The 44178-nt window shown below is 69.1% G+C and carries 46 protein-coding genes and 1 pseudogene; 15 read left to right on the top strand and 32 right to left on the bottom strand.

Annotated features, from left to right (window positions below):
• Positions 1–38: 38 nt before the first annotated feature.
• Together ACYVF3_RS19595 and ACYVF3_RS19590 are read right to left on the bottom strand one after the other, a co-directional pair.
• Positions 39–224, bottom strand: a complete 186-nt coding sequence (locus tag ACYVF3_RS19595; protein ID WP_461155683.1) for a hypothetical protein — start codon at positions 222–224, stop codon at positions 39–41.
• A 70-nt stretch (positions 225–294) separates the two neighbouring features.
• A complete protein-coding gene (locus ACYVF3_RS19590) occupies positions 295–450 on the bottom strand; it encodes a DUF6131 family protein (RefSeq protein WP_461155682.1) in 156 nt (51 codons plus the stop codon).
• A gap of 463 nt (positions 451–913) precedes the next feature.
• On the opposite strand from ACYVF3_RS19590, the gene ACYVF3_RS19585 reads away from it, so the two are divergent.
• Positions 914–1387 carry an SRPBCC family protein gene (locus ACYVF3_RS19585; protein WP_461155681.1) on the top strand — a complete coding sequence of 158 codons (474 nt, stop codon included), beginning with the start codon at positions 914–916 and terminating at the stop codon, positions 1385–1387.
• A 78-nt stretch (positions 1388–1465) separates the two neighbouring features.
• Here the strand turns inward: ACYVF3_RS19585 and ACYVF3_RS19580 are convergent, their stop codons facing one another.
• From ACYVF3_RS19580 to ACYVF3_RS19555, 6 genes are all read right to left on the bottom strand, one after another.
• Positions 1466–2848, bottom strand: coding sequence for an NAD-dependent succinate-semialdehyde dehydrogenase (locus tag ACYVF3_RS19580; protein ID WP_461155680.1), 1383 nt, complete (start codon positions 2846–2848; stop codon positions 1466–1468).
• A gap of 732 nt (positions 2849–3580) precedes the next feature.
• The gene (locus ACYVF3_RS19575; RefSeq protein WP_461155679.1) at positions 3581–4039 is read right to left on the bottom strand and encodes an SgcJ/EcaC family oxidoreductase; all 459 of its coding nucleotides are present in this window, start codon (positions 4037–4039) and stop codon (positions 3581–3583) included.
• A 52-nt stretch (positions 4040–4091) separates the two neighbouring features.
• A complete protein-coding gene (locus ACYVF3_RS19570) occupies positions 4092–4505 on the bottom strand; it encodes a nitroreductase family deazaflavin-dependent oxidoreductase (RefSeq protein ID WP_461155678.1) in 414 nt (137 codons plus the stop codon).
• 405 nt (positions 4506–4910) lie between these two features.
• Entirely contained in the window at positions 4911–5774 is an 864-nt protein-coding gene (locus tag ACYVF3_RS19565; RefSeq protein WP_461155686.1) for a sucrase ferredoxin, read from the bottom strand.
• A 17-nt stretch (positions 5775–5791) separates the two neighbouring features.
• A complete protein-coding gene (locus ACYVF3_RS19560) occupies positions 5792–7021 on the bottom strand; it encodes a cupin domain-containing protein (protein ID WP_461155677.1) in 1230 nt (409 codons plus the stop codon).
• Between the two features lie 13 nt (positions 7022–7034).
• Positions 7035–7328 carry a hypothetical protein gene (locus tag ACYVF3_RS19555; protein ID WP_461155676.1) on the bottom strand — a complete coding sequence of 98 codons (294 nt, stop codon included), beginning with the start codon at positions 7326–7328 and terminating at the stop codon, positions 7035–7037.
• 632 nt (positions 7329–7960) lie between these two features.
• On the opposite strand from ACYVF3_RS19555, the gene ACYVF3_RS19550 reads away from it, so the two are divergent.
• The gene (locus ACYVF3_RS19550) at positions 7961–9907 is read left to right on the top strand and encodes an aconitate hydratase (RefSeq protein WP_461155675.1); all 1947 of its coding nucleotides are present in this window, start codon (positions 7961–7963) and stop codon (positions 9905–9907) included.
• Positions 9908–9913: 6 nt separating this feature from the next.
• On the opposite strand, the gene ACYVF3_RS19545 is transcribed toward ACYVF3_RS19550, so the two are convergent.
• The 11 genes from ACYVF3_RS19545 to ACYVF3_RS19495 form a co-directional block, all read right to left on the bottom strand.
• Positions 9914–10219, bottom strand: coding sequence for an iron-sulfur cluster-binding protein (locus ACYVF3_RS19545; protein WP_461155674.1), 306 nt, complete (start codon positions 10217–10219; stop codon positions 9914–9916).
• A 5-nt stretch (positions 10220–10224) separates the two neighbouring features.
• Positions 10225–10551, bottom strand: coding sequence for a hypothetical protein (locus ACYVF3_RS19540; RefSeq protein WP_461155673.1), 327 nt, complete (start codon positions 10549–10551; stop codon positions 10225–10227).
• Positions 10552–10946: 395 nt separating this feature from the next.
• Positions 10947–11957 (bottom strand): DUF5914 domain-containing protein, encoded by a 1011-nt coding sequence (locus tag ACYVF3_RS19535; protein ID WP_461155672.1) that lies wholly within the window; start codon positions 11955–11957, stop codon positions 10947–10949.
• A complete protein-coding gene (locus ACYVF3_RS19530; protein WP_461155671.1) occupies positions 11954–13528 on the bottom strand; it encodes an FAD-dependent oxidoreductase in 1575 nt (524 codons plus the stop codon). The genes ACYVF3_RS19535 and ACYVF3_RS19530 overlap by 4 nt, the downstream gene beginning before the upstream one ends.
• Positions 13518–14270: a class I SAM-dependent methyltransferase gene (locus tag ACYVF3_RS19525; RefSeq protein WP_461155670.1), complete on the bottom strand. Its 753-nt coding sequence runs from the start codon at positions 14268–14270 to the stop codon at positions 13518–13520. Before ACYVF3_RS19525 ends, ACYVF3_RS19530 begins: the two co-directional genes overlap by 11 nt.
• Positions 14267–14608: a lycopene cyclase domain-containing protein gene (locus ACYVF3_RS19520; RefSeq protein WP_461155669.1), complete on the bottom strand. Its 342-nt coding sequence runs from the start codon at positions 14606–14608 to the stop codon at positions 14267–14269. The genes ACYVF3_RS19525 and ACYVF3_RS19520 overlap by 4 nt, the downstream gene beginning before the upstream one ends.
• Positions 14605–14964, bottom strand: a complete 360-nt coding sequence (locus ACYVF3_RS19515; protein ID WP_461155668.1) for a lycopene cyclase domain-containing protein — start codon at positions 14962–14964, stop codon at positions 14605–14607. Before ACYVF3_RS19515 ends, ACYVF3_RS19520 begins: the two co-directional genes overlap by 4 nt.
• Positions 14954–16000 carry a phytoene/squalene synthase family protein gene (locus ACYVF3_RS19510; protein WP_461155667.1) on the bottom strand — a complete coding sequence of 349 codons (1047 nt, stop codon included), beginning with the start codon at positions 15998–16000 and terminating at the stop codon, positions 14954–14956. Before ACYVF3_RS19510 ends, ACYVF3_RS19515 begins: the two co-directional genes overlap by 11 nt.
• Entirely contained in the window at positions 15997–17526 is a 1530-nt protein-coding gene (gene crtI / locus ACYVF3_RS19505) for a phytoene desaturase family protein (RefSeq protein WP_461155666.1), read from the bottom strand. The genes ACYVF3_RS19510 and crtI overlap by 4 nt, the downstream gene beginning before the upstream one ends.
• 46 nt (positions 17527–17572) lie before the next feature.
• On the bottom strand, positions 17573–18679 hold the full coding sequence (locus ACYVF3_RS19500; protein WP_461155665.1) for a polyprenyl synthetase family protein: 1107 nt from the start codon (positions 18677–18679) through the stop codon (positions 17573–17575).
• A 566-nt stretch (positions 18680–19245) separates the two neighbouring features.
• Positions 19246–20082, bottom strand: coding sequence for an SDR family oxidoreductase (locus tag ACYVF3_RS19495; RefSeq protein ID WP_461155685.1), 837 nt, complete (start codon positions 20080–20082; stop codon positions 19246–19248).
• 373 nt (positions 20083–20455) lie between these two features.
• On the opposite strand from ACYVF3_RS19495, the gene ACYVF3_RS19490 reads away from it, so the two are divergent.
• Entirely contained in the window at positions 20456–21826 is a 1371-nt protein-coding gene (locus ACYVF3_RS19490) for a TIGR01777 family oxidoreductase (RefSeq protein ID WP_461155664.1), read from the top strand.
• A 517-nt stretch (positions 21827–22343) separates the two neighbouring features.
• Here the strand turns inward: ACYVF3_RS19490 and ACYVF3_RS19485 are convergent.
• The 3 genes from ACYVF3_RS19485 to ACYVF3_RS19475 form a co-directional block, all read right to left on the bottom strand.
• Positions 22344–22982 carry an STAS domain-containing protein gene (locus ACYVF3_RS19485; protein WP_461155663.1) on the bottom strand — a complete coding sequence of 213 codons (639 nt, stop codon included), beginning with the start codon at positions 22980–22982 and terminating at the stop codon, positions 22344–22346.
• A gap of 285 nt (positions 22983–23267) precedes the next feature.
• Entirely contained in the window at positions 23268–23681 is a 414-nt protein-coding gene (locus tag ACYVF3_RS19480) for a DUF6292 family protein (protein ID WP_461155662.1), read from the bottom strand.
• 379 nt (positions 23682–24060) lie between these two features.
• Complete coding sequence (locus tag ACYVF3_RS19475) at positions 24061–24783, bottom strand: GAF and ANTAR domain-containing protein (protein WP_461155661.1); 723 nt, start codon at positions 24781–24783, stop codon at positions 24061–24063.
• Positions 24784–24985: 202 nt separating this feature from the next.
• Here ACYVF3_RS19475 and ACYVF3_RS19470 point away from each other — a divergent pair, with 202 nt between their 5' ends.
• Positions 24986–25141 (top strand): hypothetical protein, encoded by a 156-nt coding sequence (locus ACYVF3_RS19470; RefSeq protein WP_461155660.1) that lies wholly within the window; start codon positions 24986–24988, stop codon positions 25139–25141.
• A gap of 83 nt (positions 25142–25224) precedes the next feature.
• On the top strand, positions 25225–26904 hold the full coding sequence (locus ACYVF3_RS19465; RefSeq protein ID WP_461155659.1) for a phospholipase D family protein: 1680 nt from the start codon (positions 25225–25227) through the stop codon (positions 26902–26904).
• A 101-nt stretch (positions 26905–27005) separates the two neighbouring features.
• On the opposite strand, the gene ACYVF3_RS19460 is transcribed toward ACYVF3_RS19465, so the two are convergent.
• Complete coding sequence (locus tag ACYVF3_RS19460; protein ID WP_461155658.1) at positions 27006–28181, bottom strand: FUSC family protein; 1176 nt, start codon at positions 28179–28181, stop codon at positions 27006–27008.
• 334 nt (positions 28182–28515) lie between these two features.
• Between ACYVF3_RS19460 and ACYVF3_RS19455 the strand changes: the two genes are divergently transcribed.
• The gene (locus tag ACYVF3_RS19455) at positions 28516–29310 is read left to right on the top strand and encodes an SDR family NAD(P)-dependent oxidoreductase (protein ID WP_461155657.1); all 795 of its coding nucleotides are present in this window, start codon (positions 28516–28518) and stop codon (positions 29308–29310) included.
• A 221-nt stretch (positions 29311–29531) separates the two neighbouring features.
• Positions 29532–31010: an FAD-dependent oxidoreductase gene (locus tag ACYVF3_RS19450; protein WP_461155656.1), complete on the top strand. Its 1479-nt coding sequence runs from the start codon at positions 29532–29534 to the stop codon at positions 31008–31010.
• Between the two features lie 15 nt (positions 31011–31025).
• Here ACYVF3_RS19450 and ACYVF3_RS19445 read toward each other — a convergent pair whose 3' ends face one another.
• Together ACYVF3_RS19445 and ACYVF3_RS19440 are read right to left on the bottom strand one after the other, a co-directional pair.
• The gene (locus ACYVF3_RS19445) at positions 31026–31238 is read right to left on the bottom strand and encodes a CDGSH iron-sulfur domain-containing protein (RefSeq protein WP_461155655.1); all 213 of its coding nucleotides are present in this window, start codon (positions 31236–31238) and stop codon (positions 31026–31028) included.
• Positions 31219–31872: a HemK2/MTQ2 family protein methyltransferase gene (locus ACYVF3_RS19440; protein WP_461155654.1), complete on the bottom strand. Its 654-nt coding sequence runs from the start codon at positions 31870–31872 to the stop codon at positions 31219–31221. The genes ACYVF3_RS19445 and ACYVF3_RS19440 overlap by 20 nt, the downstream gene beginning before the upstream one ends.
• Before the next feature lie 114 nt (positions 31873–31986).
• On the opposite strand from ACYVF3_RS19440, the gene ACYVF3_RS19435 reads away from it, so the two are divergent.
• The 3 genes from ACYVF3_RS19435 (at position 31987) to ACYVF3_RS19425 (ending at position 35552) form a co-directional block, all read left to right on the top strand.
• A complete protein-coding gene (locus ACYVF3_RS19435) occupies positions 31987–33120 on the top strand; it encodes a carboxylate-amine ligase (protein WP_461155653.1) in 1134 nt (377 codons plus the stop codon).
• 16 nt (positions 33121–33136) lie between these two features.
• A complete protein-coding gene (locus ACYVF3_RS19430; RefSeq protein ID WP_461155652.1) occupies positions 33137–34135 on the top strand; it encodes an iron-containing redox enzyme family protein in 999 nt (332 codons plus the stop codon).
• A 115-nt stretch (positions 34136–34250) separates the two neighbouring features.
• Entirely contained in the window at positions 34251–35552 is a 1302-nt protein-coding gene (locus ACYVF3_RS19425; RefSeq protein ID WP_461155651.1) for a cytochrome P450, read from the top strand.
• A gap of 42 nt (positions 35553–35594) precedes the next feature.
• Here ACYVF3_RS19425 and ACYVF3_RS19420 read toward each other — a convergent pair whose 3' ends face one another.
• The gene (locus ACYVF3_RS19420) at positions 35595–35771 is read right to left on the bottom strand and encodes a glycoside hydrolase family 15 protein (protein ID WP_461155650.1); all 177 of its coding nucleotides are present in this window, start codon (positions 35769–35771) and stop codon (positions 35595–35597) included.
• Between the two features lie 370 nt (positions 35772–36141).
• Positions 36142–37023 (bottom strand): Rieske (2Fe-2S) protein, encoded by an 882-nt coding sequence (locus ACYVF3_RS19415; protein ID WP_461155649.1) that lies wholly within the window; start codon positions 37021–37023, stop codon positions 36142–36144.
• A gap of 499 nt (positions 37024–37522) precedes the next feature.
• Here ACYVF3_RS19415 and ACYVF3_RS19410 point away from each other — a divergent pair, with 499 nt between their 5' ends.
• Complete coding sequence (locus ACYVF3_RS19410) at positions 37523–37861, top strand: plasmid stabilization protein (protein WP_461155648.1); 339 nt, start codon at positions 37523–37525, stop codon at positions 37859–37861.
• A 199-nt stretch (positions 37862–38060) separates the two neighbouring features.
• On the opposite strand, the gene ACYVF3_RS19405 is transcribed toward ACYVF3_RS19410, so the two are convergent.
• From ACYVF3_RS19405 to ACYVF3_RS19385, 5 genes and pseudogenes are all read right to left on the bottom strand, one after another.
• Positions 38061–38285, bottom strand: coding sequence for an aldehyde dehydrogenase family protein (locus ACYVF3_RS19405; RefSeq protein ID WP_461155684.1), 225 nt, complete (start codon positions 38283–38285; stop codon positions 38061–38063).
• A 75-nt stretch (positions 38286–38360) separates the two neighbouring features.
• Positions 38361–38836, bottom strand: a pseudogene (locus tag ACYVF3_RS19400) (aldehyde dehydrogenase family protein); the annotation flags it as partial.
• A 145-nt stretch (positions 38837–38981) separates the two neighbouring features.
• A complete protein-coding gene (locus tag ACYVF3_RS19395) occupies positions 38982–39398 on the bottom strand; it encodes a CBS domain-containing protein (protein ID WP_461155647.1) in 417 nt (138 codons plus the stop codon).
• 78 nt (positions 39399–39476) lie between these two features.
• Entirely contained in the window at positions 39477–39626 is a 150-nt protein-coding gene (locus ACYVF3_RS19390; protein WP_461155646.1) for a hypothetical protein, read from the bottom strand.
• Positions 39613–40074 (bottom strand): ABC transporter permease, encoded by a 462-nt coding sequence (locus tag ACYVF3_RS19385; RefSeq protein ID WP_461155645.1) that lies wholly within the window; start codon positions 40072–40074, stop codon positions 39613–39615. The genes ACYVF3_RS19390 and ACYVF3_RS19385 overlap by 14 nt, the downstream gene beginning before the upstream one ends.
• A 204-nt stretch (positions 40075–40278) precedes the next feature.
• Between ACYVF3_RS19385 and ACYVF3_RS19380 the strand changes: the two genes are divergently transcribed.
• The 4 genes from ACYVF3_RS19380 (at position 40279) to ACYVF3_RS19365 (ending at position 43886) form a co-directional block, all read left to right on the top strand.
• Positions 40279–40653, top strand: a complete 375-nt coding sequence (locus tag ACYVF3_RS19380; RefSeq protein ID WP_461155644.1) for a hypothetical protein — start codon at positions 40279–40281, stop codon at positions 40651–40653.
• 524 nt (positions 40654–41177) lie between these two features.
• Positions 41178–42188: an NAD(P)-dependent oxidoreductase gene (locus ACYVF3_RS19375; protein WP_461155643.1), complete on the top strand. Its 1011-nt coding sequence runs from the start codon at positions 41178–41180 to the stop codon at positions 42186–42188.
• On the top strand, positions 42185–43279 hold the full coding sequence (locus ACYVF3_RS19370; protein WP_461155642.1) for a DUF1015 family protein: 1095 nt from the start codon (positions 42185–42187) through the stop codon (positions 43277–43279). The genes ACYVF3_RS19375 and ACYVF3_RS19370 overlap by 4 nt, the downstream gene beginning before the upstream one ends.
• A gap of 328 nt (positions 43280–43607) precedes the next feature.
• The gene (locus ACYVF3_RS19365; RefSeq protein WP_461155641.1) at positions 43608–43886 is read left to right on the top strand and encodes a DUF6343 family protein; all 279 of its coding nucleotides are present in this window, start codon (positions 43608–43610) and stop codon (positions 43884–43886) included.
• Positions 43887–44178 lie beyond the last annotated feature (292 nt).

Raw genomic sequence — 44178 nt, 5'->3', positions numbered from 1 at the left:
TGGGCCATGATCCACACCATCAGCAAGCGCCTCACTCGCTAGTTCAGGAACAGGCTCTCAGGCTTCAGCTCGAGGGCTGACCGCTGTGCCATCTCCAGCGCGCGACTCGTATCGACATCAGCGCCGACGAAGTCGGCACTCAACTCGGCCTGGGCTTCCTTCGCGCCCTTGGCCTGGTTCTTGTCCTCTTTGGGCTTGCTGACGGGCTTGTTGTCCTTCGCCACCTTGCCAACTTTCTACGACTTCACCTTGAGGGGCCGACCGTGCTGTCACCCGCAACGCGTTCCGTCCCCGTCAGAACCAGTGGCTTCGTCCGCCGATCTTGGTGCCCATACGCCCCAACACGAACAAGATCAACCCGGCCACCACGAGGATTCCTCCGACGGTGTAGAGGATTGAGATGTTCAGAACGAGACCTAAGATCAACAGGATGATCCCGAGGGTGATCATTTTTGCTCCCTTTACGTAGCGTGCGGACGTCCTGGTTTCATACCCACGAAGGGCGCCGGGTAGCCACGCGAGGTGTTGCAAACTGATAACGACAGGCATTGGCCTCTCGGCCGCCTGAAATCGCAAAACCCATTCGAAGGGTTGCCCTTCACCGCAGTGGGTCCTCGACCTCCACGCCATTCGGTTGGAGCAGCGACCTCTTGGCACGGCACGACGGGGCCAGTGCCGCCGCCGAACGTGCCCGGAAAACCCAGGCGAGAATGGGAATCGGCGACGATGCCTGAGCAGGTGTGCTCTCCGACGAGGAACGCGCCTCCCGGTCATCACGCCAAGAGGGCCCACATGGTGGCCTTCCACTCCTCGACGCATCGGGTGGCCACCGAACTCCTGAGCAGACCCGTACGACTCGGGACCTTCCGCGAACCCAGCGCACCTCGCCGCACGACGTGCCAGGCTGACGCCCATGACGACAGAGCGATTCGAGGTGCGCCGACAGGTCGCAGCATCTCCGGAGCGGATCTTCGCGCTGCTGTGCGAGCCGACCGGGCACGTGACGATCGACAGCTCAGGGATCTTGCAGTCCGCCGAGGGAGAGCCTGTGCGGCGGGTGGGCGACGACTTCCTGGTGCACATGGACCGCGAGGCCCTCAACGACTACCCGATGGGCACCTATGACGTCCGGGTGTTCATCACCCGCTTCGAGCAGGACCGGCACTTGGAGTGGACGATATCCGGGACCGTCCAGCCCCCGATCAAGCACCTCTACGGCTATCAGCTCGAACCGAGCGAGAACGGGACGCTGGTGACGTCCTACTACGACTGGAGCCAGATCGAGCAGCAGTACCGCGAGAAGGGCATCTTCCCCGTCATCCCGGAGTCCGGGCTGCGCGCCACGCTGGGAATCCTCGCCAGACATGTGGAACAACAGTCCACGTAGAACCGCGATGAACGCGCCCTCCCCAGCATCAGTCGGTCAGGCCGCACCAGCTCGCCCGCACATTCCTCCGTATTGGCGCTACTTCTTGGTCTTGGAGGTCCGACGCAGTCGGGTGTTGACGAACTCGCCCATGCCCCAGCGACCGAGCTCACGGCCGAAACCGGAGCGCTTCACCCCACCGAACGGCAGACCGGGCAGGGTGGTGCCGTGCTCGTTGACGTAGGCCATTCCCACTTCGAGCCGGTCGGCGATCCGCTGGGCTCGGTCGATGTCGCTGCCCCACACCGATCCGCTGAGCCCGAAGCCAACATCGTTGGCCAACTGGACGGCCTCGTCGGCCGATTCCACTCCGTGCACGACGGCCACGGGCCCGAAGATCTCCTCGGCGTAGGCGTCCATGTCCTCGGTGACGCCGGTGAGGACGGCCGGCCGCATGAAGGCTCCTTCCCCTTCGAGCGCGTCACCGCCGGTGTGCAGCGTGGCGCCCTGCTCGACCGCGCGTTGGACCTGCTCCACCACGCCGTCGCGGGCGGTGATCGAGGACAGCGGGCCGACCTGCGTGCTCGGGTCGGTGGGATCACCCACCTGAGCGGACTCGAAGGCCTGCGTGACGGTCGAGACGAACTGATCGAACTTCTCGTTGGGCACGATCATCCGCTTGGGAGAGTTGCAGGCCTGGCCGGTGTTGGACAGACGTGCCCGAGCGGCGATGGTCGCGGTCCGCTCGACATCACCGTCATCGAGCACGATGAACGCATCGGAGCCGCCCAATTCCAGGACGGACTTCTTCAGATTCCTCGCTGCTGTGGTGGCCACCGACGCACCGGCCCGTTCACTGCCGGTCAGCGAAACCCCGCGCACGCGAGGGTCTGCGATCATGTCGGCGACCTGGTCGTTGCTCGCGAACACGTTGATGTAGGCGTCCTCGGGCACACCGGCATCGTGCAGGATTTCGGCCATGGCTTCCGACGAGCCCGGGCATATCCGCGCGTGCTTGAGGATGATGGTGTTGCCCACCATGACGTTCGGTGCGACGAATCGAGCCACCTGGTAGTAGGGGTAGTTCCACGGCATCACCCCGACCAGCGAGCCGATGGGCACGGTCTGCACCAGCGACTCCTCGGCTCCCTGCGGATCAAGCACCTCCGGCTTCAGCAACTCCGGCCCGTGCTCGCCGTACCAGCGGTAGATCGCGCCAGCGAGCTGGACTTCGCCCACCGCTTCCTTCATCGGCTTGCCCATCTCGATCGAGATCAGCTTGGCCAACTCGTCCTGGCGCGCGTCATAGGCATCGGCCGCCCGCATCAGGCTCTGCGCGCGCTCCGCCGCCGGTGTCGCTCGCCAGTCGGCGTAGGCACCGTCCGATCGGCCCACGACCTCGGTCACGGCCCCATCGCTCAACTCGTCGAACTGCTGCTCGATCTTTCCGGTGGCCGGATTGGCAATCACGTACGTACTCATGGACTCCGCTCACGTAGTTGGCGGCCACTTCAGCCAGGTCATTCCTCCTGACGAGCGAGTGACCGGTCACCTGCGACCGAGGGCCAAAAGCCCTGCGGCCACTTGCCTGCTCCCCTCGCCATACCCCGGTGCTGGCCGGCTCACACGCGCCAACACCCTCATACCGCAGACCAATCCGATCGCTGAGTTCCAGGAGAGGACCGGGACGAAGTGCTGGCTGCGAGGAGAGGATCACCGGCAGCCCCGATGGAGGCGCGGTTCACAGCAGAACGTGGATCGACGACAACAGGAAGTTGGGGGACCCGAACTGCGCCCTGCCTGTCCGACCTGAACATGTTGGTCGACGTCGGAGGCCGGGAGCGCACCCTGTCCGAGTTCGAATCGATGCTTCGCCGCTCAGGTTTCGAGCCGGCAGATGCGCGTCCGATCTCCGATCCCAGCGACTTCTGGATCCTGGAAGCGCCACCGGCCTTCCTGGCATGGCACGGGTGAACCAGGCGATGACGACGAGCAGGTCCTCATCACCGCTCACCCCGACCACTACGCGATCGAAAACGAGCCCGACGGACCAACACTCATCGTCGAGGTCGACAGCTCACCGGTCTGCGGCTTCTACATGTCCGGCTGGGGCTCCGACCAACCGCATGGGCCGACGAGAGCGAAGCACTCCTGCCCCACGCCGAGTACCCCTTCGAGAAGGCCTCGAACCTCGCACTCGCCGAAGGCACATGATCACCGGCCGGAATTCCGATAGGAAACGGCGTGCCGCGCCCGGCCTTCGGCGGCGATGCTCTCGCTGCCGGGGACGATGTCGGTGTTGTGCGCCGTTACCGCGATCCATTCGGCCCCGCGGCGTTCCACCACGAACACCATTATCCCCCAGCGGATGTCGGCCTCGCCGCCACTCGTAGCGAGCTGCCCGGTGAGCCGCCACCTGGCGTGGACGACGGCCAGACCCTCCGCCAGCTCTCGCACCTTCGTCCTGCGGACGGACATGGTGGAGTCGCGGAAGAACGTGCGCAGACCGTAGTCGTGCGCACGGCGGATGTCCTCCCGGTTCTCCCACCACAGGCCGACGACGTTCACGAAGTCCGCGTCGTCGGCGAACAATGCGGCGAGCGCGGCGGCATCTCGCGCATTCCACGCCGCCGCGAACCGGTCCGCGATCTGCTCCGGAACGGCGATCGCCACGCTCAGCCTCCTGACGTGCCGCGATGCCGAACCGCGCGCGGGATCGCGGTCGTCACCGGGGCTCCAGCAGAACGACGGGAATGACGCGCGACGTCTTCGCCTCGTACTCGGCGAAACCCGAGTAGTCCTGCTTCTGGCGATCCCAGATCGGGTCGCGCTCCTCGCGAGGGAGGTCCCGGGCGCGCACCGCAACCGTGTCGGTACCGACCTCGATCTCGGTGTCCGGATGGGCCAGCAGGTTGTGGTACCAGTCCGGGTTCTTGTCCGCCCCCGCAGCGGAAGCGAACACCGCGTAGGCATCGCCGACCTTCCGGTACATCATCGGGTTCACCCGCTGCGTTCCGCTCTTCGCGCCCACGTGGTGCACCAACACCATCGGCGCGCCGTCGAACTGACCGCCGACGCGTCCGCCGTTGGAGCGGAATTCCGCGATGATCTGGGTGTTCCAGTCGGCTGCATCTGTCACGGTGCGATCCAACTCCTTGATCGTGGCCGAGTCCGGGTGCTGACGATCGACGCATCTGGACTGATCCGAGCCCCCGGGCTTTGAACGAACTGCTCCACCCACCGCGAGGCTGGAAACATCTCTACGCCGACCACAGTGCCGCAGGCCGGTGCTCCTCGCCAGGCTCGCGGGTCGGCGTTTCGCCCGGGCCACACCGCCCGGGCAGCCGACTCGGCTTCCGCATCCGGCGTCAGCGGCGCTGCGCCCACGCCGGGAGATCGCGCACGCCCGGGACGAGATCGCGGGTGGGGGCGAAGTCGGCCTGGTAGGCGGGCCGCTCCCCGGACAGTTCGCGGCGACAGCGGCTGTTTCAGGAGTGGGACCGCACTCGCACCGCCGAGCGGGCCGGTCCTGAAACAGCTGCTGTCACCGATGCAACGCGAGCAGGTCGAAGACGCGCATGCTTCCGGGCGAGGTCGCCGCGCACGTCAGTGGGCGGCCGAACTCGACCCAGCGTTCGCGCAGCTGCACGGTGCAGTCGGGGTCGGCCAGTCGCACGTGCCAGTACCCGTTCCCCTCATGAGCAGCGCGCAGCAGCCGCAGGGCGTCGAGGCGCTCGGTTCCGGTGGCGACCCGAGCGTAGTGCTCGGCGGCCTGCGCAGCGGGAGGGAGCGAAGACCGGCCGCGAACCCAACGCGGGTGGAGCTTGCCAGCGCGGTAATCGAGCGCGGATGCGACCGCTTCCCCGACCGGCATCCCACCGAGGGCGTAGCCGTGCGGTAGCAACACCAGCGCAGGAGCGAAACGACACCCGCCGACGTGGCTGCACTCCCAGGTGTTCTCCGGTTCCGCCTCCGCGAGCGCGGAGGCGACCGCCCGGCCGTACACCGCGCAGCACGGGTCATGGCGCCCGTGGGTGCAAACCAGGCTCATCGGTTCGGAGACGGCCTTCCCGGGCGCGCGGGGCGCAGCTGCCAGCTCGTCGTCGGAAGCCGCGGTGCCGGTGCGGATCGACTCCTGCCCCGGACGCGAGTCCACCCGGAACCAGCGACGAGTGCGACTGCCCGGCACCTGGCGCCCTGGACGGCGCACCAGCGCCACTCGAGCCTCCTCGGCGGCGGCCCATTCGGACAGCGCGGTCACCGTGGCAGGCGGGAGGCCGGAGTCGGTGAGGCCGTTGAACCCCCACGGTCCGGGATGCTCGATCAAGAGCCAGCGTTGTGCCGGCGGCGCTGATCCCTCGCGGGGATCGCCTGCTGCGTAGGCGGTTTGGGAACAGCGGTGCCACATCGGCATCAGCGAGGGCTTCAGGATCCGCTGGCCGGTTTGAGCACGCCCTCGCGCAGCAGCCGGCGCACCAGCACGAGCTGATCGGCTTCGTCCAGCTCCGGCAGACCACCGACCTGGACGGTGCCGCCCTGGAGCAGCGCGCGCAATGCCGCCGCGGTGGCCGCTGGGAACGAGATCTCGCGATCCGGAAGTTCGCACACCACCAGCCCGTCGCGTGCCGTCAACCGGTAGCCGAGCCCGGCGCGTCGTCGCACGGAGTCGCCGGTGGACAGACCGTCGGTGAAAGCGGCGTTGGCCACCGGGCGCACCGGCTCCGGACGCCCACCGGACCACACCCGGCCGCGGAGTTGGCGCGCCACGTCCTCGGCCGATACGTCCTGCAGCGCTGCCGCCACTCTCTCGCGCACCGGGTCCAGGTGCGCAGCGAGCTGGTCGGGGTCGGACACGTCGATGCCCAGGGGCAACGACGTTCGGAGCCCCGGTTCCCGCGCCACGAGCGCTGTCAACGCCTCCACGAGGCTGTACCGCGTGAGCACGTGCACCCCCACCGTCAGGTGGGCTGAGGTGTCCCCGAGCGCGGTAGCAGCGTGCAGCCATCCGCGGGGCAGGTACATGGCGTCGCCCGGTTCCAGAACCGCGTCGATGACGGGAGCGTCGCGCGCCCGAGCAGCCACGGCCTGCGCGTGCCCGGTCCAAGGCTGATTCCGCAGCGGGTCGGGCTGAACGGGAGCGTGCACGCGCCAATGCTTCCGCCCGGCGAGCTGCAGCACGAAAACGTCGTGCACGTCGTAGTGAGCGGAGAATCCACGCGAAGACGGTGGCGTCACGTACGCATTGGTCTGCACGGGATGACCGAGTTCCTCGGCCAGCACCGTGCAGAAGTCGATCACGCTCGGCCACGAGCGGTGCAAGGCCTGGAGCACCACCGTGGTTCCTTCGGCGAACAACGCGGCGACCGCGTCGTCCCGCACCTGATCGTCGATCTCCGCACCCACTCCACCGGGACCGGTGAACGAAGCCGAATCGACCACCGCACCGTCCCGGGCGAGCCGCAGGAACGGCACGCGCAGACCTCGACAGGACAACAACTCGTCGACTCCGTCGAGGTCCAGCAGGTCGCCGAACGCGCCGGGATCGGCCTCGCGCACGAGCAGGGGTTCCTGACCCCAATGCCGATCGCGGAACGCGTTCACGTCTCCGCCGACGACGCGCGCGAGTGCCCCCGGCACAGCGCTGGAACTGTCCACGGACCCAGTGCTGTCAGCGGGCTCCGCGGTCGGCCCCACCGTCGGCCCCTCCGTCGTGCTGTCCCGCCTCTCCGCGACCTGCACCGGAGTCGGCAGGACCTTCTGCCGATCCGTCGGCCCCTCCGTCGTGCTGACCTGGCTCTCCGCCACCCGCACCGGAGTCGGCAGGACCCTCCGCCCCGCTGTCGGCCCCGCCATCGGCTCCGCCGTCGTGCTGTCCCGGCGTGCCGCGACCCGCACCGGAGTCCGCGGGACCTTCCGGCGAACTGCCTGTCGTGTTCATGTCGTCGTCGGAGAGTGCCATCATCAGCCTTCCTTTCCGAGTTGCGCCCAATGCCCAGGACATACCCCGCTGAGAACCGAGGTATGCCTCAAGACAAGCGTCGTGGCTTCCACATCGGCCAGCCGCGGTCCCTCGAGCTGCGGGCCCGGCAGAGGAGCTCAGCCCTGGCGCGCGATGAGTTCCTACCGTCGAAGGACAACACAACGTCGTGCTCACCGCAGCCCAGTGCTCGACGACCGAGCAGGGCCTGTCGCGCCTGACTGCGCGCCCGGGGAATGAGTTCGCAGGCGCAGGCGGCACAACCTCGCGCGGAGCACCCTCGGCCCCGCGACATTCGGACAAGAGCGATGGACGCACCGCTTCCGCGACGCCAACGGATCAATTTCAGTCATCACTGATGTGACGACCTAATCGAACGAGACCGGCCAGCAATCGCGACGACAAGCCGGCCAGCCGAGCCCACACGGTGTGGCATGTCGGTGGTGACGATCTCCGAACGCGGTACGTGCGGGCAAAACCTACGAGCACCATCTGGACGCCCATGACAGGGTTGGCACCACATGGACCTCGTCGGCCACCGACTCGGCGCGAGGCGGAACGAGCACGAACCGGGAGCAGAAGATCGGGTAGCCGAACCCCGCGGGAAGGAGATACCGATGGCCCGCAACCTCGCCCACAAGCTCATCGCCTCGCACCTGGTCGACGGCGATCTCTCAGCCGGCTCCGAGATCTCCCTCAACATCGACCAGACCCTCACCCAGGACGCGACCGGCACGCTGGTCATGCAGGAGCTCGAGGCGCTGGGGCTCTCCCGCGCCCGGACCGAGATCAGCGTGCAGTACGTGGACCACAACCTGCTGCAGACCGATGAGAAGAACGCCGAGGACCACGAGTTCCTCCGGTCGGCCAGCCAGCGCTACGGCCTGTGGTTCTCCAAGCCCGGCAACGGGGTCTCGCACCCCACCCACATGCAGCGCTTCGGCGTGCCCGGCAAGACCATGGTGGGATCCGACTCGCACACCTGCGCGGCGGGTTCGCTGGGGATGCTCGCCATCGGCGTCGGAGGCCTGGAAGTGGCGTTGGCGATCGCCGGCCACCCCCTGCGCGTGCGGATGCCCGAGATCTGGGGCGTGCGGCTGACCGGGGAACTCCCGCGATGGGTCTCGGCCAAGGACGTGGTGCTGGAGATGCTGCGCCGACACGGAGTTTCCGGTGGGGTCAACCGCATCATCGAGTACCACGGACCCGGGTTGGCCGGGCTCACGGCGATGGACCGGCACGTCATCGCCAACATGGGCGCCGAGCTGGGCGCGACCACCACGGTTTTCCCCTCAGACTCCGCGGTCCGCGAATTCCTGCGCGCAGAGGGCCGCGAGGACGATTTCCTGGAGCTGGCCGCCGACACCGGCGCGGTCTACGACGTCGAGGACCACATCGATCTGTCCGCGCTGGAGCCGTTGATCGCCCGCCCCTCCGCCCCGGACAACGTCGTACCGGTGCGGGAAGTCGCCGGGACCGAGGTCAGCCAGGTCGTCATCGGCTCCTCCGCCAACCCGGGGCTCCGCGATTTCGCCATCGCCGCGGCCATCGTCCGCGGCCGCCAGACCCATCACGCGGTCAGCTTCGACGTCAACCCCACCTCGCGGGAGATCCTCGAAGACCTGACCCGCATGGGCGCGACGTTCGATTTGATCGCTGCCGGTGCGCGGATCCACCAGTCGGGCTGCATGGGGTGCATCGGCATGGGGCAGGCACCTGCGGTGGGGCGCAACTCCCTGCGCACCTTTCCGCGCAACTTCCCCGGCCGGTCGGGCACGCGCGAGGATTCGGTGTGGCTGTGCTCCCCGGAGACCGCAGCGGCCTCAGCGCTCACCGGCGTGATCACCGACCCGCGCGATGCGGACCAGGACTACCCCGAACTCGCGCTCCCGGACAACGCATCGGTCAACACCGCCATGCTCGTGCGCCCCCTCCCGGAGGAGCAGGCACGCGCGGTGGAACTCGTCAAAGGACCCAACATATCCGCTCTTCCGGACTTCCCACCGCTGCCCGACAGGTTCGAGGCACCGGTCCTGCTCAAGGCCGGTGACCACGTCTCGACCGACGAGATCTCCCCGGCGGGCGCCCGCGCGCTGCCGCTGCGCTCCAACATCCCCGCGCTGGCCGAGCACACCTTCACGCGAATCGACACCGACTACCCGAACCGCACCCGCTCCCACCCCGAAGGCCACATCGTGGTCGGCGGGCACAACTACGGGCAAGGCTCCTCCCGGGAACACGCCGCGATCACACCTCGCTACCTCGGACTGCAGGTCGTGATCGCGAAGTCCTTCGCACGAATCCACTGGCAGAACCTCGCCAACTTCGGCATCGTGCCGCTGGAGTTCACCGAGCCCGACGACTACGACGACATCGCGGTCGACGACACACTCCTCATCGACGACCTGCGCAACCACCTGTCGACGGGCGACGAACTCGACGTGCACCAGACCACCCGCGACCGGACCTTCCGAGTGCGCCACCGACTGTCCCCTCGACAGGTCGAGGCGGTGATCGCAGGCGGCGTGATCCCGCTGCTGGCATCCGGCGCCAGCAACGGCTGAACCGTTCTACGACTCCCGCGCGGGCTGACTGCCCACGCCGAACACCGGCCCGTCGCGGCAGACGAGCGGCGCATCGTGCGCGCTGCCGCCGTCTCCGGCGGCGCAGCCGTGGCAGTAGCCGAGCCCGCAGGCCATGTGAGCCTCGATCGACACCTGCGCGCCCGCGTGCCATCGCGCGGCGAGTTCCGGGGCCAACCGGGTCAGCCGCTCGGAGCCGCTGGTCAGGATCTGCTGCGGCCGGTCGCTGTCGAACGCGCGGTGCGAACGCTCGCGCAGAGCGGAGACCGAGCTGGTGCCCTCCGCGTCGGTCACGATGCTCAGCTCCGCACCACCAGCGCACGTCCTCGTCCTTCCACGCTCGCCGCCGAGCGGCGCCCGTATCGGAGGTGGTGAACATGGTCTGCAGCTGCCCAGACGCGATGGTGCCCGATGCCGAACCCGATCGCCAGGTCCGCGCAGATCTGCATCGCGGTCGGTGTGAACTTCGACGGCGAACCGATGCGGCTCGCGGATATCGCCGGTCTGCCGGCCAGGTCAAGGCCAATCTGTTGAAAGTCGTGGCGACAGCAGACGAATCCGATGGGCTCTTCACGCCGATCGATACCTTCCACCACCGCCAGCGACGACACTCCCAGCTCGACCACGTCTCACCCATCAAGTCCGAGCTATCCTCCGAGCGTCAAACCATCCCCGCCTGACCTTCACACCAGCCGGGGTGACGAAGCCTGGGACCGTTCACCACGTCAACCAAGCCCCGGGCAGTCCTGTCCGAGGCATCTCACCGTGACTCCACAAGCCGTTACCCAGCCTCGACCGGGATTCAGGCTGAGGGTTCCTTTCAGAATGCGGCGACCAGCCGCTGCTTCAGGTGTGGGACTCAGCCCGCACCGCCGCGGGTTCTGACACGCTGTCTGGCGAGTACACCGCGACGCCGCGCTGGCATACATCAGGAGTGGCGCACGGCGTCCAGACGGCGTGTCAGGTTCCGCCACCTGCACCGCCAAGCAAGGTGATTCTGAAACAACGCCTCAATTGGCGTTCAATGGTTTCGAAGTGCGTAGCGCCTTTCCGCGTACGCCAGGTCGTCACGCCACAGCCGGGCCGCTGTCCGCTTCATGATCGGGCGCAGCGCCACCGCGGCCCGTCGGGCGACCGCGAAGCCCCGTCGAGTCGAATCGGCGATCACCGCTTCGATGACGGCGGTCCGGAACCGGCCGTCGGTTGCCCGGCCCAGCGGTGTCGCATGCGTCTCCACCACGCTCCCCACGCCTTCACCGTCGACGATGCGCATCACCACGGTTCTGGGCTCCGGGCAGACGAACTCCGCGCGCACCGGAACGCCGAACCGGCCGGCGACGCGGAAGGTCACCTCCACCAGGAACCGGTCCTGCGACTCGTCGTCCAGGACCGGCGGCGGAGCGCTGAGGACCGTCAGCCGGGTGAACGAGTAGGGATGAAACCAGGCCCCGTGCCAGGGGTCCAAGCGGTTGGCGACGACGTCCGAGGGTTCGCACACCCCGACCATCGAAGCCACCGCCACGACCCCGGAGACCGCGGGTGGCCGCTCGGCGACGACAGGTTCGTCCAGCGGCTCCTCCCCACCGACGTGATCCAGCCGAACCCACGCGAGGACCCCGTCGTCGTGACACGGCAGCGGCTTCCAGCCCCGTCCCGCGCCCGGGCCCACGCGGAGCCCGTGCCACCTGCACACCAAGGTGTCGCAGTCCACGGAGGCCTGGCTCAACGGTGCGCCCATGTGCGGGCAGCTCCCCGGACCGGCGCGGAGGCGCCCTGCTGAGTCGCGCCACGCGACCAGTTCGATCCCGGCGACCTGGAAGCCGCGGGGACTTCCGCCGCCGATCTCCCGGCTGGCGGCCAAGACGTACCAGTTCCCGGACGGCCTGGCCTCGGCCCGCTTGAGCGCGGCGTCGATGATCGGCGGTTCGGCGCTGAGATAGGTGGGCTCCTGGTCGGCCCATCCGCTCTCGACGACCGGTTGCACCGGCCAGTCCCGCGGCCAACGCCGTTGCAGCGCGCGCCAGGTCGTCATCGCGTGCCCTCCTTCACTCGCGTGGTGAGCCAGCGCAACGCCGCCGATCGCCCGGCTGTCGGCACCGAGAACAGGTCGTGGCCCGGCAAACCCCACCGCTCCAGCAGGCGGTTGGCGGCGTGCCAACCGGTCGTGGCCGCGCGTTCCATCAACGCCACCGGCAGATCGATCCGCACCCCGTCGCCGGCCAGCACCAGACCGGGGTGCGGGGTCGCGACGCCCGGTCGCCGGGCGAAATCCCCCACCCCGAACAACGGGCAGTCCTCGCGCCAGAGGAACGATTCGGCAGCGACACCGGCCCGTGCGGTCTCCGGGTAGATCTCGTGCAAGCGGCGCAATAGGTCCCGGCGCAACTTCTGGGTGCACGCCTCCTGCCCGACGCCGGGGTCCACGGGTATTCCGTAGGCGTGCAGCTCGACCGTCGAACCCCCGCGGCGCGCCGACCACTCCTGCGCGTCGCGGTCGTAGCGATCGAGAACGCTGACGTTGTCCAGCGGCTCCCGGCCGGCCGTTCCCAGAAAAGCCGGACGGTGAGGGGCGACAGGTGCGTCGAGCCAGAGGCGCTGGACGAAGAACGGCGGAGCCGATCGCAAGCTCCGCACCGATTCGGTCCAGTGCGGTACGTGCAAGTCCGGGGAGGCGTCCATCAGGTCGCGAAGCCCGGGCACGTCGGCGGCCAGGACCACGCCGTCCACCTCGTCGGTGTTCCCCGCGTCGTCATGCACCCGGAACGACCGTCCGCCGTCCACGAGATCGACCCGCCGGACAGCGGTGCCGACCCGGAACTCGGCTCCGCGGGCGGTCAAGTACTGCTGCAGCGGTGTCCACAGGCTGCGGTCGAACCCCGCGTCCGGGACGTCGAAGAGGATGCCCTCGTTGGAACCGAGGAAGTAGATGTGGAACATCGTGGCCAGTTCCGCGGCCGACATCTGCGAAGGGTGCGCGAAGAAGCTGCGCGAGAACACCTCGAACGCCAGGTGCCGGGCGGCTGGCGGGAAGTTGATCGACCGCAGGAAGCTCTCGGCGTCGACGTGGTCGAGCCTGTGGTAGATGCCGGGCACGGTGACGTTGCCGAGCGGTGCCGCGGCGCGAGGATCCAGGCGGAGCAGGTCCCGCTTGCGGAAAGTCGGACTGCGCAGCGCGAAGGCGACCGCGTTCCACGGCGGGTTGCGAGGCAATCCTCGGAAGCTGTCCAGGCGTCCGCGCGAGTCGAGCAGCGGGTAGTCGTCCAGCGCGGTCAGCCTCTCCAGACGAGGGTCGGCGCGTCGGAGCAGCAGGCGCAGGTTGTAGTACTGGCGGAAGAAGGCGTGGAAACCGCGGCTCATGGCGACCTGCCCGCCGTCGGCGAGCTGTTCGGTCCAACCGCCTGCCCTGCCCCCGAGGTAGGGCTCGCGCTCGATGAGACGGACCTCGACCCCGCGTTCGACGAGTCCGGTCGCCGCACACAGCCCGGCGATTCCACCACCGACGACGACCACTCGCGGCCTGCCCGCTCGTTCGACAGGATGCGCGCTCGCGCGGGGCCCGGGGTGGCGGACGACCCTGCGATCGTGGGCGATCTCATCGCTCATCTCGGCCTCGACCCGACTCGACCGGGCGCTCGGCGACGAAGGTGTGCACGATCCGCCGCTGCCAGCCCGTCATGGTGGCGGTGCGCACCCCGGTGAATCCCGCTTCGAGCAGCCTGCGGCGGAAGCGGCCCACCCCGTCGAACTCCGCGACGCTGCGCCGCAGGTATCGGAACAGCGCGGCGTCACCGGTGGCGGCGAGCCCGGTCGGGATGATCACGCCGCAGCACACCGCGTGCCACGTGGCACGAGCCAGGCGCGAGTCGCGAACGGAGTACTCGTGGACGGCCAGCGCGCCACCGGGCCGGAGCAACGCCCGCATAGCGCGCAGCTGCGCGTCCGGATCGGCCAGGTTGCGGATCAGGTAGGCGGCGAAGATCCCGTCGAACGGGCCTAGCACACCGGAGTCGGTCAGCGATTCGATCGGGGCGTGCGCGAACCGCACCGACTCCGGCCAGCTCTTCTCACGCGCTCGCGCCAGCATCTGCGCCGATGCGTCCATCCCGACGATCTCCGCCTGCGGGTACACCGCCAGCAGCGCCGCGGTCGATGCTCCCGTCCCGCACCCGGCGTCGAGCAGCCGCAGGCCAGATCCCGCCCCGGGCAAGCACATGCGGCGCGCCGAAGAGCGGAGGTGCTGGTGGTAGCCGGGGTTGGCCGCCACCAGCCGGTCGTAGGAAGCCGCCGCACGATCGAAGGCCGCGGCCACCGCAGGGCCACGTGTGCCGATCTCGCCGGGCTTCACGGCGTCTCCTCTCCGCGCTGCGGTGTGGCTTTCGCGCCCCGCTGGCGCTCCCAGAGCAGCAGCACGGAGGTCACCAGCGCGAACCCGAAGAGGAAGTCCTCGACAGGGATGTCCCATGGGAACCGCACGCCACTGAGGTGCTCCGGTGCGTAGAGGACGACGGGCTCGTCGAGCCTGGTGAGCCAGCCATCGACCGGGATCTGGAAGCCGAGCACGATGACCAGGGTCAGCCAGTAGCCCGGTTTCGCGAACAGCCCGGTGTGCAACACGGCGGACTCCCACACCAGCACGATCAGGACCGAGAGCACGGCGGGCACGGTGTAGCCGATGCCGATCACGGAGCACGCTCCTTCCGGGCCGGCGCGCGTCTGGTCCGGCGGAAGGCGGCCAGCAGCGCCTCGACGCAGCCGAAGGTCAGCAGGGCGCAGAGCGGGATCACCGCGAAGAACAGCACTTCCTCCAGCGGCAGGTGGCCGAGCACTTCCACCCCGGAGATGCGGCGCGCGTCGAACGACCACACCCCAGCCGCGATGGCCACCACGTCCCAGACGAGGAACACCACCGCGACCGGGAGCACGCTCTTGATCGTCCGCCGCGGGCTGCGGTAGACCCTCGCCCCGAGGAATTCCAGCGGTAGCGTGATGGCCAGGCACAGCGCGAGGACGAGCAGGTAGCGCAGCTGATCAGGTGCCATGGCCGGCCCCCGGCCAGTGCTCGTCTCGCTTCCCGGTGCTCGTGCCTCGCCCGGTCGGTCCGATCACGCGATCTCCGCTGCCCGCTCGGTCGGTCCGCGGTGCGCCCTTCGCCCGCCGGACCACGGCCGCGCGGAACAGGCCCGCCGCCGCGACCCGGCCACGACGCCACCTGCCGACCGCTGCGCGACTGCGGAACACCGCGAAGTCCTGCTCCTCGATGCGGTCCAGGATCTCGGCGTAGAGGATGCACGCCGTCTCGACGCACGGGCGCGAAACCGGTTCCAACAAATCGATTCCCGCCCGCGCGAAACGGTAGACCTCCCTGGTGGCGGCGTGCTGCTCCGCCAGAGCACGGCGGACCCGCGGATCGGTGCGCCGGTGCTGCCTGCACCAGGTGAGCAGCTCCCGGTCCACTCCGTGCGCGGCGAGCTCGTCGGCCGGCAGGTAGACCCGGTCGCGGTCCAGGTCCTCGGCGACGTCCCGCAGGAAATTGGTCAACTGGAAGGCCTTGCCCAGCGCCGCAGCGTGCGGAGCAGCGCGCTCGGGCGGGCCCGAGGTGCCCAGCACCGGCAGGAGTTGCAACCCGATGGCCTCCGCCGAGCCGCTCATGTACCGGTCCAGAGCTGCTCGATCCGGGTAATCGGTCACGGAGAGGTCCATGCGCATGGAGGTCAGGAAGTCCTCGAACAGGCCTCGGTGCAGCCCGTAGCGCCCCGCAGTGTCCACCACCGGAGCGAGCAGTTCGTCGCGGGTGCCTCCGCGATCGAGACCGGCCAGCAGTTCGCGTCGCAGCTGGGCCAGCTCCGCACCGCGCTCGCCAGTGGTCGCGGGTGGTCGCGGCTCGTCGACGATGTCGTCGGCCCACCGAGCGAATCCGTACAACGCGTGCACCGCAGGCCGCCGCTCGCGGGGCAGCAGACGGGTTGCCAGGAAATAGGTTCGCCCGTGCCGCGCGTTGAGGCTCCGGCACCGCTGGTAGGCCCCGCGGAGCCGCGGATCGGTGATCCCGGCGGCGTCGAGTTCCGCATCTCTCACGGGCGGTTCCCCATCGCTCGCCTCGGGCCGCGCTCCGACGAGCGCGCCGAGCCGGCTCCGGTCACACGGTCCGCCGCCAAGCGCCCTGACACCAGCGCAGTCGGCACCCCGACCCCCGGAACTGTGGACGAACCTGCCAACACCACGTTCTCCGAAGATCGGGGGAAGTTCCCCGGCCGGAACGGACCCGTTTGCGCGAACGTATGTGACCAGGCGAACGGGGTCCCGGCGACCATGCCCCGCTCGGCCCAGTCCGCCGGGGTCAGCACGTGCGAGGCCTCCACCGACGCGCGCACACCTGGGAGCAGCCTGCTCTCCACCAACCCGACGAGTTCGTCGGCGTAGGACTCGGCACGCGTCCGCCAGTCAATGGGACCGCGGCGAAGATTGGGAACCGGGGCAAGCACGCTCAGCAGATCGCGCCCCTCGGGGGCGAGGGCTTGGTCGGTCGCCGTGGGTCTGGTCACCAACAGCGAGGGATCTCGCATCACCCTGCCTTCGGTGATGAGTTCGTGGAACGTCGAGCGCCACGCGTCTCCGAACGAGATCGTGTGGTGTGCCAGAGACTCGGGTTGCGCGCGCATTCCGAGGTGCACGACGAAGGCCGACGGCGAGGGACGCAGCGGCACCGCACGACGCGGTTCACGCCCGAGCAGCCGGTGAGCCACCGGCGAGTCCACCGTGAGCACCGCCGCGTCGCAGTCGAAGCGCCTGCCGTCCGAGGTTCGGAGGGCGCGGACCCGTGACCCCGCGCGTTCCAAGCAGTCCACCTCGGCGCCGTAGTGGATCTCCACGCCAGCGTTCTCCGCCGCCCGTGCCAGTCCATGGGGGACCGCTCGCACGCCGCCACGGGGAAACCACACCCCCGCCACCGTGTCCATGTAGGAGATCACCGCGTACGCGGCGAGCGCTCGCTGCGGCGAGACCCCCGCGTAGAGCGCCTGGAAGGAGAACACCCGGCGCAGTCGAGGGTCGGACAGGAACCGACCGATCGCACGATCCAGCCTCCCGAACGCCCCCATCGCCACCAGCCGCGCGAGCTCCGGTGCGAGCAGGCAAAGCGGAGAATCCAAGTTGGCCGCGATGAAGCGGTCGAACTCCACCCGGTACAGCTCGGTCAGCCACGCCCGCAGCCGCTGGTAACCGGCCGCGTCGGCAGCACCGGAGAACGCCCTGATCTCCTCCGTCATCGCTGCCGCGTCACTGCGCACCGCCAAGCTGCTCCCGTCCGCGAACACCGCCCGGTAGGCCGGGTCCACCGGCAGCAGTTCGACGTGATCGGACATGCGCGCCCCGGCCGCCGCGAAGGTCCGTTCGAGGATGTCCGGCATGGTCAACACGGTCGGACCGGTGTCGACGCGGTAGCCCAGCATGTCCAACCGCCCGGCGCGCCCACCAGGAACGCGCTCCCGCTCCAGCAGCTCCACCCGCCGACCGCGTCCGGCCAGGTGCAGCGCGGCTGAGAGCCCGGCCAAGCCAGCGCCGACCACCACCACCCGATCAGTTCGGCCACTCACCGTGCGCATGCGTCTCCCCCTGAGGACGGCGCGAGTCGGTCCTGGATCCGGCCGGTCAACGCGTTCCGCCTTCGGTGCAACGAATCGCCATGTCCGCCAACAGGTTCCCGAGGAACGGCTCGAGCGGTGCCGAAGCGACCACGCGCTGGGCCTCCGCCACCCGATCGGCGATGAGTTTCTCCGCGCGGTCCCGCGCGCCCGTGCTCGCGATGAGCTCACGCCACTGATCGACATCGGAGGAGTCGAGTTCGTCGGCGGAGAACAACTCCGCCATCCGCTCCCGCGCAACCGGAGGAGCGAGATCGCGGGCGAGAACGACGACGGTGGTCGCCTTGCGGTCCCACAGGTCGGCACCACCGGGCTCACGCGGGGTGCCGAACACTCCAACCAGGTCGTCGCGCAGCTGAAACGCCTCGCCGACGAGCGTGCCGTAGCGGCGGAAGACGTCCAGCACCTCCGCATCGCACCCGGCGAGCAGCGCGCCGATCTCCAGCGGCCGCTTCACGGTGTAGTTCCCCGACTTGCTGCGAGCGACCGCCAGCACGTCCTCGAGCCCCGGCAGCCTCCGGGCGTCGTTGACCAGGTCGGCGAACTGCCCCATCGCCAACTCGCTGCGCATCTGGTCGTAGGCGGGCCAAGCACGGTCGAGCGCGGACCCCGCCAGCCCGCTCTCGCGGAGCAGCTGCTCGGCCCACACGAGGAACAGATCACCCAGCAACACGGCCGAGGACGTGCCGAACCGCTTTGACGATCCGGAGAGTCCTCTCTCGCGATGCCAGTCGGCCAGTCGCACGTGCGCCGCCGGGCGGCCTCGGCGAACGAGCGAGCCGTCCATCACGTCGTCCTGCACCAGGGCGAACGCGTGCAGCAGTTCGGCGCTTCCCGCAGCTCGCAGCGCGCTGTTCCCCGGCTCCCCGGCGCTGAGCCAGCCGAGGTAGGTGAACGTCGAACGCAGGTACTTGCCGCCCGTGCTGAACTCGGTCAGCAGGTCGGCGAGGAAATCGCCATCCGGCAGATCCCCCGCGTGGCACGCGCACTGGGCGTGGACGAACTCCCGCACATGCTCGGCGACCTTGCTGCGCACGCCGTCCAACCAACCGTCGAGATCGGTTCGATGGCGGACGGCGTCCGACCCCGCCGCGCTAGCGTCAACGATGGACACTCGGTGCACGTTGGACCTGCCCTTCGATCCAGATCGCCCGACCCCGAATTTCTCGCGCCGCTGCGTCGTTCGAGCGCCCGCGCACAACACGACGAGTCCTCGCTGATCAGCCCAGCGCCTCCGGGGCCGCACGCTCACGCGCTCGTGCTGCGAGGTCCGGGTCTCGGGTGTCCCCCGGCCCTCGCCCGGTCGGCGGCGGCGAGGTACGGGTCCGGTTAACCGCCGACTTCCGCCAACCGATCCAACAGGCATCCGCACACGATCAACGAGACCGTCGATAGCAGTCGGTGGTCGAGCGCGGACTGACTGCCCGGTGCCGAACGTGCGGGGACCCCCGCAGGACACGACGTGCACCGGATGACTCCGACGAGCGTCGGTGTTAGCCCCGCTTCCAGCCAATCTCGAATCGGGCGCGCGGCAGGACGATTTCACGGCATGACAGTAGGAACGGTGCATTACCGATGCAACTTGAACTGACGGTTGTCCATCCGATGGGGCGTCGAACAACACGCACGTGTGATCCCGGAGAGCGCAGCCAGAATCACACGCGGAGCGACGTGACCCGGTCACGGATGCCGAGTTCCTCGCCCCGCGAGAATCGCTCGGTAGCCCTCGCGGTAAGAGGGAAATTCGAACTCGAAGGCCGTCGATCGCAGCCGGTCGTTGCGGCACCGCTTGTTCGGCCTGGCACGCGCGGACGGGTCGGCGAGCGGGGGCTGGGCCACGCCGAGCTCGCCGGCCAGGAAGGCGAGCACCTCGGCCCGCTCGGCGGGTTCGTCGTCGACGCCGATGTAGAGCGGTTCGGGTCGGTCGACCTCGGTCGCCAGGTGCACGATCGCGGATGCCGCGTCATCGCGGTGGATCCGGTTGGTGTAGGTCGGCTGCCGGGGGATGCCGGCCTTGCCCGAGCGGACCTGGTTGATCAGCGAGTCGCGTCCCGGCCCGTACAGCCCGGCCAACCGCAGGACGATCGCACCGCGGTCGCGCGCGTGCAGCAAGCGCTCGGCGTCGAGGAGGGCCTCCGCCGTGGCTGACGTCGGATCCGGCGGCGTCTGCTCGCCCACCCAGCCGCCATCGGCGTCGCCGAACACCGAAATGGATGACACGAAGATGATTCGCGGACGAACCCGGCGCGCGCCCAGCGCGTCCAGGACGTTGTGCAGACCCCCGACGAAGGTCCGCTGGTAGGCGTCCCCGATCCGCTCTCCGGCCGAGAGGATGCAGATCACGACTTCGGTGTCCTCGGGGATGTCCGGTCGCTCTGCGGAGAGATCGATCGCCCGGCCCTCGATCGCGGGCGGGAGGTGGTCAGGATTGCGCCGCAACCCCACGACACGACGACCGGACCCCGCGAGCCGCAACCCGACCTCGGTCCCGAGGTCCCCGCACCCGACCATGAGCACCGTCAACGATCCAGCCCCTTCCCAGCGGGCACCGCTCGCGCAGGTGCACCCGACCGATTCGTCCGGTGCCGTGAAGATCGACGCACAACCACGGCAACACAACCTAGTCGATCGGGTCGGCCCAGCGCATCGCGTGGGCGAGGGACGCCTGTCCCTTCACCGCGGGCCACCGGGCGTGGACGCGGCGGCACGAAGAAACAGCTGCGGCATGCCGAGTGGCACGGTTCATGCGTAGAGTTCCGGAGCGGCCGCGCTGATGGCCTCGCCGCGACGAGGTGTTGCCCGGCGGGAGGAACGGCATCGGGCCGGGCCCGGTGGTGCGCTGATTCGCCTCACCCGCGGCACTTCAGGTGCGCCGCGTCGGAGAGGAGGGATGAGCGTGGGGCTCACTCATTCGAGCGTGGTCGACGGACCCGTCGATGAGGTGTTCGCCTGGCACGCCCGGCCCGGAGCGATCACTCGGTTGACACCTCCGTGGCAACCGATGCGGGTGCTGGCCGAATCGTCATCGCTGCGCGACGGTCGAGCCGTGCTCGGTCTGCCCGGAGGACTGAGGTGGGTCGCCGCTCACCAACCCGACGGCTACGACCCACCGCATCAATTCGTGGACGCGCTGGTCTCACGTCCGCCGCTGGGCGTGCTGCCGTGGCGCCACACCCACCAGTTCACGGCGGTGGACGATCAACGGACGCGGGTGGATGACGCGATCGACACGCTCGTGCCCGGCTGCGCGCTGCGGGCCATGCTTCGATACCGCCACGCTCAGCTCGCCGATGACCTCGCTGCGCATGCCCGATCGCGGTCGTGGACCGATCGGGCGCTGACCGTCGCGGTCACCGGATCGAGCGGTCTGGTCGGCAACGCGGTCACCGCCTTGTTGAGCACCGGGGGCCATCGGGTGATCCGGCTCGTGCGCCGTGCCGCCCGCGATCGGGACGAGCGCCGGTGGGACCCACTCGACCCGGCGGTGGACCTTCTCCGCGATGTTGACGCCGTGATCCACCTCGCCGGTGAACCGCTCTTCGGCCGCTTCACCCAGGCCCACAAAGCCGCTGTCCGCGACAGTCGCGTCGAACCCACCCGGCTTCTGGCGCTGCGTGCGGCAACCACTCCTGACGGCCCCGAGGCTTTCGTGTCCGCCTCAGCGATCGGGATCTACGGCCCCGACCGGGGCGAGGAGCCGCTGACCGAAGCCAGCGAGCGCGGAGATGGTTTCCTCGCCGACGTGGTCGCCGATTGGGAGGCTGCGACCGCACCGGCCGAGCGAGCGGGCCTGCGGTGCGTGCAGGTGCGGACAGGAATCGTTCAATCGCCGCGGGGCGGCACGCTGCAGCTGCTGTACCCGCTGTTCGCCGCAGGTCTGGGCGGGCGGCTCGGTGACGGGAGCCAGTGGCTGTCGTGGATCGGCGTCGACGATCTCGCGGAGATCTACCTGCGAGCGGTGAGCGGCCCGGCTGCAGCCGGCCCGGTCAACGCGGTCGCACCGCATCCGGTGCGCAACGAGGACTACACCCGGGTGCTCGCCGCTGTCCTGCGCCGCCCGGCGGTCGTGCCCGTCCGCGCACCAGCACCGCGGCTCCTGCTCGGCCGGGAAGCGGCAGACGAACTCGCCCTGACCGACCAGCACGTCCGGCCGGCGCGGTTGCTCGACGCGGAGCACGTGTTCCGCCACGCCGAACTCCGATCCGCGCTGCGGCACGTGCTCGGGGCACTGCCACCCGGCGAGGCGAGTGACGTCACCTGAGTCGTCCGCAACGCACCCCGCGACGCGCAGATCGCCACATAAGCCAGGGAGCGAGCACCCGTGGCTTCAGCGACCTCACCTTTGCCCGACCGGAGCAGCGTGAGAAGCGTTCTCAGCGCGGCGGACTGATCGTAGGCGATCTGAAAACGCCAGTGCGCGAAGGCATCGACGTCCACGCCACAGGAAGCTTGTCCTGCCGAGGAGACCTGTCCGGGTTTCCGCGTCGTGATCGGCGCGTTCTGCCATCTCCGCTCATAAATCGCGAGGTGGACGCGGCGCGCTGTCCCCAGTGGCAGTTCTCGGCGCCGGCTGCGGCCGGTTGACGGGCGTCGCACCCCGGTTCACAGGCTCGGGCGAGGGACACCGCCGGTGAGCGCGCTGACTCGTCGCCGCACTGATGCGCACTCCACGGCTCAGGTTGGCGCAGGTGATCGAGGGCACGGAAGCCTCCCCTGGACTTGTCTCGACGAGGACGGGCTGGGTGCTCAACCGTGGGTCGGCCGTGAACCGGCCTGGTTCATCGATCGTGGTGTCGGACCCGGAGGGCGCGGGCCCGGGCAGCGGCCATGACGGTCAGTTCAGCGCGCAGGGAGCGCAGGAAGCGCAGTCGACCGCCCTGATCGGCCTGACCGTGGTGTGCCATGCGCTGTTCTCCTGGGAGAGGGCCCCGCCGGGCAGGAGAACCGTGGCCTCTGGGCGACGGTATGGCCGCAGGGGCATCGACAGGAGCACCGAGGCAGGCGCGTGCGGAGTTCACGCTGGTGAAGCAAGGCAGCACGGTGTCCAAGCCGGCGGCGGCCAGCGCCCGATCGACGGTGGGAGTGCCGTTGATCAGGCAGAGGTTGATGTCGCGGTGGGTGGCGTAGCGGTGTGCATGGACCAACAAGCGCAAGGCGTCGACGCCGAGGAAGCTCACCTCGTGCAAGTCGAGCACGAGGGCGGTCAGCTTGGTCAGCAGTCGTGGCCACAGCAGTTCCGCCAGCCGCGAGGTCGAGGTCCCGTCGAGGTCTCCGGCGATGGTGAGCACCGCCAGGTCCGGATCGGTGAAATCCATGCGCAACCGCAGCTGCGCATGCCCCGAGGCGCGTCCCGTTGCCGCCCGGTGGTGGGACGAGGGGATCTCAGGGTGTTCGGTCGCCAGGGTTTGTGTCAGCACACGAGCCTCCGTTCGCGAAAAACGGTGCCGCTCGCGAGGGCGAGCCGTGGCACCGGACCCGAAGGGAGGGGATCGCCAACCTTCATCACCGGATGAAGGAGCGGAAGCACGCCCTGGCTGACCCCTCCAGGGGCCTGCCAGCTGCGGCTCAACCAGCTGAACACGACCCTACGGGACCGCGGTGCCGATGTCGAGAGTTCCCGAACGCGGCGGCGAGCGCGCAGCGCACCGTGGAAACCTATGCGACAGAGCCAGATGTGCCTCGCGGTTGCTCCGAGGACGTGCCTAATCCCGTGCGCGGCCGAGGAACCCAGTGAGCCGCGTCTCCAGGTCGTCATGGGCGTTCGGCAGCCGGAACGCAGGAGCGCTGAACGTGCCAGGGCTCCTGCCAGCGAGAGCGTCGCGTAGGAACGCCTGCACCGTCTGCGGGTCGGGCAGGATGTCCCCACCCAAGTAGGCCAGCGAGGTCGTGTCGCCCATCCCGCTCGTCTCCACTCGCAGCGCCCACCCGGCCACCTCGTCCCAAGTGAGCAGAAGAGGGCGATCCACCAGCGTTGGCACGCGTGAACTCACCAGGACTACCACCGTGGCCAGTTCGCCATCGACGTCGACGTCCACCTCGTCGACGTCGTCCATGCCTTCGGCGACGAGGTGCACGTAGTTGACCAAACCGCCAAACGCCGGGCTAGCCGTATCCATCAAGTCCCCCCACACACGACGAATGCTTTGCCCCCGCAGCGCCACGTGCTCGAACAGCGGAGCGAGCGGTGCCCAACGCAGACAAGCAGTCGCGCTCCATATAGCAGCATGCCTCGCGTGCGCCCTGCACGCAGGAGGTGACGCAGCGCTCTTGGAGCTCGTGCGCGTACACCGCGTCACGAGCATGAGCCCCGGCTTCGAACTGAAGTCGTGTGCAGGAGGCCGACGGACTTCAGCCGGTTACCTCGACCGCTTGAGCCGGAAACGCCCGAAGGGTGAAACCATGTCCCAGCACGGTGGTTCAGCTGGCAGCTGCCTCTCGTCGAGGTGGAGAGTGGTCGCCCATGCCGAAGGGGCCAACCCGCCTGAACTGCGATGGTCAGCGTGCTTCGGGGATTTCGCCGGTGGTGTTGATGTGTTCAGCGATAGCGCGAAGTTTGACGTTGCGGTGCTGCGAGATCGTCCTGAGCACGGCAAAAGCTTCGTCTTCCGTGATCTTGCGGCGTTCCATGACGATACCGAGGGCTTCGCCGATGAGCTGGCGGCTCGCGATCGCCGAGTGCAGCTGGGCACCGGTTCGGGCTGAGGAGAGCGCGACCGCGGCGTGCGAGGCCAAGATCCACCCGACCAGCTCGGAGCGCTCGGTGAACGCACTCGGCCTGCTGGAATAGAGATCCACGGCGCCGAACTCGTCGTCCTCGGTGTAGAGGAGGAACCCCAGCATGCTGCCCACACCGAGCTCCCGGGCCCGAGGGGCGTACCGCGGCCACCGCCCCTCGAAGCTGGTCACATCGCCGATGCGGTAAACCGGCTCGCGGTTCACGGCGGCATCCAGGCACGGCCCCTCACCGAGCTCGGCCTGGATGCGGTCCGACGCGCGCACCAGGTCGCTGGTCACCGCCAAGGTTTCCACGCGCCGACGGCCGGGCTGGTCCGGCGTGCCGTGCAGGGTGAGGATCCCAGCGTGCTCGCAGCCGTCAACCAGCTCCACCGCGTGGCCGCAGACGCGGTCCAGGGTGTCCTGCACGGTGCCTTGGGCCAGCAGGTCACGTGCCATGTGCGCGAGCGCGACGGCCAGCTCCTGCTCAGCACCATCGCTCATCGTGGGATCGTCCTCTCGGCTCTGCGGTGTTTGCCCCCACACGGTAACCCGTGTGCGATCACTCGACACTGCGCTGACGGGGCCCGGGTTCGCGGTCGCTCGAAGACTCCCAAAGCCTCTTGCTTGGTCGCCGATGCGTAGAACATGATCGTGATGGGTAGGTCTGGACGGACGGGCGATCCACCGGAAAGGACGGACTACCTTGATCACGCTCGGAGTCGTGCTCCTCGTCGTCGGCTACCTCACCGGTGTCCAGATCATCTGGGTCATCGGCATCGTCGCCGTCGTACTGGGCGCAGTGCTCGCCATCGCCGGTAGCGCCGGCCATGCCATTGGCGGGCGGCCCCACTGGTTCTGAACGATCGGGCACATCACAAGCCATCTCCGACATCATCGAAAGCCATCGGCGGCAGCGCTGCCCGCCATTCATCTCTGGCGGGCATGACCGGGACGAGCGGAACCGAACCGGCCGAGTGGTTCTTGACACACGCCGAGCGCGGCAACCCCTGGTCGAGGCTCGACGGCGCCGACCAGGGGACCCTCGCGTGGTCCGAGGGCAACCTCGCACACCCCTTGATCGACGGCGCGGAGTACTTTCCCCGGCTCGTCACTGAGCTGTCCGACGTCCACGCGGGTGACGAGGTCTACTTCTCGGCGTGGGTCGTCGATCAGGACAAGCAGCTCGACGGCGACGGAACCTCGTTGAGAGAGAAGCTCTCCCGCGTCCTGCGCGACGGCGCCTCGGTCCACGCCCTGCTGTGGCGGCCATTCCTCGACCTCGATCACGATCTCGTGTCCGCGAACCGGGATTTCGCCGCCCCGTTGCGCGAGATGGGCGCGAACGTCCTGCTCGATCAGCGAGTTCGTCCAGCGGGCTGTCACCACCAGAAGTTCTTCGTGATCAGACGCCCGCGACGTCCCGAGACCGACATCGCCTTCCTGGGCGGGATCGACCCGTGCCCGAGCCGGATGGACGATGACGAACATCGCGGTGACAGCGATGTTCAACCCTCCATCGACAGCGAGCGCTACGGCCGGCAGCCCGGCTGGCACGACGCGCACCTTCAGGTGCGCGGGCCCGCCGTGGACGACATCGAACACTGCTTCCGCGAGCGCTGGCAGGACGTCTCGGCCCACCCGCGAGGCCCGTTCTCCCGACTCCGGCGCCACTTCAACACCGTTGGTCCACCAGCCCGGGAACTGCCCGGGCAGCTACCGCCGCCACCGCCCGCCGGACCGCACTTGGTGCAGTTGTTGCGCACCTACCCGAAAAAACGCCCTCCCTACCTGTTCGCCAAGGACGGGGAACGCAGTGTCGCCACGGGCTATGCCAAAGCACTCCGCCACGCCCGGCGACTCGTCTACGTCGAGGACCGATTCCTCTGGTCACCGATGGTGGCTGAAGCCTTCGCCTCGGCACTGCGCCGCGAACCCGAGCTCCGCTTGGTCGCGGTCGTGCCCGCCCACCCCGAGAAGGGCGGCACCGTGGAGGTCGCCACCTGCAGTGCCGCTCAGGACAACGCGCTCAAGCTGCTCTACGACGCAGGCGGTGACCGCGTCGACATCTTCGAGCTGGAGAACGACAGAGGGCTTCCGACCTACCTGCACTCGAAGGTGTGCGTGATGGACTACATATGGGCAACCGTGGGGTCGGCGAACCTCAACCGCCGTTCCTGGACCTACGACTCCGAACTGACGGCAGCAGTTCTCGACGGATGGCAGACGGCCAGCGTGTTCGCTCGCGAACTGCGCCTCCGGCTGTGGCGCGAGCACCTGGGAAGGGAAGCCCACGACAACTCGGGACTGACTTGCCCCCAGCAGGGGGTTGAGGTGTTGCGGAACGCGGCAGCAGCGCTCGACCTCTGGCACGAATCCGGTCGGAGAACCCCTAGGCCTGGAGGGCAACTGCGCAGGCACCCACGGCCCACAACGTCCGCTACAACACGGCTGTGGGCGGATCCAGTGGGGCGCCTCGTGATCGACCCTGATGGTCGTCCACTGGGAGTCCGCCTCGCCGGCTGGATTCGTGACCGGTTGGGGTCGCGCCGAGCCGACACGTCCGCGCATCCGCCGGCAGGACCGGAACCGACCTTCGAGCCACCAGACCGGAGCAGCAGTTGAGCGGTCGACCGCCTCGAAGGGGGCTCGACGTCCTGGTGGGCGACTTCGACGTGGCGGTCGGTGGCGGGTTTTGCGCGCGATGTGTCGTCGCGCGAGCCCCGTCACCCCTGCGGCGGTGCACCATCGCTTGATCGGCGGAGCACGTCGAGCTCGTCGCGGACTTGGCCGCACTCCTCGACCAGTCGGCGCAGATCAGTGTGCAGAGCCTCCGAGGAGAGCCACTCCCGGGGGTTCTCGCTCAACCACGACTTGATCTCCCCGGAGACGTCTTCGCAATGGCGGACGGCGTTTCGGACCTGTTCGTCGAGGTCTTCGATGATGTCGAGGTCTTCCCCCGAGTGCAGATCACCGAGCGTCCTCGCGACCACGGCAGCGTTGGCCAGAGCCGCTGCGCTCCCCTCGGCCAGCCGTCCGCCGAGAGGTTCATCTCCGAAGTGCGACAGGTCCGTCACCACGAGCCGCGATTGATCGGTGATCCGCTGCAGCCCGCGGACTGACGTGCTGTAGCCCTGCAGCCAGGAACTTCGACCGACCAGCAGCCTCCGGGGGTTCCATCGGCCGGTTTCAGCGGCGTCCTCCAGCCCGTCTCGTGCCTCGCCGGCACGCGACGACACCCGCTCGGCCAATTCGAGCCAGGAATCCGACTTCCCGCCGAGAGTTCCGTGTTCGCGCAGGCGATTCGCGATGTCGTCCAGCAGATCGCCGGCCTCCCTGGAGACGGCCCCGACCTTGCGCTGAGCGCTCCGGTAGCGCAGCGGTGGCACCAACGCGAAGTTCACCACCACCGCGAGCCCGCAACCCAGCAGCACCATCGCTCCGATGCTTGCCACCGCGCTCCAGCCGGATTCGCCGTCGGTCGGCTGCACGAGCGTGGCGTAGGCGAACATCGCCGCCACCGCCACCTGCGGTCCGTGCGAACCCAACCCCCGCCACAACCCCAGCATCAGCGACAGCACGACCAGAAGACCGAACGTCCACCAACCCGGCCCCAAAAAGGGGCTCAGCACACCCGCCACGACGATCCCTCCGAGCATCGCGGCCGCGTAACGCAATGCGTGGTCGATCGAGCGCGACACCGACACGTGCATCATCAACAGCGAGGTGAACGGTGCGAAGGTCGCCGAGGACGCCGAGAGCACCTCCGCAGCCAACACCCACGCCAAGGTCGCCGCCACCGTGCTCTTGAGGATCAGCAACCACCGATCGGCGCCTCCGAACCGGCGCGCCGCGGCACCCAGCCGCGCCCCGGTGCCGTGACGTTCCAGGTTGCTCCGCATGACATCTCCTGTTGCCGTCCACGATCGTCGACCCATCGGATGGTCACCGCGACCCAGACCGCAAACTTCCGCGGCCCGAAACCTTGTTCGGCGGGCGAGCGGTGGCGCGGCCACGACCAACCAGGCCCGCTTTCCCGCCGCCGCGAGACCGTGGACGCTGCGTCGTCCTGATCGCATCGCGATGTCGATCAGGACTGCGGTCGATCGCCGCAGGGCGTCCTCGCTGGTCCCGGTGTCGGGTTTCTCGCGGAGTCGGCGCAGATCGAGTTTGAGCAGCTCCGGTGACGGCAACCCGAGTAGCGCCCACCTCCGTTCAATTCTGGGAGACGACGTCGTGGACACGCGCAAACCGCTGGCTCTGGTCACCGGCGCATCAACCGGCATCGGGCGGGAGCTGGCGCGATGCCTCGCCCAAGACGGCTACGACCTGCTCCTGACAGCCGAGAACTCCGAACTGCACCAAGCTGCGCGCGAGATGGAGCTCATCGGCGCGCACGTGGAGACGGTGCTGGTCGACCTCGCCGAGCGGGGCAGCATCGAGGAAGTCGCAGGACGCGCCTCCGCGACCGGCCGACCGATCGAAGTCCTGGTGCTCAATGCCGGCGCCGGGGTCGGCGGCCCGTTCGCCGCCGACCACACCACGCTCGTAGACCAGCTGCGGGTGGTCGATCTCAACGTGCGCTCCACCGTGCACCTCGCGAAGCTGCTCGTACCGGGGATGGTTCAGCGCAGCAGCGGCCGTGTGCTGTTCACCTCGTCGATCGCGGCAACCTCGCCAGGGCCGTTCTTGGCCGTCTACAACGCGTCGAAGGCCTTCGTGCAGTCCTTCTCCCAGGCGTTGCGCGATGAGCTGCGAGGAACCGGGGTGACCGTGACGGCGTTGCTTCCTGGTCCTACCGCTACCGAGTTCTTCAACCGGGCGCGGATGCGCGACACCAAGGTGGGCGCAGGCCGCAAGGACAGCGCTGTGACGGTCGCGCGTCAGGGCTATGCCGCTATGGTCCGCGGCCGCGACTCGGTCGTCGCCGGTTCGGCCGGCAACAGGGTGCAGGTGGCCATCTCGCGAGTGCTGCCCGAACGCCTGGTCGCCGCAGCGCACCGCCGGATGAGTGCCCCCGGAACGGCGTGACTGCCGGTAGCTCGGACGAGAGCCCAAGACGTCTCAGCGCCGTTGTGCGCGGACCACCGAACACCGCCGGCGACGAATGACGCCTTGGCTCGGCTTTTCGTGAGGTGCACCTCTCACCTACGTGCGCTGAACCCGAGGCGAAGACGAGGGTGGTTTCGCGGATGGCGCGGCCGGGAAATCGCCTCCTGTACGCCCGTACCGGACGGAAGGTGCTGTGACACGTGAGTTCCCCATGGCTACAGGCACGGCACGACGGTTTCGCGCCGTTGCGCGACGCGTCCTCGTTCGACGTCGCGGTAATCGGTGGCGGCATCGCCGGGTTGACCACCGCTCTGCTGCTCAAGCGCACCGGAGCCACGGTCGCCGTGCTCGAAGCCGATCAGGTGGCCTCCGGCGCGACGGGCAACAACACGGCCAAGGCGACCGCGCTGCAGTCGACGATGTACTCCACGATCCGCCGGCACCGGGGCGTCGAGGCCGCGCAGGTCTACGCGGCCGCGAGCACCGCAGCGGTCGAGGAGATCGCGGAACTGAGCGCCGGGTCCGAGATCCACCGCAGGCCCGCCTACACCTTCGCGGTGGATGAAGCCGGTGCGCGAGCGGTGGAGCAGGAGATCGACGCGGCGCGCGAGGCAGGACTTCCGGTGGACTCCGACGACCTGTCCGAACTCCCCTTCCCGGTCACCGCCGCCGCGAAGCTGGACGGCCAGATCGAGTTCGATCCCGTGCGCCACACCCGCCACCTGGCGACGCAGGTCGACGGCGACGGCTGCGCGGTCTTCGAAGGCACCCGAGCGCTTCGGCTGACCGAAGGATCTCCGTGCCAGATCGCCACCGACGGCGGCGTGCTGACGGCCGACCGCGTCGTGGTCACCACGCACGCTCCGGTCTGGGACCGCGGGTTGTACTTCGCGATGCTGGAGGTCCAGCGGTCGTACTGCGTCGCAGCGCGGCTGGGCGAGGAACCACCGCGCGGGTTGTCGATCACCGCCGGAGAACCGACCCGCTCCCTGCGCTCGCGCGGCGACCAGCTCGTGGTGTGCGGCGCTGGGCACGAGGCCGGCAAGCCCGCCGGCGGCGACGAGCCCTACTCGCACCTGGAGGACTTCGCCCGCGAGCACTGGTCGGTCGCCGAGATCACGCACCGGTGGTCGGCGCAGGACCTGGTTCCCACTGACAGGTTCCCGATGGTGGGCCGCTACCGGCCGCGCTCCTCCCGGCTCTTCGTGGCGACGGGATTCATGAAGTGGGGACTCACCGGCGGGACCTTCGCCGGGAAGGTCATCGCCGACCTGCTGAACGCGGAGGAGAACCCGTGGGCCGAAGCCCTCTCCCCGTCGCGATCGTCGCCGGGGTCGTGGCCGCGGATGGCCAAGCACAACCTCAGCGCCGGCGCGGACTTCGTCACTGACCGGGTCTCGCCGGCGACCGCTTCCGATGTGCGGGAGCTGACGGCCGGCACCGCCGCTGTCATCCGCGACGGCTCGGAGCGCACCGGTGTCTACTGCGACGAGGACGGACTCCTGCACTGCGTCTCGATGCGTTGCACGCACCTGGGATGCCTGGTGCGGTTCAACGAAGCGGAGACCACCTGGGACTGCCCCTGCCACGGCTCGCGCTTCGCGGTGGACGGCTCGGTCCTGGAAGGTCCCGCGGTCGACCCGCTCCCGGCCAAACCACCGCCCCACTCCCGCGAGTGAACGGCCGTCGGCGGCTCAGGTCTCGCGAACCTTGCGGCGGTGGCTGGTGTCGCAGAACGGGTAGTTCTTACTGCGGCGGCAAGCGCAAACGGCGACCACGAACCGGTCGGAGTCCACTGTGGTCCCGTCTTCGAGCACCAGGCGGACCGGTCCTTCCACGAGCAGCGGACCGCCTGGGACGACGGTGACGCGCCGCCGGTCACGTGCATCAGCGGGTACGGTCTGCACGGATCACCACCAGTTCCTCGTGGCGCTGGCCTCGCCGGATCAGCCCGCGGTCTTCGAGCGCGTCGGCGCGTCCGTCGAGCACCGGCCCGAACTCCTGCCGTCGCCGGTCAACCACAGTCGCTTTCAGGCCCGCGGCACGCAGTCGCGCGAGCGTTGCCTCCGGGTCAGCGAGATCGGACTGTACCATCAGCAACGTCCCACCGGCTGCGAGAAGCTCGGTCGTGCGAGCGCACAGCCTGTCGATGATCTCCCGGCCGTCAGCGCCGGCATCCCAGGCGCGCGCGGCACCGCGCGGCGGTCCCGACAGCCCTGTAGGCACGTACGGCGGGTTGGCCAGCACGAGGTCGAACGGCCACCGGTAGTCGTGATCCAGTGCGTCGCCCGGCTCCACGCGCACCGGCAGGCCGCGCAACCAGGCGTTGATCCTCGCCACCACCACGGCGGGGATCGACACGTCGACGGCCGTGACCTCGCCGGCCCCGGCACGCGCGGCCGCGAGCGCGAGGGCACCGGTTCCGGTACCCACGTCCAGCACCCGGCTCCCAGGCTGAATCCCGGATTCACCCAAAGCCCTTTCCAGCAACCAGGTGTCGCCCTGCGGTCGGTAGACGGCCGAGGTTCGCAGCAATCTCACACCCATGAGGTTTCCGGGACCAGCGGGGAACAAACCGGGTGCACAGAGGTTTGCCACCGCTCGCACCGGGGAAAGCACGTGCAGCCAGAGCGCACCGACCGGGAGGAGCGCACGGTGAACACTCCGGCGATCGAGGACGTCGAACCGGCCGCCGAGCCTGCTCCGGGGTCAGACCTGACCTTCGGGGTCGAAGAGGAGTTCCTCGTCGTCGACCCCGTCACCGGCGCGCCCTCGGCGCGAGGTCCCGCCGTGCTGGCCGCTGCGGCGGACATCCTCCCGCCGCTCAGAGTCCAGCCCGAGCTCCTGACCAGCCAGGCCGAGGCCACCACTGACGTGTGCACCTCCTCGCTCCAGCTGCACGCGCAGTTGCGGCGAGCGCGGGGGCAGATGAGCAGAGCCGCCCACGCCGAGGGCTTGACCCTGCTCTCGTCGGGCACACCGCCGCTGCCGGGCGCACCGGGTCCGGTCTCCGACGGGTCGCGCTTCGGCCAGATCGCTGAGACCTATCGCGCGATCGTCGCCGAGTACCAGGCCTGCGGGTGCCACGTGCACGTCGGCGTGCCCGACCGGGACACCGCGGTGGCCGTGATCAACCACCTGCACAGGTGGTTGCCCTCGCTGTTGGCGATGTCGGCGAACTCACCGTTCCACCTCGGTGCGGATTCGGGCTACGCGAGCTGGCGCATGGTGCAGCAATCGCGGTTTCCCGGTGCGGGCATCCCGCCCCGGTTCCGCTCAGCGGCCGACCACGACGCCCAGGTCGCTCGGCTGGTGGACTGCGGTGTGCTCATCGACGACGCCATGTCGTTCTGGCTGGCACGACCCTCACCGCACTTGCCGACGATCGAGCTGCGGGTCGCGGATGCGGGCACGACCGTCGGTGAGTCGCTGCTGCAGGCCGTGCTGTCCAGGGCGCTGGTGGCCACCGCCCTGCGCGAGCTGGAGCTAGGTCGCGAGGCGCAGCAGTTCGACGAACGGATCGAGCAAGCTGCCGTCTGGGCCGCGGCGCGCCACGGGCTCGACGGACCCGGGATCGACCTGCTGGGGCAGTGCCGGGCGCCGGCGGCCGAACTCGTGCACGGCATGGTCCGGTGGGCCGCCAACGCGCTGGAGGAGGACCGCGACCTGGCGGCGGTCCGCAAGCTCGTCGCCGGGCTGCTGCACTGCGGCACCGGCGCCCGGAGACAACGCGCGGCGGCGGCGCGAGGAGACCGAGCGCTGCTCGCCGCGCTCCAAGTCCGGCCGTGATGTGAGAGGAAACCCGATGACCGCTCTGCCGGAACCGCGCGGCCCGCTGTCGGCCGCCGTGACCGACGCGCTCAGCCAGCAGCGCCCCATCCCAGCCCCTCCTCCATCGATCGGCGAGAGCGACCCCTACGGCGCCGACCTCGCGGTGGCTCTGCACACCTGCTACGAGCTGCACTACCGCGGCTTCCCCGGTGTCTCCCCCGAATGGGAGTGGTCACCGGACCTGCTGGCCTTCCGCCGCGCGCTCGAGAACGTCTTCCTGAGGGCGCTGCGCACCGCCACCGAGGCCTCCGACGACGTCGCCGGGATCCTCGACGGCCTGCTCGTCGAACCCGTGCCCGGCAACGGCGTCTCGCACCACCTGCGCGATCGCGGCGAGTGGTGGCAGATGCGGGAGTACTTCGCCCACCGCTCGATCTACCACCTCAAGGAGGCCGACCCGCACGCCTGGGTCATCCCGCGGCTGCAGGGACAGGCGAAAGCGGCACTGGTGGCGGTGGAGTTCGACGAGTTCGGCGGTGGGCGCGGCGAACGCGTTCACTCGCGCTTGTTCGCCGATCTTCTGGCGGGCGCTGAGATGTCAGCCGAGTACCTGCACTACCTGGACGTGGTGCCCGCGCCGCAGATCGCCATCGTGAACCTCATGTCGCTGCTGGGCCTGCACCAGGGCCTGCGCGGTGCGCTGGTCGGTCACTTCGCGGCGGCCGAGATCACCACCGCTCCCAGCGCGCAACGCCTGGCCGCAGCCCTCGAGACGCTCGGAGCCGGGCAGGCGTGCGTCGACTTCTTCACCGAGCACGTCGAGGCGGACGCGGTGCACGAACAGGTCATGCGGCGTGACGTGATCGGTGACCTGCTGAGCCGGGAACCGCAGCTGGCCGAGGACGTCGTCTTCGGCGTCCAGGCCACCGAGCTGCTGGAGGGCAGGCTCGCCGACCACCTGCTCAGCGCCTGGGCCCGAGGCGAGACCTCGCTGCTGCGCCCACTAGACGTCCCGGAACTCACCACGAACTGAGGCACGACCGCACTACGTCTTTCGGGTGCGCGACCAGCGGACCACGCCACGCGCCAACCCGTCCGGTCCCACCTCGTGCTGTTTGACCAAGCGCGTCCGGGGTAGTCCGGTGGGCATGCGATTGGCACGGGGCTTGGTCGACGAGTCAATACCGGCACTGTTGGTGGGGTACGCGTGGTTGCCCGGCCTGCGCGCCCGCTCGGAAGCCGGTGTGGCGCACACCCGCCTGCTCGGTCAGCGCGCGGTCGGGCTGTGCGGGCCGGACGCCGCGCGGTTCTTCTACGACGAGGACCACGTGCAACGACGTTCAGCGATCCCGATGCCGGTGCAGAAGACGCTCTTCGGCGAAGACGCCGTGCACACGCTCGACGACGGACAACATCGCCACCGCAAGGCGTTCTTCCTCTCACTGCTCACCCCCGAAGCGGCCGAGGGCATCGCTGACGCTGTCGGTGCGGCCTGGGACGACACCGTCGCCGGGTGGCGAGCCGGGCAGCAAGTCGTGCTGTTCGACGAAGCGGCACGAGCCATCACTCGAGGTGTGTGCCGCGCGATCGGGGTTCCGCTAGCGGAATCCGAGGCGGACGGGGTGGCGCAAGACCTGATCGCGATGGTGGACGGCTTCGCCACGCCCGGGCCCCGCCATTGGCGCGCCCGCCGGGCGCGCCGCCGCCGCGAAGCCTGGCTGGCGGAGCTGGTCAACGCAGTCCGGGCCGGTCGGGCGGCCCCCTCGCCGGACTCCGCCCTCGCTGCGGCAGCGCACCATCGCGACGCCGACGGACAGGAACTCACGCCCCGGCTCGCCGCCGTCGAACTGCTCAACATCATCCGTCCGGCCGCCGCGGTGAGCTGGTTCGTCACCCACGCCGCACACGCGATGCACCGCTGGCCCCAGCACCGCGAACGCCTCGCCGCGGGCGACGAGGAGTTCACCGAGGCCTTCGCGCACGAGGTGCGCCGTTTCTACCCCTTCGCGCCCTTCATTGGAGGTCTCGCGGTCCGAGACCTGACCTGGCGCGGCGAACCGATTCCGCGAGGCACGATGGTCCTGCTCGACCTGTGGGGGCACAACCACGACCGGGAGCTGTGGGACGAGCCGTTCGCGTTCCGGCCCGAGCGGTTCCTCGGCCGCCAGATCGGACCGTTCGAGCTCGTGCCCCAGGGAGCCGGCGACCCGGTGGCCCACCACCGCTGCCCGGGCGAACCCACCGCGGTCGCGATCTTGTCAACCCTGTCAGCGCGGTTGGCCCGCAAGGACTTCCACGTTCCCGTACAAGACCTGACGATCTCGCTGCGGCGCATCCCCGCGCGTCCGCGCAGCGGATTCGTCCTCGCGCTCCCGGACTCGCCTCCGAGCAGGAGAACCGACGCCCAGCCCAGGTCCTCCCGTTCTGCGCTCGAGTCAGCGCCGGGATGACCGAGGGGCCCCGGGCAACCGCGGGCCCAGCCGACGCGTACGTCACATCCCGCAGGAGCGCTCACCTTCCGGCCCCAGCCGCACACTCGATTCGAGCAGGAGGGCGTGCACGAACGCCTGCGGAAAGTTGCCCCGGAGTTGACGTTGCCCCACGTCGAACTCCTCCGAGAACAGGCCCGGCGGGCCGCAGGCGGCTCGGTTCCGCTCGAACCAGCGCATGGCAGCGATCTAGTTCCCTCGATCGTGTTCGGCGAGGGCCATGAACAAGCCGCACATCAGGAACGCGCCCTCGTCATCGGCGAGGGGCCGACCTGACCTCCGGAACCGGTACACGTAGCCGTCTTCGGAGAGGTCGTGTCGAACGGTATCGACGGTGGCCGCGGCCCCCGCGGATCACCGAGAGGTAGCGCGACCCGGACCGTTAGCGTCCATTGTGGAAGCGACAATCGCCGCGCGAAAGAGCGTCAGCTCGTGGGAAAGCACCTGTCGCAACGACTCCGCTCGGACGGGAGCGCCTGTCACAGGTCGCACTCGCACGACTCAGCGCGGTCGCCCGCGTTCCGCACCCGGGCGACCGCCACGTCCGCGTTCAGATCTCGGATCCGGCGCGCCGGATCGCGATCCGGCCGTCCTGCGCCAGGGCCTCGTACCTCGGCTGGCCGAAAACCGCAGGCCCGTCGACCACCTCGCCGGTCGCCATCTCGAAGCAGGACCCGTGCAAGGGGCAGATCACCCGGTCTCCGTCCCGCTCCCCCTCCTCCAACCGTCCCCCGGCATGGCTGCACACCGCCCCGATCGCCATCGGAACTCCCGCGCGCGAACGCGCCAGCAGCACCGCTTCACCGGCGACGTCCACTCGTGTCAGCTCGCCGGGGCGCAAGTCCTCCTCCGCGAGCACGTCGGTGAACTCGGCCGGGCCTCCGTGCGTCGGCTCCTGGTTGACGCGAAGGCCCATTCCGTAGCTCAGCTCACCTCCGATGTGGGCCGCGATCGACGACAGCGCGTAAGCCGCCCCAGAACTCGTCTTGGCCAACCGCCGGTGGCCCTTCGCCCGTCCTGCCAGGGATGCCAGGTTCAGCACCAAGCCCGCCACGTTGAGCAGGGCGTGCGCGCCGGCCACTCGCCTCGATTCGCCCTTCAGGTCTCGCCAGTCGGAGGTACCGGTCATCGCCGCGGGAACGGTCGAGAGGACGCCCACGGTCAAGGCGCGGTCCGCCGCCGCGCCGCACCGCCGGTCTCCCGAGACCGATTCCGCGACGTCGAGGACCAGCGCCGTCGTCATCGCTCCCACCGGCACGTCGGTCAGCGCCGGGTGCAACGGAACGCCCAGCCACGTCCCGTCCAGGAAGTTCCGCACCGGCATGGCCTTTCGCAACGCACCTCGCACCAAAGGCAGGAGCCGGTCCTCGAGCGGGTCCAGCCACTTGACACGTCGCGCCAACCGTCGTCCGAACATCTCCCGCTCCGGCATCAGCGTCTCCTCACGTGATCGCATCTCCGGCCCACCGCCGCCATCGGCGACTGCGACATGAGTTCGCGGACATCCGGTTAGCAGTCCACGTCCGAGAAATCCGCTCGATGACCGCACTGCAAGTCTGCCCGGGGAACGCTCGACGACAAACCCGACCGAGCCCTCCGTGTCACCACCAGCGGGTGATGCAGCTTGCGGCTCCCTCACGGCGCTTCCGTCGCTCTAGTGCTCACAGCACGTTCCCGTCCGTCATCTGCCTTCGACGTCACACCACGTTGAGTTGGCAAGCCGTGCGGAGCCGAGCCGAGCCGACCGTCGCCCACTCAACCAGCGACGAACTGGGCGCATATCAGCAGTGTTGTACCCCTACCGGGTTGCGACAAAACGAGGTTCTCGGCAGGGCGCACCTACGTCGAGGTTTTCTCGACCACGAAGCGGGTATTCCTTAGACCGCGAGGAGTGAATCTTCCGTCACGAGGTGGCCGAGGAGTGAAGATCAGTGCCGCAGCAGACGTGGAACAGAAAGCAAGAACGACAGTACGAGCACATCAAGGAAGAGACCCGCGAGCGCGGATCTGGCGAAGGCCGCGCCAAGGAGATCGCAGCACGCACGGTCAACAAGGATCGGGCCCAACAGGGCCAGGCCCGTCAGCGGAGCACGACCTCCACTCAGGACACCTCTCCCGAACGCCGTGGTGGCCTTCGGTCCGGTAAGCGCAGCGGTCCCGGTGGACGGACCAGGAAGCAGCTCTACGATGATGCTCGTCGGCAGCACGTTCCAGGGCGGTCCAAGATGTCCAAGAGCGAGCTGGAGAGGGCGCTGCGCGGAACGCGTTGAAGGAACCTGCGAACACGAGCCGTTCCATGCCGAACCGTCGCACGGCAGCGGCCCGGGCAACCACTACACGGCGATGAAGCGCTCTGCGGTCGGCAAGTGCCGGACGCGAAAGTCGCGGGGCCCACTGGGCAGCGCCCGTTTCACCTAGGTCGCCTGACGAACCACAGCCGTGGCGCTCAAACTGCCAGGGAGCCCAGCCTCAGATCGGGTAGGTACGCCGCTGGTGCTGGACGCTCACCCAGTGGTCGGTGGTGAACTCCTCGATGGCCCACTGGCCGCCGAAGCGACCGATGCCCGAAGCCTTCTCCCCGCCGAACGCCGTGTTCGGGTCGTCGTTGACGGGCGCGTCGTTGACGTGGGTCGTCATGCCCGTCTCGACGCGGAGCGCGAAATCCGCACCTCGCTCGGCATCGCGGGTGAACACCGAGCTGGACAGCAGCAGACCGCCCGACACCGGCGTGTCGCTCGCGGGTTTGAGCACGCCGGCGTTGCCCACGGCCAGAGCCGGGGCGACCGATCGGTTCGTGAGCTGGAACGGGAAATTCCACGGGCTGATCACGGCCACCACGCCGACCGGTCGGTGGTAGACGCGGCTCTCCTTGCCGGCACGTCGGAGGGCATGATCCTCCCCTCAACGTGGTGCGGCATCGTGGCCGCTTCGTGCAACCCCGCGCGGACCAGGCTCCACTCCAACTCCGCTTTGGCGAGGGTGCCGCCGGACTCGCGGACGAGCCAGTCCAGAAGCTCGGCCTTGCGGTCCTCCAGGATGGCGGCGGCCCGGCGCAGCACCGCAGCGCGCTCAGCCGGGGCGGTCTCGGCCCATTCGCGCTGGGCGCTGAGGGCTGCGCCGAACGCCTCCTCGACATCATCGGCGCTCGCCAAGGGGATCTCGGCCAGGGTTTCACCGCTCCACGGGTCATGGTCGGCACGACTGCGGCCGCTAGCACCAGCACGCCATTCCCCCGCGATGGGCATGGTGTCGAAGCTCGGACAGCGCTCCGGAGCCTGCGCTCGGTTCATCTGCGCTCCTCTCACCGCGGTGGAAACGCTGGCGAATCGCGACCGGCGCGGAGTCTCGAGGAGACCCCTGCCCTTGCCCGCATCCCCAGGACGAGATCGCTCAGTCGACGGAAAGGGCCTCCACCAGCTCCCCGGTTTCCGGGTGCGGTAGCGCTCTCGCCACGTCAGCCAGCGAGACCATCCCGACCAGCGACCCGTGGTCGATCACAGGAGTGCGACGAACCTTGTGCCGGGTCATCGTCGCCAAGAGCTCCTCGACATCGTCGTCCGCGCCGATCGTGACCGCTTCGACCTGGTTGAGATCCCCCGCCGGAAACGAACCCGGATTACGGCCCTTCGAGAGAACCTTCACCACGAGGTCGCGATCGGTGACAACGCCCTTGATCTTGTTGTCGGGACCGCACAGGGGCAAGGCTCCGACCTTGTGCTCGCCCATGATCCTGGCAGCATCAGCAGCTGTTTGGTCGGTGCGGACGCACTCCGCACTCGGGTTCATGATCTCACGTGCGGTAGTCATAGGACCCTCCACAAACTACGTCATCGACCGGATTCCCGGCTGCCCGACGTCGTACCCAGAACCCGTCCTGCACACACATCAGCTGTGAGCGAGCTGCGGGCTGGCCCCCGCCAGGAGGCCGCACATCGGCTGCAGCGAACCGTTCTCGGAGGAGTACGAGCCGATCGCGTTCAGCGAGTCCGCCTTGGACACCGTCGCGGTGCCCGCTTCCTGGTCACCAGGCGCCACGTCGGCCCCCGGCGCCGTGTTCAGCGCGATGATCGCCGGGCAGGGGAACGTCTTCACCCCCGAGCGCATGCGGACGATGATGGAGTTCTTCACCAGCGACGCTGGCGGTCGGGCCGTCGCCCCGGCTGGTCGGCGGTGCGGTCTTCTGCCAGGTGTCGAGGCTCGTCCAGATGACCGGGGTGTGGCTGAACGACGCGTCGCCGCCCACGCCGGCGACCACCAGGTCCTGCCCCGCGAGGGTGAACTGCACGCCGGGCGCGACCCCGAGCTCTTCAGCGGCGGTCGCGGACAGGACCGCTGCGTTGCCGCCGATCTTGCTGCTCTCGGGAGCGAGCGCGGAGCCGGGCTCGACTCCGAACGCCGACACGCCGGTGCTCTTGGTCCCGCTGCTCGGTCCGCTGAACGCGATCGGCAGCGGCTTCGCAACCAACCGGGTGAGTCCGGACATTGAGCGTCGATCATGTCTCCATTCCCGTCGCAGTGAGTGCTCTAGGTAGTGGAAGACGGGTCCCGCATGACGTGCCCTAGACCACAGCGTCCGACTGGTAACGACGACCTGCCGTCCGGCGCTATCCAGTTGTCGACGTGCGAGATCACGGCGGCAGGGTCCGCACCGATGGGTGTGCGGCTTAGCGGGTGAGAGGAACGCCCCATGGGTAAACTGAAGATCGTTTCCAAGGCGGGAATCATCGCGGTGGCTGCCGCGCCGCTCGCGCTGTCAGCCCCGGTCGCGTACGCGACCGACGAGTGCGTGACAGCCGACGAGCACAAGCCGGCGACCGCGACGGCCGCAGGGTTCACCCCCAAGCCGCTTGCGTCTCCAGCGTCGTTGACCAGAGCAGCCAGGCCGGTCCTTGGGTCTCCGATGACCGTGCCGAATCCAGTCGGCACGCCCGAGGTGACGATCCAACTCGCCTCCGCTCCGACCGGCGCGAGCTCGACTCTGCTGTGGGCGGGCGTCGCGGTGGGCGCGCTGGTAACGCTCGGTGCCGTCGGCGGCGGGGTGGCCTACGCGCGCAAACAATGACCACACCGCTCGCGGGCCGAGTCGCACTCTTGGCTGGCTCGGCCGCCGTTCTCATTTCGGAAGCATTAGCCGATCGGCGCTTGACCACCATCAGTCGCTTGCGACGAACAGAAGCGCGCGTACTCCAGGACACCCCCACCGGCAGCCATCTTGAGAGAGCCCAGCCCAGACCAACCACTCGTAAGGCGCGGCGCGGGGCCTTTCTCTGAAAGGTCCACCCATGCCCAAGTACTAGACCGACAACCGCACCGGCCAGCGCGTGAAGATTCAGAGCACGCACCGAATTCGCAACTTCGTCGCGTTGCCGATCGTAGAATTCTGTGCGCCAATCATAGACGAGTTAATTTCAATCATCACTGATGTGACGGCCCTAATCGATCGGGCGGTCGGCTGCCCCGAACGAGGTGTTGACGCGTTCGGAAGACCAGCCGCAGCATTGCGTCATCAGCACTGTGGTGCGCTATGAGCAACACGGAGGTCTGCATCCCACCGCCCCGCGGTGCGCTGATCGTCTGGAGGGCCCGATGAGGATCCTGGTCGCCGACGTCTTCCCCGAGGAACACCGGAACCGGCTAGCCGCAGCGCACGACTGCGACTACGAGCCGGACACGACGGCGGACCAACTGCCCGCGGAGCTCGCCGGGTACGAGTCGCTGGTCGTGCGCAGCACCCGCGTCACGGCTCAGGCGCTGGAATCCGCCGACGCGCTGCGGCTGGTGATCCGGGCCGGCTCGGGCACCAACACGATCGACACCGACGCGGCCTCCCGCCTGGGGATCCGCGTGTGCAACGTGCCCGGGCGCAACGCGATCGCGGTCGCAGAGCTGGCCTGCGCGCTGCTGCTGGCGATCGACCGCGACATCGCCGACAACGTGGCCGATCTGCGCGCGGGCAGGTGGGACAAGAAGCGCCACTCGCAGGCGCGCGGGATCTTCGGTCGCGACGTAGGCGTCGTCGGGCTCGGTCGGGTCGGCCTCGCGTTCGCCGAACGAGCCGCCGCGTTCGGCACGCACGTGCACGCCGTGGGCAAACCCGGTCGCGACCGGCGGACTCTGGAGCGCGCCCGGGAGATCGGAGTCACCCTCGTCGACGACCTGCCCGCACTCGCGCGCACCTGCGACGTGCTGTCGCTGCACGTGCCCGCCACCGACACCACCAGGAGCCTCGTCGACCGCGATCTGCTGGCGCAGGTGCAGCCCGGGACGATCATCCTCAACACCGCACGCGGCGACCTGATCGACGAGGACGCGCTGATCGAGGCGATGGAGGCCAAGGGAGTGCGCGCGGGCATCGACGTCTTCGCCGACGAACCCACCACCGGAACGGGCACCTTCACATCCCGGCTCGCCGCGCACCCCAACGTCTGCGGCACCCACCACATCGGAGCGTCGACCGAACAAGCCCAGCAGGCGGTGGCCGCCGAGGCCGTGCACGTGATCGAGGAGTACGTGAGAGCGGGCATCGCGTTGCACTGCGTGAACCCGCAACCGCCCCGGAAGGGCGCCCCGTCCCTGCCCGCGAACGAGCGGTCATGAGCACCCCGCGCGCCGAGGCGACCGGCGCAGGAGTCATCGCGCGGCTGCCGCGCGGCCTGCGCGTGGGCCGCCGCTGCGACGAGGACACGCCCGGTGCCAGTCGGAACCGCGAAGCCCCGGTCTCCGGTCGGTACCAGCGCTTGTCCGGTCCGGCCCTGGTCGTGTACCGCATCGCCAACGGGAACCACCACCAAACCGGTGTCGTCGCGGAGGTCTCGGTCGATTGCTACCGGGTCGGCCGCATCCGGCCGCACGAAGCCACGCGGCCCGACCGCGACCGGCTGATGGATGAGCACATCGAGGAGTCCCGGATCGAGCGGACGCCGGTGACCCTCACCCACTCCCCCGATCGAGCCCTGCGATCGGTGACCGAGAAGGTCACGGCGACCGAGCCCGACGTGGACCTCACCACCGAAGACGGCACACGGCACACCGCGTGGTTCCCGCAGGACCCCGGTCTCGCGCGGGCCGCCGAACTGGGATTGGGCGCACTCGAGGCTCTCTACATCGCCGACGGACACCACAGGCTCGCCGCGGCCGGGCGCTTCGCCGAACGCCACGACCTCGGCCCGGAACACCCGTCCGCGTTCACTCTCGCCTCGCTGTTCCCCGCCGACGAGATGCGGGTCTTCGGCTACCACCGCTGCCTGCCCATGCAGGGCGAATCCCCGGCGGATGTGCTCGAGAAGCTGGGGTCTCTTGCGGTGATGGAAAGATGGGAGGAGCGCTCGACGCCGACGCCGACGCCGGAGCCAGGGGTCGTGGTGGTGCGCTTCGCCGGCGAGCACCACCGGCTGAAGCTGCGACCGCGCGGGCCGGACGGACACGCGCGCGCCTCGTTGGACATCGTCGCTCTCGACGAAGAGGTGTTGCCCGAGCTCGGGATCACCCCGACCTCCTGCGGCAACGGCCCGCCTGAGAGATGCCGGATCTCCGCCGACCGGGCGGTGCTGTTCGAGGTCCACCCGCCCAGCGTCGAGCAGATCATGGCGGTGACCGACGCCGGCCTGGTGATGCCACCGAAATCGACGTGGTTCGCTCCGAAACCCATCCCCGGCCTGTTCGTGCGCGACCTGACCGCGCCAGCCTGACCCGACGATGTCCGCGGCGAACACCTGGGGACGCTGCGGTGCGGTCAGCGCTCCGCGATGCGTAGAACTTGATCGCGGTTGGCAGGACTAGCCTGCTCGCCCCTCCTCCCGACACCGTCGATATCGGAAAGTCCGCGTCCGAGCCGTGCTCGCGACGGTCCACCCCTCGTCCGGCCTCGTCCGATGACCGCGGGACGGCGTACCTGGGATTCCGAGACGAGTTGCGAACCGCGACGGTCACTCGGGTGATCGCGGCGCCGCGCTGTGCCTGTTGCAAGTCACCGGGCTGGTCGGGCGTGACGGAGTGGCGCACGGGTAACCGAGGGCCATGGGAAAGCGCGAACGTGCCGATTACGAACGGGGCCTGCCCGGCTACCACGATCCGATGGCCGGGTTCGGCGGAGCACCGCACGCCCGGAGCGCACTGACCCTGCGACTGTGGCTGGCCGGGTTCGGATTGGCGTTCTGCACCGTTGCCGCGGTGCTGCTGTTGCTATGGCTCGCCGAGCTGGCGTGGCTGGCGTGGGTCCTCGTGGCGCTCGCGGTGATCGCGGCGGTCGACTTCGCTTGGGTCGCCCACCGTAAACGCCGCGGCGAGCCAGGCTGAGGGAGCGTACCAAGCGGGGCTGCACCTCGCGACGCTCGTCGACCCGGCCGCGCTGCCCGCTGGACTACGTCCTGGGCCTCGGCGAACAGGTCTCTACCGAGGCTTCCTGGTGGCCGTCGGCCACGGCCAGAACTACAGCGGCGGGCATGCGCATCTGCCCGGACACCGGGCGGGCTCGAAGAGGGGTTGTTCGACGTGAGCGTCATCGAAGCGATCGGGCGCGATCAAGTCGTGCGGGACTGCCCAGGCTTTGGTTGACACGCGGGGTTGAGTGGTGTCAGGCCGCTGTAGC

The sequence above is a fragment of the Saccharopolyspora tripterygii genome (assembly GCF_054778355.1).
The sequence above is the reverse complement of the archived record's forward strand: the minus strand, read 5'-3'. Positions and strand labels throughout refer to the sequence as shown.

Excerpts from the sequence above, each read along its gene's own strand:
- ACYVF3_RS19475 (WP_461155661.1), bottom strand. The coding sequence starts at position 24,783 with ATGAGCGATGGTGCTGAGCAGGAGCTGGCCGTCGCGCTCGCGCACATG.
- ACYVF3_RS19550 (WP_461155675.1), top strand. The coding sequence starts at position 7,961 with ATGGCCCGCAACCTCGCCCACAAGCTCATCGCCTCGCACCTGGTCGAC.
- ACYVF3_RS19535 (WP_461155672.1), bottom strand. The coding sequence starts at position 11,957 with ATGACGACCTGGCGCGCGCTGCAACGGCGTTGGCCGCGGGACTGGCCG.
- ACYVF3_RS19395 (WP_461155647.1), bottom strand. The coding sequence starts at position 39,398 with ATGACTACCGCACGTGAGATCATGAACCCGAGTGCGGAGTGCGTCCGC.
- ACYVF3_RS19515 (WP_461155668.1), bottom strand. The coding sequence starts at position 14,964 with ATGGCACCTGATCAGCTGCGCTACCTGCTCGTCCTCGCGCTGTGCCTG.
- crtI (WP_461155666.1), bottom strand. The coding sequence starts at position 17,526 with ATGCGCACGGTGAGTGGCCGAACTGATCGGGTGGTGGTGGTCGGCGCT.
- ACYVF3_RS19425 (WP_461155651.1), top strand. The coding sequence starts at position 34,251 with ATGCGATTGGCACGGGGCTTGGTCGACGAGTCAATACCGGCACTGTTG.
- ACYVF3_RS19365 (WP_461155641.1), top strand. The coding sequence starts at position 43,608 with ATGGGAAAGCGCGAACGTGCCGATTACGAACGGGGCCTGCCCGGCTAC.
- ACYVF3_RS19460 (WP_461155658.1), bottom strand. The coding sequence starts at position 28,181 with ATGCGGAGCAACCTGGAACGTCACGGCACCGGGGCGCGGCTGGGTGCC.
- ACYVF3_RS19585 (WP_461155681.1), top strand. The coding sequence starts at position 914 with ATGACGACAGAGCGATTCGAGGTGCGCCGACAGGTCGCAGCATCTCCG.
- ACYVF3_RS19530 (WP_461155671.1), bottom strand. The coding sequence starts at position 13,528 with ATGAGCGATGAGATCGCCCACGATCGCAGGGTCGTCCGCCACCCCGGG.
- ACYVF3_RS19380 (WP_461155644.1), top strand. The coding sequence starts at position 40,279 with ATGGGTAAACTGAAGATCGTTTCCAAGGCGGGAATCATCGCGGTGGCT.
- ACYVF3_RS19490 (WP_461155664.1), top strand. The coding sequence starts at position 20,456 with ATGAGCGTGGGGCTCACTCATTCGAGCGTGGTCGACGGACCCGTCGAT.
- ACYVF3_RS19385 (WP_461155645.1), bottom strand. The coding sequence starts at position 40,074 with ATGTCCGGACTCACCCGGTTGGTTGCGAAGCCGCTGCCGATCGCGTTC.
- ACYVF3_RS19555 (WP_461155676.1), bottom strand. The coding sequence starts at position 7,328 with ATGATGGCACTCTCCGACGACGACATGAACACGACAGGCAGTTCGCCG.
- ACYVF3_RS19415 (WP_461155649.1), bottom strand. The coding sequence starts at position 37,023 with ATGCCGGAGCGGGAGATGTTCGGACGACGGTTGGCGCGACGTGTCAAG.
- ACYVF3_RS19465 (WP_461155659.1), top strand. The coding sequence starts at position 25,225 with ATGACCGGGACGAGCGGAACCGAACCGGCCGAGTGGTTCTTGACACAC.
- ACYVF3_RS19590 (WP_461155682.1), bottom strand. The coding sequence starts at position 450 with ATGATCACCCTCGGGATCATCCTGTTGATCTTAGGTCTCGTTCTGAAC.
- ACYVF3_RS19370 (WP_461155642.1), top strand. The coding sequence starts at position 42,185 with ATGAGCACCCCGCGCGCCGAGGCGACCGGCGCAGGAGTCATCGCGCGG.
- ACYVF3_RS19565 (WP_461155686.1), bottom strand. The coding sequence starts at position 5,774 with ATGTGGCACCGCTGTTCCCAAACCGCCTACGCAGCAGGCGATCCCCGC.
- ACYVF3_RS19420 (WP_461155650.1), bottom strand. The coding sequence starts at position 35,771 with ATGCGCTGGTTCGAGCGGAACCGAGCCGCCTGCGGCCCGCCGGGCCTG.
- ACYVF3_RS19480 (WP_461155662.1), bottom strand. The coding sequence starts at position 23,681 with ATGGATACGGCTAGCCCGGCGTTTGGCGGTTTGGTCAACTACGTGCAC.
- ACYVF3_RS19580 (WP_461155680.1), bottom strand. The coding sequence starts at position 2,848 with ATGAGTACGTACGTGATTGCCAATCCGGCCACCGGAAAGATCGAGCAG.
- ACYVF3_RS19430 (WP_461155652.1), top strand. The coding sequence starts at position 33,137 with ATGACCGCTCTGCCGGAACCGCGCGGCCCGCTGTCGGCCGCCGTGACC.
- ACYVF3_RS19375 (WP_461155643.1), top strand. The coding sequence starts at position 41,178 with ATGAGGATCCTGGTCGCCGACGTCTTCCCCGAGGAACACCGGAACCGG.